This is a genomic window from Jeotgalibacillus soli (assembly GCF_000829435.1).
Lineage (GTDB): Bacteria > Bacillota > Bacilli > Bacillales > Jeotgalibacillaceae > Jeotgalibacillus > Jeotgalibacillus soli.
Map to the genome: position 1 here is coordinate 1 of NZ_JXRP01000016.1, position 57,671 is coordinate 57,671.

Annotated in this window: 54 protein-coding genes, 10 tRNA genes and 3 pseudogenes; 45 read left to right on the forward strand and 22 right to left on the reverse strand. The window is 39.0% G+C overall.

What is annotated here, in order from left to right:
• Position 1: 1 nt before the first annotated feature.
• The 9 genes from KP78_RS08560 (at position 2) to KP78_RS08600 (ending at position 820) form a co-directional block, all read left to right on the forward strand.
• Positions 2-77 (forward strand) — tRNA-Val (locus KP78_RS08560).
• 4 nt (positions 78-81) lie between these two features.
• Positions 82-157: transfer RNA gene (locus KP78_RS08565), tRNA-Thr, on the forward strand.
• Between the two features lie 16 nt (positions 158-173).
• Positions 174-257, forward strand: a tRNA-Tyr gene (locus tag KP78_RS08570).
• 8 nt (positions 258-265) lie between these two features.
• Positions 266-339: transfer RNA gene (locus KP78_RS08575), tRNA-Trp, on the forward strand.
• 16 nt (positions 340-355) lie between these two features.
• Positions 356-431 (forward strand) — tRNA-His (locus KP78_RS08580).
• A gap of 20 nt (positions 432-451) precedes the next feature.
• A tRNA-Gln gene (locus KP78_RS08585) sits at positions 452-523 on the forward strand.
• Between the two features lie 4 nt (positions 524-527).
• A tRNA-Gly gene (locus tag KP78_RS08590) sits at positions 528-602 on the forward strand.
• Positions 603-618: 16 nt separating this feature from the next.
• Positions 619-692: transfer RNA gene (locus KP78_RS08595), tRNA-Cys, on the forward strand.
• A gap of 46 nt (positions 693-738) precedes the next feature.
• A tRNA-Leu gene (locus KP78_RS08600) sits at positions 739-820 on the forward strand.
• 242 nt (positions 821-1,062) lie between these two features.
• Here the strand turns inward: KP78_RS08600 and istA are convergent.
• Positions 1,063-1,914, reverse strand: a pseudogene (gene istA, locus KP78_RS08605) (IS21 family transposase); the annotation flags it as partial.
• 903 nt (positions 1,915-2,817) lie between these two features.
• On the opposite strand from istA, the gene KP78_RS08610 reads away from it, so the two are divergent.
• From KP78_RS08610 to KP78_RS08620, 4 genes are all read left to right on the forward strand, one after another.
• Positions 2,818-4,179 (forward strand): amidase, encoded by a 1,362-nt coding sequence (locus KP78_RS08610; protein WP_052474721.1) that lies wholly within the window; start codon positions 2,818-2,820, stop codon positions 4,177-4,179.
• A 36-nt stretch (positions 4,180-4,215) separates the two neighbouring features.
• Positions 4,216-5,334 carry a CapA family protein gene (locus KP78_RS18620; protein WP_052474722.1) on the forward strand — a complete coding sequence of 373 codons (1,119 nt, stop codon included), beginning with the start codon at positions 4,216-4,218 and terminating at the stop codon, positions 5,332-5,334.
• A gap of 229 nt (positions 5,335-5,563) precedes the next feature.
• A complete protein-coding gene (locus KP78_RS20025; RefSeq protein WP_157841475.1) occupies positions 5,564-5,704 on the forward strand; it encodes a hypothetical protein in 141 nt (46 codons plus the stop codon).
• A gap of 243 nt (positions 5,705-5,947) precedes the next feature.
• A complete protein-coding gene (locus KP78_RS08620; protein ID WP_041088111.1) occupies positions 5,948-7,393 on the forward strand; it encodes a sodium:solute symporter family protein in 1,446 nt (481 codons plus the stop codon).
• Positions 7,394-7,806: 413 nt separating this feature from the next.
• On the opposite strand, the gene KP78_RS08625 is transcribed toward KP78_RS08620, so the two are convergent.
• From KP78_RS08625 to KP78_RS20030, 3 genes and pseudogenes are all read right to left on the reverse strand, one after another.
• Positions 7,807-8,493: a hypothetical protein gene (locus KP78_RS08625; protein WP_041088113.1), complete on the reverse strand. Its 687-nt coding sequence runs from the start codon at positions 8,491-8,493 to the stop codon at positions 7,807-7,809.
• A 13-nt stretch (positions 8,494-8,506) separates the two neighbouring features.
• Positions 8,507-9,877 (reverse strand): annotated as a pseudogene (locus KP78_RS08630) (arsenic transporter).
• Between the two features lie 186 nt (positions 9,878-10,063).
• The gene (locus KP78_RS20030; RefSeq protein WP_052474723.1) at positions 10,064-11,068 is read right to left on the reverse strand and encodes a hypothetical protein; all 1,005 of its coding nucleotides are present in this window, start codon (positions 11,066-11,068) and stop codon (positions 10,064-10,066) included.
• 400 nt (positions 11,069-11,468) lie between these two features.
• Here KP78_RS20030 and KP78_RS08640 point away from each other — a divergent pair, with 400 nt between their 5' ends.
• From KP78_RS08640 to KP78_RS08645, 3 genes are all read left to right on the forward strand, one after another.
• Positions 11,469-11,711, forward strand: coding sequence for a hypothetical protein (locus tag KP78_RS08640; protein WP_041088115.1), 243 nt, complete (start codon positions 11,469-11,471; stop codon positions 11,709-11,711).
• A complete protein-coding gene (locus tag KP78_RS20035; protein ID WP_157841476.1) occupies positions 11,708-11,857 on the forward strand; it encodes a hypothetical protein in 150 nt (49 codons plus the stop codon). The genes KP78_RS08640 and KP78_RS20035 overlap by 4 nt, the downstream gene beginning before the upstream one ends.
• A gap of 321 nt (positions 11,858-12,178) precedes the next feature.
• Positions 12,179-12,252 (forward strand) — tRNA-Gly (locus tag KP78_RS08645).
• A 97-nt stretch (positions 12,253-12,349) separates the two neighbouring features.
• Here KP78_RS08645 and KP78_RS08650 read toward each other — a convergent pair.
• Complete coding sequence (locus tag KP78_RS08650; RefSeq protein ID WP_041088116.1) at positions 12,350-13,024, reverse strand: B3/B4 domain-containing protein; 675 nt, start codon at positions 13,022-13,024, stop codon at positions 12,350-12,352.
• A 98-nt stretch (positions 13,025-13,122) separates the two neighbouring features.
• Between KP78_RS08650 and queG the strand changes: the two genes are divergently transcribed.
• The 9 genes from queG (at position 13,123) to KP78_RS08695 (ending at position 21,394) form a co-directional block, all read left to right on the forward strand.
• A complete protein-coding gene (queG, locus tag KP78_RS08655; protein ID WP_041088118.1) occupies positions 13,123-14,250 on the forward strand; it encodes a tRNA epoxyqueuosine(34) reductase QueG in 1,128 nt (375 codons plus the stop codon).
• A gap of 55 nt (positions 14,251-14,305) precedes the next feature.
• Positions 14,306-14,779, forward strand: coding sequence for an amidase domain-containing protein (locus KP78_RS08660; RefSeq protein WP_041088119.1), 474 nt, complete (start codon positions 14,306-14,308; stop codon positions 14,777-14,779).
• A gap of 77 nt (positions 14,780-14,856) precedes the next feature.
• Complete coding sequence (gene trmL / locus KP78_RS08665; RefSeq protein WP_041088121.1) at positions 14,857-15,330, forward strand: tRNA (uridine(34)/cytosine(34)/5-carboxymethylaminomethyluridine(34)-2'-O)-methyltransferase TrmL; 474 nt, start codon at positions 14,857-14,859, stop codon at positions 15,328-15,330.
• A 124-nt stretch (positions 15,331-15,454) separates the two neighbouring features.
• A complete protein-coding gene (gene nfsA, locus KP78_RS08670; RefSeq protein ID WP_041088122.1) occupies positions 15,455-16,204 on the forward strand; it encodes an oxygen-insensitive NADPH nitroreductase in 750 nt (249 codons plus the stop codon).
• A 386-nt stretch (positions 16,205-16,590) separates the two neighbouring features.
• Positions 16,591-17,265 (forward strand): response regulator transcription factor, encoded by a 675-nt coding sequence (locus tag KP78_RS08675; protein ID WP_041088124.1) that lies wholly within the window; start codon positions 16,591-16,593, stop codon positions 17,263-17,265.
• Positions 17,266-17,268: 3 nt separating this feature from the next.
• Complete coding sequence (locus KP78_RS08680; RefSeq protein ID WP_041088126.1) at positions 17,269-18,666, forward strand: sensor histidine kinase; 1,398 nt, start codon at positions 17,269-17,271, stop codon at positions 18,664-18,666.
• Positions 18,667-18,718: 52 nt separating this feature from the next.
• Positions 18,719-19,276 carry an SCO family protein gene (locus tag KP78_RS08685; RefSeq protein ID WP_041088128.1) on the forward strand — a complete coding sequence of 186 codons (558 nt, stop codon included), beginning with the start codon at positions 18,719-18,721 and terminating at the stop codon, positions 19,274-19,276.
• Between the two features lie 217 nt (positions 19,277-19,493).
• Positions 19,494-20,885: a PepSY-associated TM helix domain-containing protein gene (locus KP78_RS08690; RefSeq protein ID WP_041088130.1), complete on the forward strand. Its 1,392-nt coding sequence runs from the start codon at positions 19,494-19,496 to the stop codon at positions 20,883-20,885.
• Positions 20,886-20,902: 17 nt separating this feature from the next.
• Positions 20,903-21,394 (forward strand): FixH family protein, encoded by a 492-nt coding sequence (locus KP78_RS08695; RefSeq protein WP_041088131.1) that lies wholly within the window; start codon positions 20,903-20,905, stop codon positions 21,392-21,394.
• 137 nt (positions 21,395-21,531) lie between these two features.
• Here the strand turns inward: KP78_RS08695 and KP78_RS08700 are convergent, their stop codons facing one another.
• A complete protein-coding gene (locus KP78_RS08700; protein WP_041088133.1) occupies positions 21,532-22,209 on the reverse strand; it encodes a GntR family transcriptional regulator in 678 nt (225 codons plus the stop codon).
• A 259-nt stretch (positions 22,210-22,468) separates the two neighbouring features.
• Here KP78_RS08700 and KP78_RS08705 point away from each other — a divergent pair, with 259 nt between their 5' ends.
• From KP78_RS08705 to KP78_RS20285, 5 genes are all read left to right on the forward strand, one after another.
• A complete protein-coding gene (locus KP78_RS08705; RefSeq protein ID WP_041088134.1) occupies positions 22,469-24,109 on the forward strand; it encodes an SLC13 family permease in 1,641 nt (546 codons plus the stop codon).
• A gap of 38 nt (positions 24,110-24,147) precedes the next feature.
• Positions 24,148-25,209, forward strand: a complete 1,062-nt coding sequence (locus KP78_RS08710) for a tartrate dehydrogenase (protein WP_041088135.1) — start codon at positions 24,148-24,150, stop codon at positions 25,207-25,209.
• 134 nt (positions 25,210-25,343) lie between these two features.
• Positions 25,344-27,239 carry a PrkA family serine protein kinase gene (locus KP78_RS08715; protein ID WP_041088137.1) on the forward strand — a complete coding sequence of 632 codons (1,896 nt, stop codon included), beginning with the start codon at positions 25,344-25,346 and terminating at the stop codon, positions 27,237-27,239.
• 65 nt (positions 27,240-27,304) lie between these two features.
• Positions 27,305-27,484: a hypothetical protein gene (locus KP78_RS08720; RefSeq protein ID WP_041088139.1), complete on the forward strand. Its 180-nt coding sequence runs from the start codon at positions 27,305-27,307 to the stop codon at positions 27,482-27,484.
• A gap of 81 nt (positions 27,485-27,565) precedes the next feature.
• Positions 27,566-27,736: a hypothetical protein gene (locus KP78_RS20285; protein ID WP_162835588.1), complete on the forward strand. Its 171-nt coding sequence runs from the start codon at positions 27,566-27,568 to the stop codon at positions 27,734-27,736.
• 44 nt (positions 27,737-27,780) lie between these two features.
• Here the strand turns inward: KP78_RS20285 and KP78_RS08725 are convergent, their stop codons facing one another.
• Entirely contained in the window at positions 27,781-28,101 is a 321-nt protein-coding gene (locus KP78_RS08725; RefSeq protein WP_041088141.1) for a YbjQ family protein, read from the reverse strand.
• Positions 28,102-28,209: 108 nt separating this feature from the next.
• On the opposite strand from KP78_RS08725, the gene KP78_RS08730 reads away from it, so the two are divergent.
• From KP78_RS08730 to KP78_RS20645, 3 genes are all read left to right on the forward strand, one after another.
• Entirely contained in the window at positions 28,210-28,521 is a 312-nt protein-coding gene (locus KP78_RS08730; RefSeq protein ID WP_041088142.1) for a hypothetical protein, read from the forward strand.
• 319 nt (positions 28,522-28,840) lie between these two features.
• Positions 28,841-30,001, forward strand: a complete 1,161-nt coding sequence (gene yhbH, locus KP78_RS08735) for a sporulation protein YhbH (protein ID WP_041088144.1) — start codon at positions 28,841-28,843, stop codon at positions 29,999-30,001.
• A 166-nt stretch (positions 30,002-30,167) separates the two neighbouring features.
• Positions 30,168-30,353, forward strand: coding sequence for a hypothetical protein (locus KP78_RS20645; RefSeq protein WP_235420882.1), 186 nt, complete (start codon positions 30,168-30,170; stop codon positions 30,351-30,353).
• 49 nt (positions 30,354-30,402) lie between these two features.
• On the opposite strand, the gene KP78_RS08740 is transcribed toward KP78_RS20645, so the two are convergent.
• Positions 30,403-31,707: an NCS2 family permease gene (locus tag KP78_RS08740; RefSeq protein ID WP_041088146.1), complete on the reverse strand. Its 1,305-nt coding sequence runs from the start codon at positions 31,705-31,707 to the stop codon at positions 30,403-30,405.
• Between the two features lie 187 nt (positions 31,708-31,894).
• On the opposite strand from KP78_RS08740, the gene KP78_RS08745 reads away from it, so the two are divergent.
• Positions 31,895-33,559, forward strand: coding sequence for a M20/M25/M40 family metallo-hydrolase (locus KP78_RS08745; RefSeq protein WP_041088148.1), 1,665 nt, complete (start codon positions 31,895-31,897; stop codon positions 33,557-33,559).
• A 185-nt stretch (positions 33,560-33,744) separates the two neighbouring features.
• Here the strand turns inward: KP78_RS08745 and KP78_RS08750 are convergent, their stop codons facing one another.
• The 3 genes from KP78_RS08750 to KP78_RS08760 form a co-directional block, all read right to left on the reverse strand.
• The gene (locus KP78_RS08750) at positions 33,745-34,371 is read right to left on the reverse strand and encodes a nitroreductase family protein (protein WP_041088149.1); all 627 of its coding nucleotides are present in this window, start codon (positions 34,369-34,371) and stop codon (positions 33,745-33,747) included.
• 329 nt (positions 34,372-34,700) lie between these two features.
• Positions 34,701-34,862, reverse strand: coding sequence for a small, acid-soluble spore protein K (gene sspK, locus KP78_RS08755; RefSeq protein ID WP_041088151.1), 162 nt, complete (start codon positions 34,860-34,862; stop codon positions 34,701-34,703).
• A 170-nt stretch (positions 34,863-35,032) separates the two neighbouring features.
• Positions 35,033-35,572 carry a flavodoxin family protein gene (locus KP78_RS08760; protein ID WP_041088153.1) on the reverse strand — a complete coding sequence of 180 codons (540 nt, stop codon included), beginning with the start codon at positions 35,570-35,572 and terminating at the stop codon, positions 35,033-35,035.
• Between the two features lie 140 nt (positions 35,573-35,712).
• On the opposite strand from KP78_RS08760, the gene KP78_RS08765 reads away from it, so the two are divergent.
• Together KP78_RS08765 and wrbA are read left to right on the forward strand one after the other, a co-directional pair.
• A complete protein-coding gene (locus KP78_RS08765) occupies positions 35,713-36,540 on the forward strand; it encodes an aldo/keto reductase (protein ID WP_041088224.1) in 828 nt (275 codons plus the stop codon).
• A gap of 203 nt (positions 36,541-36,743) precedes the next feature.
• Positions 36,744-37,361 carry an NAD(P)H:quinone oxidoreductase gene (gene wrbA / locus KP78_RS08770; RefSeq protein WP_041088155.1) on the forward strand — a complete coding sequence of 206 codons (618 nt, stop codon included), beginning with the start codon at positions 36,744-36,746 and terminating at the stop codon, positions 37,359-37,361.
• A 59-nt stretch (positions 37,362-37,420) separates the two neighbouring features.
• Here wrbA and KP78_RS08775 read toward each other — a convergent pair whose 3' ends face one another.
• Positions 37,421-38,314: an RluA family pseudouridine synthase gene (locus tag KP78_RS08775; protein ID WP_052474724.1), complete on the reverse strand. Its 894-nt coding sequence runs from the start codon at positions 38,312-38,314 to the stop codon at positions 37,421-37,423.
• A 373-nt stretch (positions 38,315-38,687) separates the two neighbouring features.
• On the opposite strand from KP78_RS08775, the gene KP78_RS20970 reads away from it, so the two are divergent.
• Positions 38,688-38,816, forward strand: coding sequence for a hypothetical protein (locus KP78_RS20970; protein WP_268747517.1), 129 nt, complete (start codon positions 38,688-38,690; stop codon positions 38,814-38,816).
• Between the two features lie 73 nt (positions 38,817-38,889).
• Here the strand turns inward: KP78_RS20970 and KP78_RS08785 are convergent, their stop codons facing one another.
• From KP78_RS08785 to KP78_RS08795, 3 genes are all read right to left on the reverse strand, one after another.
• Positions 38,890-40,179 carry a helix-turn-helix domain-containing protein gene (locus KP78_RS08785; protein WP_041088159.1) on the reverse strand — a complete coding sequence of 430 codons (1,290 nt, stop codon included), beginning with the start codon at positions 40,177-40,179 and terminating at the stop codon, positions 38,890-38,892.
• Between the two features lie 126 nt (positions 40,180-40,305).
• On the reverse strand, positions 40,306-40,785 hold the full coding sequence (locus KP78_RS08790) for a thioredoxin family protein (protein WP_041088162.1): 480 nt from the start codon (positions 40,783-40,785) through the stop codon (positions 40,306-40,308).
• Positions 40,782-41,213, reverse strand: coding sequence for a disulfide oxidoreductase (locus KP78_RS08795; RefSeq protein ID WP_041088164.1), 432 nt, complete (start codon positions 41,211-41,213; stop codon positions 40,782-40,784). The genes KP78_RS08790 and KP78_RS08795 overlap by 4 nt, the downstream gene beginning before the upstream one ends.
• Positions 41,214-41,836: 623 nt before the next feature.
• Here KP78_RS08795 and KP78_RS08800 point away from each other — a divergent pair.
• The 4 genes from KP78_RS08800 to KP78_RS08815 all read left to right on the forward strand — a co-directional run bounded on the left by KP78_RS08800 (position 41,837) and on the right by KP78_RS08815 (position 47,181).
• On the forward strand, positions 41,837-43,378 hold the full coding sequence (locus KP78_RS08800; RefSeq protein WP_041088166.1) for a bifunctional GNAT family N-acetyltransferase/carbon-nitrogen hydrolase family protein: 1,542 nt from the start codon (positions 41,837-41,839) through the stop codon (positions 43,376-43,378).
• 155 nt (positions 43,379-43,533) lie between these two features.
• Positions 43,534-45,264 (forward strand): phospho-sugar mutase, encoded by a 1,731-nt coding sequence (locus tag KP78_RS08805; RefSeq protein ID WP_041088167.1) that lies wholly within the window; start codon positions 43,534-43,536, stop codon positions 45,262-45,264.
• Between the two features lie 144 nt (positions 45,265-45,408).
• On the forward strand, positions 45,409-46,527 hold the full coding sequence (locus KP78_RS08810; protein WP_041088169.1) for a GAF domain-containing sensor histidine kinase: 1,119 nt from the start codon (positions 45,409-45,411) through the stop codon (positions 46,525-46,527).
• Between the two features lie 12 nt (positions 46,528-46,539).
• Complete coding sequence (locus KP78_RS08815; RefSeq protein ID WP_041088171.1) at positions 46,540-47,181, forward strand: response regulator; 642 nt, start codon at positions 46,540-46,542, stop codon at positions 47,179-47,181.
• A gap of 328 nt (positions 47,182-47,509) precedes the next feature.
• On the opposite strand, the gene KP78_RS08820 is transcribed toward KP78_RS08815, so the two are convergent.
• Positions 47,510-48,187 carry a CPBP family intramembrane glutamic endopeptidase gene (locus KP78_RS08820; RefSeq protein WP_041088173.1) on the reverse strand — a complete coding sequence of 226 codons (678 nt, stop codon included), beginning with the start codon at positions 48,185-48,187 and terminating at the stop codon, positions 47,510-47,512.
• 94 nt (positions 48,188-48,281) lie between these two features.
• The gene (locus KP78_RS08825; protein ID WP_041088176.1) at positions 48,282-48,518 is read right to left on the reverse strand and encodes a YhdB family protein; all 237 of its coding nucleotides are present in this window, start codon (positions 48,516-48,518) and stop codon (positions 48,282-48,284) included.
• A gap of 179 nt (positions 48,519-48,697) precedes the next feature.
• Here KP78_RS08825 and KP78_RS08830 point away from each other — a divergent pair.
• Positions 48,698-49,828: pseudogene (locus KP78_RS08830) on the forward strand (NADH-dependent flavin oxidoreductase).
• A gap of 259 nt (positions 49,829-50,087) precedes the next feature.
• Here the strand turns inward: KP78_RS08830 and KP78_RS08835 are convergent.
• The gene (locus KP78_RS08835; RefSeq protein WP_041088177.1) at positions 50,088-50,678 is read right to left on the reverse strand and encodes a PepSY domain-containing protein; all 591 of its coding nucleotides are present in this window, start codon (positions 50,676-50,678) and stop codon (positions 50,088-50,090) included.
• Between the two features lie 196 nt (positions 50,679-50,874).
• Here KP78_RS08835 and KP78_RS08840 point away from each other — a divergent pair, with 196 nt between their 5' ends.
• Positions 50,875-52,263 carry a SpoVR family protein gene (locus KP78_RS08840; protein WP_041088228.1) on the forward strand — a complete coding sequence of 463 codons (1,389 nt, stop codon included), beginning with the start codon at positions 50,875-50,877 and terminating at the stop codon, positions 52,261-52,263.
• Between the two features lie 214 nt (positions 52,264-52,477).
• Positions 52,478-53,116 carry an FMN-dependent NADH-azoreductase gene (locus tag KP78_RS08845; protein ID WP_041088179.1) on the forward strand — a complete coding sequence of 213 codons (639 nt, stop codon included), beginning with the start codon at positions 52,478-52,480 and terminating at the stop codon, positions 53,114-53,116.
• Positions 53,117-53,268: 152 nt separating this feature from the next.
• Here KP78_RS08845 and KP78_RS08850 read toward each other — a convergent pair whose 3' ends face one another.
• Positions 53,269-54,285 (reverse strand): zinc-binding alcohol dehydrogenase family protein, encoded by a 1,017-nt coding sequence (locus KP78_RS08850; RefSeq protein WP_041088181.1) that lies wholly within the window; start codon positions 54,283-54,285, stop codon positions 53,269-53,271.
• Between the two features lie 242 nt (positions 54,286-54,527).
• On the opposite strand from KP78_RS08850, the gene KP78_RS08855 reads away from it, so the two are divergent.
• Positions 54,528-55,355 carry an undecaprenyl-diphosphate phosphatase gene (locus KP78_RS08855; RefSeq protein ID WP_041088183.1) on the forward strand — a complete coding sequence of 276 codons (828 nt, stop codon included), beginning with the start codon at positions 54,528-54,530 and terminating at the stop codon, positions 55,353-55,355.
• 91 nt (positions 55,356-55,446) lie between these two features.
• Here the strand turns inward: KP78_RS08855 and KP78_RS08860 are convergent, their stop codons facing one another.
• From KP78_RS08860 to KP78_RS08870, 3 genes are all read right to left on the reverse strand, one after another.
• Positions 55,447-56,061, reverse strand: coding sequence for a DedA family protein (locus tag KP78_RS08860; protein WP_041088185.1), 615 nt, complete (start codon positions 56,059-56,061; stop codon positions 55,447-55,449).
• 83 nt (positions 56,062-56,144) lie between these two features.
• Complete coding sequence (locus KP78_RS08865; RefSeq protein ID WP_041088187.1) at positions 56,145-56,975, reverse strand: EcsC family protein; 831 nt, start codon at positions 56,973-56,975, stop codon at positions 56,145-56,147.
• A gap of 187 nt (positions 56,976-57,162) precedes the next feature.
• Complete coding sequence (locus KP78_RS08870; protein ID WP_041088189.1) at positions 57,163-57,459, reverse strand: hypothetical protein; 297 nt, start codon at positions 57,457-57,459, stop codon at positions 57,163-57,165.
• Positions 57,460-57,671 lie beyond the last annotated feature (212 nt).

Genomic DNA, 57,671 nt, shown 5'->3' on the forward strand with positions numbered 1-57,671 from the left:
TGGAGAATTAGCTCAGCTGGGAGAGCATCTGCCTTACAAGCAGAGGGTCGGCGGTTCGAGCCCGTCATTCTCCACCATCTTGCCGGTGTAGCTCAATTGGTAGAGCAACTGACTTGTAATCAGTAGGTTGGGGGTTCAAGTCCTCTTGCCGGCACCAGTCTTCAATTTAATATGGAGGGGTAGCGAAGTGGCTAAACGCGGCGGACTGTAAATCCGCTCCTTCGGGTTCGGCAGTTCGAATCTGCCCCCCTCCACCAATTTTCATAGGGGCATAGTTTAAAGGTAGAACTGAGGTCTCCAAAACCTCCAGTGTGGGTTCGATTCCTACTGCCCCTGCCAATTAATTTGAATTATGGCGGTCGTGGCGAAGTGGTTAACGCACCTGATTGTGGTTCAGGCATTCGTGGGTTCGATTCCCATCGGTCGCCCCATTTATTTAAATTAGAATTAATGGGCTATAGCCAAGCGGTAAGGCAACGGACTTTGACTCCGTCACGCGTTGGTTCGAATCCAGCTAGCCCAGTTTTGCGGAAGTAGTTCAGTGGTAGAACATCACCTTGCCAAGGTGGGGGTCGCGAGTTCGAATCTCGTCTTCCGCTCCATTTTATTTTTATTTATGGCGGTATAGCCAAGTGGCAAGGCAGAGGTCTGCAAAACCTTTACCACCGGTTCGAATCCGGTTACCGCCTCCATATAATTTATGATATAATAATAAATGTCTTAGATGACATTTGACGTGCCGATGTGGCGGAATTGGCAGACGCGCACGACTCAAAATCGTGTTCCTTCGGGAGTGCCGGTTCGACCCCGGCCATCGGTATCAACTCATCGCTTGCCAATGCGATCGAAAAAAAGTTCCTTACACTATGTAAGGAACTTTTTTTAGTTCTCTTCAATGTGATTTTCTTGAAATGGTCATTAAGGTTATTTCAATCAAAGTATGTTTGGCTGTCTGGGGGAAATATAGTCCCTTTGTTTCTACGCCTCTGAGTAATGTTGATTTTGACGGGAGCATTCATAGTTGTATATGTCAACGCAAATATGTATATTTTTGCTTGTAAGATGAAGCTCTTCCAAGGTCAATTGACCTTGAGAGGCACGTATTTCATCTAATAGTTTCATGGTTGCTTCTACCTTTCCTTTTGTTCGTGGGCGTCCGGCTATGTATGGTCTCACTTTAAATCCAAAATCCTTCGCGATCTGTGTGAACTTTGCATTCACTTTTCCAGAAGAGTATTCTGTTCGAGCCTCATCCATCACGGTCTTCATGTTATCTATAACAATTTCAGTAGGGATACCACCAAGCGATTCAAATGCTTCTGTAAAAAAAGAAAGTAATACACTTTGCGATTTAGAGATGGTTAAACAAAAGGAACGGAATCTTGAACAGGGAAGGAGTAAGACGGCTACATTCACTTCTACAACTTCCCCATCTTTTGTTTCATACTGAATACCTCCTTCCAATCTAACTGTGCTTGTTTACCAGGTGATGTTTCAAAACGAACAGTACCCGTAGGTTAGAAATCCGTTTCTCTTCCTCAAAATACGTTTTAAACTCTGGTGTGCGTGCTATGTATGTACGAAAAGCAGAGGTGGAACACTCCAACCCGTGATTGTCTTTTTTAAATACTGGCAAAGTACACGACGGTGATAAAACACTTGCTTGGAATCCTCAGAAAGCAGGGCCGCAATGACCTTACAATACTGATCAATTTTAGATGGCTTCTTTCTCTTTCTTTTAGGTACAAATCCATTTAAATATTTGTCAACCGTTCGACGATCCACGCCTAATTCCTCAGCTAATTTACTTTTGTTTATTTTCATTTTTAAATACTCCATTAGTTGTTTAAATTTTGGCAAGTCTGTAAGACTCTTAATCTCAAAACTAGTTTCAACATTTAGCGCTAGATACATACCATTCACCTCTAGAATAGCATGAAAGGATTTATCAACTTTGTACATATCTTTATTCAAACGATATTGTACATATTTAAATTAGCATTTCTACTTTGCGCTATGTAAGGAACGTTTTTATTTGTCCTCTTATACATATTCACTTAAAAATATCATGTGCTATGGATTCTAAATCATATTGCTGCTGGAGTATGTGAATAAAAATTTTCTATTGTAACTATTACTAAAAAAACTATTCATCCATTGCGCTGTTTTGTTGAAATCGTTAGGGCTGGATCAATGTCAGCTTCTGTAAGTGTGACCGACCCTCTTGTTCTTAAATTAGTAATTATATGTAAACAAAATGAATATGAGGAAATACGTTTAGATCTAGTTTTAATTCTAAAAAATAATTTTAGTAAGCAGGAGATGTTACGTGGAGTATTGGTGGGAAATTGTACTAGTTTGCATCATCTCTGTTTTTTGTTTTTCTGTGTTGTGATTGCTGTTGATAGGGGACATTTTTCAATGCAGAGCTAGAGGGGAATGTCTTTGATGATAAGAAAAAAGTCAAAGTATGATTTAAATACAAAATGCATGTTCAGGAAGAAATGGAAAACAGCCTTTTCACATGAGCTGCGTTTTCGAATTAAAGCTTGGATTGAGTAGGTGTAACAGTAGAAACCTATCATACCCTAACTTAAGAACAAATCATCGTTTTTTTGGCCTTATTTCATATAAAGGTTTTTAAAATTTTTTGGCACATTTCTTGCAATATATTTTATTAGGGGGGACCTGTTATCAATGAAATGATAACTGATTTTGATTTGTCTAATTTCAACTATACGTTTGTGCAATGGTAGACGGTCTATTTGAATTAGCAATATAAGTTCAAAGCAATAAGTATTTAAGGAGGAAATTAAAATGGTCATTAAAAATGATAAAGATATTTTATTCAAATCTATTGAAGAAATAGGGGGTTTATATCGGAGTAAAGAGTTATCGCCCGTTGAAGTGATGGAAGCAACACTGGATCATTTAAATGACTCTGAGCCTAAACTAAACGCCTTTATTACCGTAATGGCTGAAGATGCATTGAAAAAAGCAAAGGAAGCTGAAACTTCTTTTGTAAAAGGAGAAACAGTCGGCAAATTACATGGAATTCCTGTCTCAATCAAAGATATTTTTATGACTAAAGGTATTAAAACGACAATGGGTTCCCGTATCTTGAATGATTATATTCCAGAGGAGGATTCTGACCTTTATACAACGCTAAACCAAACTGGTGCCATCATATTTGGAAAAGCAAATTTGCTAGAGTTTGCCTATGGTTCTGTGCACCCTGATTATGGTCAATGTAATAACCCCTGGGATATAAATAGAACGGCTGGAGGGTCTAGTAATGGATCAGCATCATCCATTGCTGCTGGGATTGGTTTTGCATCTTTTGGAACAGATACAGGAGGATCGATTCGGTTGCCGGCATCTTTTTGTGGAATTGTGGGATTGAAGCCTACTTACGATACGATATCACGTAAAGGGCTGTTCCCTTTGTCGGATTCATTGGATCACATTGGACCATTAACAAGAACCGTTCGAGATAATGCGATTGTCATGGAGCCTTTTTTAAATAAGGATTTAAACTATGAATCAATTTTTAGTGGATCTATTAAAGGATTAAAAATTGGTGTCATTCGTTCCTTAACTGATTCCATCACTGATCCAGAAGTAAGTCAAGTAGTGGGGTCTTCATTAAAAATACTTTCTGACTTAGGGGCGGAAGTTGTAAGCATTGATATTCCTGGTGTTGATAAAGCATTAGAAATAGCTTTTCCGATTCTTTTATCAGAAGCTTCCCATTATCATAAGGAATGGTATCCCAAATACGCTGATGATTATGCAAAAGGAACTTTATTAAATGTAAAAGAAGGATTTAATATCACAGCGGTTAAATTTTTAGAAGCAGTACAAAAGAAAAAGGAGTTTGCAAATAAAGTTAACGCGACTTTCAGCGATGTGGACCTGCTAGTGTGTCCTACTTCTCCTTGTCCAGCAACTGAAACGGATCCATCTTTTGAGGATACCAGTTATGATTTTACACAAAGAACAATCCCGTTTAACGTTTCAGGAAATCCTGCCTTGAATGTTTCCGCTGGTTTAACATCAGCTGATCGATTACCTGTAGGGCTTCAATTTATTGGGCGTTATTATGACGAAGCGACGATTTATCGAGTTGCAGATGCCTTTCAAGTAGCCATTGGAGGATTTACAAAACCGACGTTTTAAAGATTGTTCATTGGAATCAATTTTGGAGGTGGACATATGATATCAACGATTCGGCTTGCTGCTGTTGGTGATATTACATTATGGCAAAAACCTGGAGAAGAATTATTTCGGTCCGTATGGGATTCTGCGGATGTGCGTATCGGAAATTTAGAAGCACCATTGACAGATAGTTTTGGTGCTCCTGCAGAAAAGCAGGCTCGATTATATCAACCGATAGAAGCTGGAGAATGGATAAAAGAATTAAATCCAACGGTTGTAGCACTCGCAAATAATCACACCATGGATTGGGGGCCTGAGGGACTCTTTCAAACATGTGATGAATTAAAAAATATAGGTGTAAAGTTTGCAGGCGGCGGCCGCAATATTGATGAAGCCATTCAGCCAGTATACGTGAATGTCAAAAATCATAAAATTGCTTTTCTATCCTGTTCTGCGACTCTTCCTCCTGGGTTTCAAGCGTTAAAGAATCGTCCGGGTATAGCTGGAATAAGAGTAAGGACTTCCTATGAGATTGAGCCAAGTATTGACTATGAGCAACCGGGTACACCACCGTGGGTGAAGACGGTACCATACGAAGCTGATTTAATAATATTAGAAGAAGCGATTCAAGAAGCTTATCAAGTAGCAGATTTTGTAATCGTAGCGATTCATTGGGGAGTACCACCTCAATGGTGTACTCCGTTTCAAGGATTGATTGCTGAGTATCAGACAGTAGTAGCCCAACGATTGGCGGATGTTGGTGTGGATTTAATTATTGGACATCACGCTCACGCACCTTATGGAATGGAGATTTTCAAAGGAAAAGATGATAAAGAAGTACCTGTTCTTTACAGCTTAGGTAATTACATCTCTCATTACGATTATATAGAAGGGATACTGGATCTTTCTTCCATGACCATGGCTCACTTCCCGCCAAGTCAACCGGAGAACCGTCAAACTAGTTTGGCAAATGTTGAATTAACTTCGGCTAATGGAAGGCTAAAAGTAGAGAAGGTGAAAATTCAACCAGCAGTATTAAATCCAATTGGTGAAACAGTTGAAACAAGTAATGAGCTAGCTTTAGAGATAGCAAATCGATTGAATGACTTTTCAAACCAACGCGGAGCAGGAACATTCATCGAAGATAATCATGTTGTTTGGAAAAATACAGAGTAAGAAATTTAAACATGATATAAATATTTGTAATATTTTGTATTAAGAAGGATGTACTGCCACCATAAATTATAACAAGGCTTATTCAAGTAGATATATAGATTATGCTCAATTATTTTTTATAAAAATGATTCATCATCACTTTTTGTGATTTAACGTAAAATGGGAAAACACTTTAGACTTCCTCGCAATAATGTAAGTTAGCCAACAAACAGTAATAGGAGGTTTTTACGTGTTTTCCGTGCTACTAGAATTGCCAGAATTTGAAGTTATTAAACAAGAGATCGTCTCTACACATTATGTTGTTCATGTGAAGAAAAAAGCAGACGAGGAAAACAGCTACCCTCTCCTTCATCAGGATTTTGTTGGATGATAGTTGGTGGAAAGGAAGCCGAAAAAGGATAAACTGTGAGTAGCTTCAAACTAGCTAACTTATTGCCGGAATTTTTTCTGAATCACAAACAATGGTGAAGAGACATAAAAATAGGGGGCATAAAATGAGTACATTCTTAGGGTTATCGCTATCAAATTGGATGATATGGGTGTCTATGGCAGGATTTATTGGTGGTTATTTCATCATTACAGAAGTGATCACTAAACGAGAGGAGAAAAAATAATGCTCATAGTCATAGTTATCCTATATATGCTTTCCGTAATTTCAATCGGTTTCTATATGAAAACTAGAATACAAAACGAAATAGATTTTCTCGCTGCCGGAGGGAAATTGGGGGTTTGGGTTGGCGGAGCTACTCTGGCGGCCACTCAAATGAGTGCAGGTACTGCCATAGGTTCGGTTGGTTTCCATTACCAAGTTGGGTATAATTTCGCATGGATATGGTTAGCTATATGGGGCTCTTGGATGATCATGGCTCTTTTCATTGCTCCAAAAATGAAAGCTTTTTTCAATTCTACTAAAGCTTTAACCATTCCTGATCTTCTAGGAACACGATTCGAGAGTAATGCGATTCGAGTGATTGCAGTATTAATTATGATGGTATGTTTTGGGATGACCATTGTGGCCGAATTGGTTGGTGGCTCTTATTTATTAAATATTGTTTTTAACATTCCCATTACAGTAGGTGTTTTAATCATAGCAGCTGTATTTATTACTTATACAGTTATAGGTGGACTATTTGCGATTGCCTATACGGATCTTTTGCAAATGCTGGTGTTCACAATTGGGTTTGCGATCGCTGTACCATTTGTCGTATCTCATGCAGGCGGTTTTAGTGCGTTAAATGAAAATCTAGCTTCCATTGATCCAAGTCTTATAGCAAATGGAATGCCTTCATCTGTATTAACAGCAGTAGCCATTTCATTTTTCATTATGATGCTTGGTTATCCTATAATAGCGATTCGCTTCTATTCAATAAAAGATAATAAGACGATACGACGTGCGGTCGGAGTGTCATTTATTTTTCAAGCGATTATTGCCGTCTCTATTGCCATACTAGGAGTAAGCGCAAGGGTTATTTATCCTGATTTGACATCTCCGGATCTTGCCAGTTCGACGATTGCAGTGGATCTATTGCCTCCAGTCCTGGGGGGATTACTAATTGCTGCTATTCTAGCGGCAATTCAATCTACAGTCAGTGCCGTATTGTTAATGCTTGGGAGTGGAATTTCTCATGACATTATGAAAGTGGTTATGAAAAAGAACCTCTCAGATAAACATCAATTAAAAATCACGCGAATTGTCGTATTAGTAATGGGAATTTTGCCAATCCCTTTTGCTCTAAATCCTCTTCCGCTCATTCAACAAATTTGGATAAATGCAGCTGCTTTAATCGGATCTTCCTTTGCAGTAGCCACCTTGCTAGGCCTTTATTGGAAACGTGCGACTACTGCTGGGGCCATTACCTCTATGGTTGGCGGGATAGGTTCTGCAATTATATGGCTCTACTTAGGGAATCCATTCGGAATTGAAGCCGTTTATATTAGTTTACCAGTTAGTCTTTTTGGGATGATCATCGTAAGTCTTTTGACAAAACCTGTTTCTAAAGAAGCGCTGCAACCATTTTTTAAAGATGAAACCATAGAAGATAAAACAATTGCGGGATAAGAATAATAGAACAAAAGGAGGCTGAGCAATAGTGTCAGCCTCCTTTTGTTTTTAGAAAAGATAATCTTGCGAGGCTACTATAGACAGAAAGAACATCGGCGTAGGAACGATTGTTGGTACTCGGAGAATACGTAAGTGTATTTAACAGTACAGCAAATTAGAAGGAGGATGGAAATTTTGCGGGACATAGGCTTAATTTATAAAAAAAGAAGCCGCCCATCTCAGACTGACTTGCACTCTGGGACGAACGACTTCTTAAGCCTAATATGATTTTATCAAAAATTAAGTTGAATAACAATTGCATTTATATCCAATTTTTCATTGGATTAGAATAAAATACGAATTTATCATCTGACACATTTAAAGAAGCAGTGATCCATTTTCTTCATTATTTTAAAAAGGAGATTTACTTTTTACTTTATGTCCTTCGCAACAATTTGGACCGATTTTAAATGGTTAAGATTCCAATAAAGAGTTTCACCACTTCCGGTAATTAACTCAACAATAGGAAGAATCAAATCCTGTAGCTTGCCAATTTTTTTTGCGTCTTCTCCGAGGTCGAAAATGACAAGGCTGCCTATGTGTTTTTTTAGCTGGTCTTCGAATGTGTCAGCAAACATTTCGTTTTCCATGGTCTTAGAAATTATTGGTTTATCTAAGGAATACGGTGTTTGACTCATGTGGTAGGGTATTAACCATTTAAGATGGCTAAGAGGGATTAACATGTTTTTATAGACTGGGGAATATAAAACAAGGTAATCATTGAGGATGTTTGTTATATATCCATATAATGATTGATGGCCGGTGATATAGATATCTACAAATAATCCTTTTGCATTGTTTAATATTTGTCCAAATGAAATCGTTTTAATATCTTTATTAATAGGTGCTTGATTAGATTTTTGATAATTCGTTTCCGTGGAGACAGATTGACTTTGCTTTATAAACTGTATATGTGTGAAGGGGATATAGTAATATTGTTTTCCATCATAGATGACGAGTATATCTGTACCGGATTCAATGAGTTTCCCTGTTATGGATTTTTTTGATGACAATTCAATTTCAATAATCGTTCCTGTTAGCTGACTGAGGTTAGTCATTTATTCCCCCCCTTTAATATAAAATCAGAGAAACCCATAAATTAAGCGATATTAACGTAATGAGTAATGTGATCGGGATGACTAATAATGCAACTTTAAAATATTGAGACCAGGAAATTTGAATCCCGTTTTTCTTTATTACAAACATCCAGAGCAATGTTGCAAGTGTTCCCATCGGAGATAGAAGGGAGCCGATATCGCTTCCAATAATGATGGATATATAGGATACTTGCAGCGTCTGTAAATCCAATCCCATATCGGTAATCATGATCGTTCCAAGCATGACTGCCGGTAAATTATTCATTATATTTGATAAAAAACTAATAAGAAGCCCAGCGATAAAACTAGCGTGCATTAAATTATCCTTCATTGGATCTTCTAGCCATTGAATGATGACCGCTGTAATTCCAGTATTGTTTAAAGCGTAAACTGTGACATACATTCCAAAGGCAAAAACAAGAATATGCCACGGGGCTTTCTTTAAAATATCGATGACGCCAATTCCCATTTTAAACCATCTAATCGTGATCAAAATGACGGCTCCAGCAATCGCAATCCATTCGATGTTTACGCCCAGTGGAGAAAGAATAAAGTAACTTCCTCTGATTAATATAACGATGAAAATACAAATTTTGAATAAGGTCCAGTCAATATGTCTATTAAAGCTAGATTCCATCGATAAAGGGTGTTCTTTAGGTCCTTGAGGTGGTCTGGAGTTAAGAAGTTCGATTGAATGATCTTTAAAAGAGAGTATTTTTTGAGGGAGATCTTTTCTAAAAAGCATGTACAGCAGCAAGCTCAGAGTAGATATGCCGACCATGGAGGGAACAAAGGCTAGGTTAGTATATGAGATTAAATCTAAACCTACCATTTCTAAACCAATTAAATTAGCGATATTACTTACCCCAATTGGTAAACTGGAGGAGGTGGCAATAAAAACTCCCGTAAACAAGTAGGGAAGCTTTTGACGGGGTTTTTAGTTCAGCATGGTGACAACATGGATAATAATTGGGGTAGTGATGAGAATGCTGCCATCATTGTTAAAGAAAATGGTCATTAAAAAACAAAGTATCATTGTATAGACAAATAATTTGATTCCAGATCCATTGGCTTTGTTGACGATATTATAAGCTGCCCACCTAAAAACACCGATTGTCTCCAAGACGATACACATAATAATGGTTGAAATGATTGTAACGGAAGGACCGCTTACAATCGTAAGTACTGTGAAAATATCACTAACAGGAACAACACCACCTATAAAAAGTAGTATTGCTCCGCTAATTGCTGGAATTGCTTCGTTAATTCCTTGAGGTCTCCACATGATAAACAAAGTCGTTAAAGCAAATATCAAAAATGTATAGGTGACTAGAATATCAGACATTTGATTTTACCCCATTATCTCGGAAATCTAATAAATTTTTTTCATGATGTTTAACTGTCAATTCCATTTCTTTCATGGAGGGTGTTAACAATTTATAAAAATATAAACTTGAGAACATAATGAATGAAAAAATAATCATTTCCTACCTCCCTTCACAAGGAATTTTTTAACAACAAAAAGTGTTCCTTAGTCTTGATCATAGTATGAAATAATGTTCTTTTTGGATTTATTATCGTTTTTCTTGTCTTTATTTTTATTCTTGTCTTTGTCTTTGTCCTTGTCCTTGTCTTTGTCCTTGTCTTTGTCTTTGTCCTTGTCTTTGTCTTTGTCTTTGTCTTTGTCTTTGTCTTTGTCTTTGTCTTTGTCTTTGTCTTTGTCTTTGTCTTTGTCTTTGTCTTTGTCTTTGTCTTTGTCTTTGTCTTTGTCTTTGTCTTTGTCTTTGTCTTTGTCTTTGTTTGATTCTTGGTCATCCTTAACAAGATTAATGCTGAAATTTTTCAAGTGCTGAATAGGTACTCTTATTAACTCATTGTTAACAGCAACTAATAAATGATCCTCATTGCTTTCAACCAATAACCCTTCAAAGCTTTCTGGACCTTTTCGATTTAATTTTATCCATGAGTAATTAATGTTCTTAAACAAATCATAAAGTTTATCAGCAGAAACATGATCTAGCACGATCATTAGCTCAGATAACTGAGTATTGACTCCTTGTTCTTGAACTTGTTCCCCATCTTCCCCAGCTTCGTTACTACTTTCACTTTCGGTCACTTCCATGTTGAATGTACTTAAGCTTTTAATATGCTGAGTGTTATAGAAAATTAATCCTTCATCTCCAGTCTGAAGAATTAAGAAATCATTTTTAACATCTATCAGTTTTCCTTTTATGGATTCTGGTCCGCCTCGATCGATCTGAATAGTTTCATCCTTTAGAGTGGAAATTAATTCATTAAAAGTATTGGCATGTGTTGAATCGTTTTCAGAATTTAATAAGGCACTAAAACGAATCTGTGAGTTTTCACAAATGCTTTTTATGTGATGGAGACAGTAGTAAATGATTTCGTTGTCTTCTTTTTGCAGAACGAGATAGTCTTCGGAAACGGCTATTATTTTTCCAACACTAGATTCTGGTCCACCCTTATAAATTTGAACAACTTTCCCCGTCAAAGGTTCTAAATATTTCTTTTTCATGTGTTCTTCCCCTTTCTAATTCCCTTTAAGTATCATGAAGTGAAAATGTGCAGATAACCCCTTTATACTTTTAGTGAATTTATACTGTTATTTATATGTCAGTTGCTGATTAAAGTGTTTGGATGATTGATTCATTTTTAAAAAGCCACTCTCCGTTTTATCGGACAAAATCAAGTCGATAATTGATAGCAATAAAAGTTGGGGAGAATAGACAATAGGGATTCCGTTTTAATAAATGAAAAAAATTTCTCTTATTATACTTGCAATTCATGGTAAATCAATATAAAATAAGAACAAACGTTCGATAATGTCTGAGTGGTAAATAAAGAGTGAGATTTATTAGATAAAATATATATATGCTGTTGCTGCCGGTTACTAGAATAAATTGGGAGGCGTTAGTATGTACGTAGAATGGTCGGATAACTTACAGGTGTTTTGGTCAGGGGATAATGGTCTTGATTATATAGCAAGCAAAGGTTCGTCGAGCATTTACGTATATACGGGTGATTTTTTATGGGATCCGCCTGTACAGGTTATTGATGGCAACAGACGGATCAAATCGGTTGAAGACTTTGATTACGTCATGAGTAACGGGAAGAAGTTCAAGACTAAATACGCTGGAGCTAGGGAGGCAGCAGTGTGAATGTTCTAGAAGAAGCAATCCAGCAACTGAAATCGGAAGGTTATTCTACTGATGATATAAAGCTTGCGTTGGAAAAAGCGCTGGATGGAGCGAGTAACCAATCAGTAGAAAAAGAGGTCCAATTAAGGCAGAGGCTTGCGCGGTAGGGGTTATTTTTTATCCGCTAGCCTCTAAACTTAAAGTACTTGATACTAGTAAAAAGATCATTCCGGTGCAAAGAAAATGATTTTTTTCAACAACCTTTGAATGAAGAGAAAGTTGATTAAAAGCTTATTGAAATTGTGATTAGATTATGCTAAAAAGAAGAGATTGATTAACTGTTGGACGAGTGATCGTGGAAAAAATTATTGGAAACAAGAGATTAATAAGCTCATAAGTATAATTGAAAAATGCCTATTTATTAATTTTTTTGTCGTAAAGTGTTGACGATTTGTTAAAGAAATGATAAATTTATTTATGTTGCTGATGCGGGTGTAGTTTAATGGTAAAACCTCAGCCTTCCAAGCTGATGTCGTGAGTTCGATTCTCATCACCCGCTCCACAATACATAGCCAACGCAGTGTTTCGTTGTATAAACGAAGCATTGCGTTTTTTCTTTGTATGAAAAAAACGAGTATTCTGAAACACTCGCTGGTTTGTTAAGATTTGGTTGAAAGAATGGAAAAGTCGCCAATTCCACCGTGAACTTGGATAAACATGTCCATTAAGGACCTCGTTAGTTTTTGCTGTTCTATTAATGGTAAAGATGGTCGTAAATAGATGATTTGGATTGCTTCGTGTGTATTCACTGTCACTGCCGTACGCACAGAGTCAACAAAAGGACTGCCAAATGGACCGATATCATCAGCAGATACAAGAAGGCTTTCCAAGGAGTTAGAGCGCCCGTTCAGCCCATCATACGTTTCCTGTGACTCTCCAAGGCGAATCTCGATATTCCCTTGAATTTTTGAAGCATCATAAAGACCAATTGGAGATTGATATTCAAGGGAAAAGAAATTATTAAGGTCGATGGCAGAATGTATGCTATCTAAATAATTTTGTTTTTTTATACGGCGATAAAGTGCTTCTGCGCTGTGACGGTAACGGTTCGGATCCTTGCCAAGCGATTTGAATATTGATCGCCATTCATGGATTCCTTCAAACTCGGTTACGCTTTTATCCTGAAGCTCAAAAAAGATCGATTCTTGAAACAGTTGCAATCGGCCTTTAATCATTTGCGGTGAATCACCTACTTCAATATTACTATAGTGGATCACGCCGAAGGAGAGCGGGATTTCTGTTTGTTGTAGAAATGGATGGATTGTAATCTCCATGTGAAATCAGCTCCTTTATTAATCTGATCATAGTTTATCATAGAAAATACATTCCCATAATGCTTGAAACTTAAAATGATAGAAGGGAGGAGAACCTGATGGATTATACGACTTTAAAGCAGGAAATCATTGATCACAGTAAGTCACTTGGTATTGATAAGATTGGTTTTACAACTGCTAATTTATTTACTGAATTAAAAAATCACCTCATCCGTCAGGAACAGCTTGGGTACCAGTCAGGCTTTGAGGAGAAGGACATCAATAAGCGAATAGATCCTTCTCTCATTTTTGACCACCCCCGTTCGATTATATCGATTGCTTTAGCCTATCCATCGAAAATGAAGGATGCGCCAAGGAGCGTGAAGGGGGCAAGAAGAGGGATCTTTGCACGTGCTTCGTGGGGGACTGATTACCATACCGTCCTTCGTGACCGATTGACCAGGCTAGAAGCCTTTATTAAAGAGCGAGTACCTGAAGCTCGTTTTAAATCCATGGTCGACACAGGGGAACTCTCCGATCGAGCGGTAGCTGAACGGGCCGGGATTGGCTGGAGCGCTAAAAACTGTGCTGTTATCACGCCGGAATTCGGCTCGTATGTGTATTTGGGCGAGATGATTTCAAATCTGCCATTTGAACCGGATGAACCAATGGAAGACCAATGCGGATCGTGTAATAAATGTGTGGACGCATGTCCTACCGGAGCGCTTGTCCAGGGAGGACAGTTGAATTCACAAAAATGCATCGCCTTTTTAACACAAACGAAAGGCTTTTTGCCTGATCAGTATCGCGAAAAACTGGGGAACCGTATATATGGCTGTGATACTTGCCAAACCGTTTGCCCCAAGAATAAAGGAAAGGATTTTCACTTTCATCTGGAAATGGAGCCGGACGGTGAAATAGCCAAGCCTTTATTAGAACCACTCTTAACAATGAGCAATAAGGAGTTTAATGAAACGTTTGGTCATGTATCAGGTTCGTGGAGAGGGAAGAAGCCAATCCAGCGCAATGCCATCATTGCATTGGCACATTTTAAAGAAGAGAGTGCTGTACCAACACTAATTGATATTATGAAAAATGATGTAAGGCCGGTCATAAGAGGCACGGCTGCATGGGCAATTGGAAAAATCGGTGGAGCTGAAGCCTCTGATGCTTTGATCGTCCAGCATCGGCATGAGAAAGACGAGGAAGTACTGGAAGAGATTAAAAAGGGTTTAGCATTTTTTTAGTAATTTTTCATGTATGTCTCCTGTTCGTCGTAGGATGAATGTGGAGGTGTCTCAAATGGCATATAACCCGGAAAAAGCTGTCTCATATGCTGAGCGTTGGTGGAATAGTTACAACCCTGCCTATCCGAAATTTGAAGTGGATTGTACAAATTACATCTCCCAGTGCCTGTTTGCCGGTGGATGGAGGATGACAGGCTATCCGAATCGTTCAAGGGGCTGGTGGTTGCAAGGGGGAACATGGAGCTATAGCTGGTCGGTAGCAAACGCATTACGGTGGTATTTAGATAGCGGTAATCGAGCCACAAGAAAGCAATATGCTTCTGATCTTCAGCTTGGCGACGTTATTTGCTATGATTTTGAAGGAGACGGGCGAGTGAATCATACGGTAATTGTCACAAAAATCCGTTCAGACGGTACGCCGCTCGTTAACGCTCATACAAATAACAGCCGGGCTAGAGATTGGCGCTACAAAGACTCTGCAGCGTATACATTGTCCACTCAGTATTTTTTTTATTCGATAAAGCCTTAATGAAACGTTGAATAGTATAGGCGTGAAGCGTTTCACAATGGTATAGTAGAAGAGATAATTGTCTTGAGGTGAATAAGTTGGGAAATCATATTGTATTGTATCAGCCTGAAATACCCGCAAATACGGGAAATATTGCACGTACCTGTGCAGCAACTGGAACAACGCTTCATTTAATCCGTCCGCTTGGGTTCTCTACTGATGATAAGATGCTGAAGAGAGCAGGACTTGATTATTGGAACTTTGTTGAAATTATCTATTATGACTCACTAGATGAATTCTTTGAAAAAAATGAGGGTGGAGAGTTTTTTTACTTAACGAAGCATGGGCAAATTCCTCATTCTGATTTTGACTATCGTTCGGAAGAAAAAAATTACTACTTTATTTTTGGAAGAGAAACGACAGGGCTTCCGAAAGATGTGATTGAAAATAATAAGGATAAAGCACTTCGTGTCCCGATGAACGATAACGTCAGATCCTTAAATTTATCAAATACAGCAGCTATTCTTGTTTATGAAGCACTTCGTCAGCAGGGGTATCCAGGGCTGAAGTAATAAAGGGCACGATAATCTTCATTGATTATCGTGTTTTTTCGTGTGTACCATTTTCTTTTTTATCAAATATTCGATACACTTTAACTTATTAACCATTATAAGTAGTTTGAAGGAGAGATACTCATTGAATACGACGATTGAAACTATACTGAATCACCGCTCGATCCGTAAATTTAAGGACCAGCCGTTAACAGAAGAACAAATACACACGATTGTTAAAGCAGCTCAAGCAGCTTCAACCTCAAGCTTTATACAGGCCTATTCGATTATAGGGGTAACAGATCAAGAGAAAAAAGAACAGCTCGCTAAGTTTGCAGGCGGACAAAGTTATGTAGCAAACACCGGTCATTTTTTTGTTTTTTGTGCAGATTTATATCGCCATTCACTGCTTGGGGAATTTCAGGATGTAGATGTTCTCCCATCCATTGAAAGTACAGAGAAATTTATGGTGACCATTATTGACGCTGCGCTTGCAGCACAAAATGCTGCACTAGCAGCCGAATCAATGGGATTAGGGATTTGTTACATAGGAGGGATCCGTAATTCATTAGAAGAAGTTAGTGAAATTCTTGAGACACCTGATTATGTTGTACCGTTGTTTGGATTAACAGTCGGAGTACCAGATCAAACGTCATCTGCAAAACCGCGGCTTCCTGTATCGGCCATTTACCATGAAAATACTTACAAGCATGATGTAGAATGGAACAAAAATCAGCTTGAACAATATGACGCTGACATTTCAAGCTATTACGAAAACCGGACGAATGGTGCACGTAAGGATAAATGGACGGAGCAAATGGCATCAATGCTCGAGAAAAAGAGCCGTTTATATATGAAAGATTTTGTTGAAAAGAAAAAATTAAATCGATTGTAATATAAAAAAGCTGCCAGTGCTTGGCAGCTTTTTTGGTAATCATTAATCTTTTGATGTGCCTGGCTTATCGTCGTAGCCAGCTGCAAAAATTGCTGCTAGGAATGCAACACAAACACCCAGAATTAAAACTGTACCCATATGGATTGCCCCCCTTGTCATAGTGATAATTAATTCACTTATTTAAAGTATAACGGAAACGCTTTAAGAAGTGAATCTTTCTCGTTACGATAATGTGGAGAAATGATGAAGCGAAGGCGAATAGGGGAAAAGTTGAAAAAAAGAATACAGTAACATTCATAAATTGATTACAGGAGAAACCACACTTATTTCACAATTTTTTGTTATGATAAAATGATCGAAATAGCTGGATGAAACGAGGAAATGACATGACAGGCCGTAGTATTTTAGTCGTCGATGACGAAGCACCAATGAGAATGTTAATAAGGTCTTTTCTTGAAAAAGAGGGGTATCGTGTTTCAGAAGCTCCAAATGGGATTGATGCACTTAACCTGGTTTCTGCCAAATCATTCGATCTTATTTTATTAGATGTTATGATGCCGTTTATGGATGGGTATGCCTTTACAAAAGAATTAAAGCAGAAAGACGATATTCCGATTATTTTTTTATCTGCGAAGGGGGAAGAATGGGATAAAATAAAAGGACTAAAGATGGGTGCTGATGATTATATCGTGAAACCCTTTCATTCAGGTGAGCTTTTAGCTCGAATTGAAACGGTCCTTAGAAGAGCCTTTCCTCTTAATCATAAGAAAAATATAATAAAAGCCGGCCCAATTAGGTTAGATTTAAACGCGCATCGAACGTTTCTTGATCAAGAGGAAATATCGCTTACATTAAAGGAATTAAACATTCTTTCCTTATTGATTCAGTGTGAAAATACAGTGTTGTCAAGAAATCGTTTGATGGAATCCGTTTGGGGGGCAGAATACAGTGGAACAGAAAGAACAGTTGATACGCATATAAAAACACTTAGAATAAAGTTGAAAAAACATGGGGAACTCATTAAAACGGTATGGGGAATCGGATATAAATTTGAGGTGTAGGAGTTGAAGATATTTAAACAGAATTTTAGTCAAAAAATCGTCATGCTGCTGGTAGGAAGTGTGGCGGTAACGATTCTTTTTTCATTTTTTTTCTTGCATTTTCTCTATAAGGATCTCTATATAAACAGTATTCGGGAATCCGTCCAGTATCAAGGTCAACGGACTGCAGCGCACTACCATTACGGAGAACTAAATGAGGAAATCATACAAAAAATTCATTGGTATAATGTCGTTTCAGAGTATGAAGTGATTGTCGTGGATAATTTAGAGGAGCTTACGAGCACTTTTCCCTACCAAATAGGAAATAAGGAGTTCATTTCTGAAGACGATCAACGGATGTTAAACGCTGGTAATTCGGTCATGAAAGAAGGATTTGTGGAAGAATTTCAACGGCAGGTGATTGGTGCCATATTTCCAATAAATGATGGTAATACGACTATTGGTTATATTTATATTTATGTTCCGTTAGCGGGTCTGTCACAGGTATTTGGCAACAGTCTTCCAGTCTTGTCAGGTACCGGACTCATTTTCTTTATTATACTTAGTTTGATTATCAACAGGATAAGAAGGTCCTTGTTTCAACCGCTTAATGAAATTCAGATGCTATCAAAAGAAGTATCAAAAGGCAATTACAGCCATCGCTTAGAGCTTGCTAAGCACGACGAGATTGGACAGATGGCAAAGGCGTTTAATGAAATGAGTGAAGCGTTGGAAAATCAAGAGGAACGCAAAAAAGAATTTCTCTCAAATGTGGTTCACGAGCTTCGCACGCCTCTGACTTACATTGGCGGATACACGGAAGCACTAAGCAAAAAGCTTTTTACTTCACCTGAAGAAGAAAAGCAATATTTGCTTACAATTGAACAAGAGGTGGATCGTTTAAATAAACTCATATTTGATCTAGTTGAGCTTAATAATTTACGGGATGAATTATATCATTTTGAGAAAGAACCAATTGTGATTGGACAATTATTATATGACACATGTGATTTATTTCTCATTCATTTATCAGAAAAATCTATATCGATTCAGCTCGATGTAGATGAAGAGCTGATTGTTTTCAATGATCCGAAACGCTTACAGCAAATTTTTTACAACGTTATTGATAATGCGATAAAATATTCAATCGGAAAAGGGTCCATTCGAATTACGCTTAGAATGAGGAATGGGGATTTCGTGTTCGAGGTGACAAATACGGGTTTGTCAATTTCTACGGAAGATTTAGATCAGATTGGAGAAAGATTTTTTCGAACCGATAAAGCACGGAACCGGGGTACCGGCGGAACAGGGTTGGGGTTATCCATTGTAAAAGAAATTATTCGATTGCAAGAGGGAACATTTTCAATTACTAGTAATACTGCCGGAGAAGTCAAGGTCAGTATTGTATTGCCAATAAACTAGCATCGTTTTAAGTGGAAATTGGACAGGAGGAGTCGTAATAAATCGTTTAATCATGAAAAAACACGTATTGGTATTGATATTCGCTTTCCTGATGCTGACGGCTTGCTCATCTCAGCAAACACAAGGTACTCCAATCTCTTCTTTTTCATTTATGAATCAACACAGTCAGGAATTTGGCATGGAGCAGTTGGAAGGAAAAGTATGGATTGCTGATTTTATTTTTACGAATTGTGAAACGGTATGTCCCCCAATGACCGCAAAGATGGCTGAACTTCAGCAAGAGATTAAGGAAAAAGAATATGACGTAGAATTCGTATCCTTTAGTGTAGATCCCGGCAATGATACACCAGAAAAGTTGAATGAGTATCTTACACACTTTACAAATAACGATGATCATTGGAATGTGCTTACAGGATATACACAAGATGAGATTGAAAAATTTGCACTGGAGGAATTTCAAACGCTGGTCCACAAACCGGATTCAACTGATCAAGTTCTTCATGGCGTGAATTTTTATGTAATCAATTCAGATGGCGTCATTGTTAATGAATTCGGCTTTACGGAGCCTGATTTAACTGAAAGTATTTTAAAAGAGATTGAAAAACAATGAAAATAATATGCCTCGCGTAAAAGCTGCCTAATACGCAGCTTTTTTTGTTGAGAAAAAGTTTATTCCTTCATAAGAATTTCACATTTCTTTGATAATATTTATTTAATGGAACGGCTATTGATCTTGTAAACAGTATGAATGGAAAGAAAGTAGGTTATGACTGATTGGAAACGTGTTTGATTCAAAACGTTCATAGGGCTAATAAAGGAGAATGAATATGGAAGAACAAGTACAAGTATTAACTTCCAGTAATAAAAAAAGCCATGCTTCTTGGTATCAAGCGGTATATCGCTGGCATTTTTATGCCGGATTGTTTGCAGCACCTTTTTTGCTGATTCTTGCATTCAGCGGAGCAGTCTATTTATTTAAACCACAGATCGAGGACTTTCTTTACAGAGATGTATATATAGTTGATCAAGGAGGAGAGCAAACAATTGCCCCATCGGCTATTATTGCTTCCGTTCATGAAATCTATCCTGATGCAGCCATTTCTACATATAAAGTATATGAAGAGCCGACAAGAACCGTTGAAGTAGGATTGATAGAAGGTGAGACAGCAAAATCAGTTTATGTAAATCCGTATACAGGAAACGTTCAAGGTGAATTAATTGTAAGTGAGAAATTTACTGAGCTATTTAAGAAGCTTCATAGTGAACTGATTATAGGAGGCACAGTTGCAAATCGGCTGGTCGAGCTGGCTGCGTGCTGGACAATCTTACTGTTGCTTACAGGTCTGTATTTGTGGTGGCCGCGAAATCGAAAATCAATTTTTGGAACAGTTCTGCCTCGCTTTGGTGTAAAGGGACGTACGTACTGGAGAGATCTGCATGCAGTTCCAGCTTTTTGGTTCTCCATCATGATTGTTGTTTTAATAGCAACAGGTCTGCCATGGTCAGGTATCATGGGTGAACAAATAAATCGGCTAGCTGTAGTGACAAATAGCGGATATCCATCCTTTGCTCAAGCCTGGGGTGAGAAACCATCTTCAACCGTTCGTGCACAAGACGTTGCAGAGGATGTGCCGTGGGCTTCAGAAAACATGACAGTTCCATCTTCCCCTACTGGAGGCTATTTGACGCTTCCTGTTGAAGACATTAGTATGATTGCATCGATGCAGCAAGTGGCGAAGCCCTTTACTATTTCTATGCCGCAAGGGGAAAAGGGGGTCTATACAATTGCGACATCTCATTCAGCTCCTTGGAATAATGCGACCTTGCATATCGACCAGTACAGCGGCGGTGTATTGTCAGATGTTCGATTCAATGAATACGGTGTATTGGCGAAGGCGATTACCGCTGGGATTGCTTTTCATGAAGGGCGCTTATTTGGATGGCCTAATCAAGCCTTAGGATTAATGACCTGTCTAGCGATAATAGGGATTGTAGTGAGTTCATTTATTATGTGGAGAAATAGAAAGCCGGTTGGACTAGGAAGCCCAAAAAAGCCTGTTAGTAAACAGGCAGCAAGAACGGTGCTGGTTTTGATGCTGGTCGGCGGAATTTTAATGCCGCTTGTTGGAGTCTCGATCATTGTCGTGTATTTATTTGATCAGCTGCTAATTAAGAGAATACCTGCCTTGAATCACTGGTTTAATGGAAAAACATCATAGATAGGGAGCGTTATAACATGAAAAAATGGATGATTGGAATGGCAGCAGGATTGTTATTGATCGCAGGATGCGGTAATGGAGAGGAAGAAGAACAAAATACTGCAGTTCCTGAGATTGTTGATGCAAAGATCATCATTCCGGAAATGGTAGAATCTAATGAAGAAACACCGCTTCAGGTAAGGCTGACACAGGGTGGTGAACCTGTTAATGATGCGAATGAAGTCGTGTTTGAACTGTGGAATGACGTTAATGGCGGAGAAAGTGATATGATTCCAGCTGTCCGTAAGGGAGACGGAGTTTATCAAATCAACATGATGTTCGAAGAAGATGGCGTCTACTCGCTTCAAACTCATGTAACGGCAAGAGATATGCACGTAATGCCAAAGAAACAATTTACGGTGGGGGAAGTAACAGAGGAGCAGCTCGAAAAAGCGAATGAAAACATACAAAATCAAGAAAGTAATCACATGGAAGGTGAACATGACGATCAAGGAGATCATGAGCATTAATTTTTATACGAATCTCTTTTTAAGATTGTAAGCCTTTTTTAAGGGTGCATGGCAGTGATACAAAAAAACGTCATCTTTGGTTGAGTTCCAAAGATGACGTTTTTTGGTGTGTTACTTTTTATTAGAGTAAATAGTCGCTATTCAAATGTTTCCTTTGCCAATATTTTAATTAAGTAAGAGAGATCAGTCGCTATATGATCATGCATTGCTTTCGCCGCAGCGGACTTGTCTCTATTTCGTATATGTTCTGCAATCATCGTGTGCTGATAAATAATCTCTTTACATCTTTCACGATTTTCAACATTCATACTTCGATAGAAAAAAGTAAGTACACGTAGATTTTCGAGCTGCTTTTCCAATCGTTTATTTTTACTGGCATGAATGATTGCATCATGATAAGCAGAGTTCAGATGAAGAATCTCCAGAGGAGAATCTCTATGATTGGCTATATAAAGTTCGTGTGAGCGTGAAATGATCATTTCAATTTTCATTATCTCTTCTTCCATTGCATGTTGAGTGGCGAGAGAGACAGCTAATGATTCAAGGACCTGTCTGCATTCATAAATTTCTACAGCATCTTTAATAGATGGCTTATAAACAAAAATTCTGGAACGATCATCCAGGATCAGCAGCCCTTCCTGTTCCAATGTTCGAATGGCCTCGCGAACTGGACTTCTGCTTACTTCAAATTCACGCGCAATTTTTGCTTCGTAAAGTCTTTCGCCGGGCTTGTAGTCCCCAACGATGATCATTTCTTTAAGTGTTTGATGAACTTGATCATGATAAGAAAGGCTTTTTTTAATAGTAGGCTTCATAGGGATTCACTCCTGATTCTGTCGACAGAACTATGGGATTAGTTTACCAAATAAAGATGGAATACAACAACTTATGCAACATAAAAACTATTAAATAACCATTTTGCACTATTTATTATAGTAAAAAACCATTGACTCTAATTTACTATTCCTTGTAAAATTAGTCTTAACCTGTCGACAGTCGGCAGAATTAAGTTTTATTAGGACTTGTATATCTTTTTGTAAGCGCTTTATTATTGAGAGGAATGGAGGACAAAAGATGAATGTTACAGCACTCTGGGATTCACTATGGAACTCCCATAGAAAGACAAAGCAGCTTTTATTCTTTTCTTTGCCAACGAAAAAGGGCAAAGAAAGTCTGAATGTTCGGCAAGATGCTATCGATACTGAACCTGAAAAACAACCAAGCTATAAAACGGCACAAAAAGTAGGATTAATTGTTGGACCTTTGTTATTTATTCTGTTTGCCTTTTTTATTTCGCTTGAGGGATTAAGCACGGAGGGCAGAATGGTCCTAGCCACAACACTTTGGGTAGCCACATGGTGGATCACAGAAGCCATTCCAATTCCAGCAGCTTCTTTGTTGCCTATTATTTTGTTGCCAATGACAGGTGCATTGGAAGGTGGAGCGGTAACGGCAAGCTACGGTGATCCGATTGTGTTTTTATTTCTTGGTGGGTTTATGATTGCCTTAGCAATGGAGAAGTGGAACTTACATAAACGAATTGCATTAAATATTATTGCCATTGTCGGAACAAGCACGTCGAATATTGTTCTTGGGTTTATGCTTGCAACAGCCTTTTTATCCATGTGGGTATCAAACACCGCAGCGGTTATGATGATGCTTCCAATTGGTACAGCGATTACCTATCAAGTTGGACAAGCGTTAAAGAACAGTAAAGAAAACTATGCAAATGAGCAGGAAAAATTTGATAAAGCACTTATTTTTGCTATTGGATATGCAGGGACAATTGGTGGGCTTGGAACGTTAATTGGAACACCACCTAACATTATTCTTGCAGGAATTGTAGAGCAGCTTTATGGCATTCAAATTTCGTTTGCTGGCTGGATGCTCTTCGCTTTTCCAGTCGTAGTCATCTTATTATTTGGCAGCTGGCTTTACTTGATCAAAATAGCTCATCCGATCAAATTAAAAAGACTTCCGGGTGGAAAAGAATTAATTCAAGCTGAAAAGAAAAAGCTTGGAAAAATGAGCTATGAAGAATTAATGGTTTCGCTTGTGTTTTTCTTTGCTGCATTTATGTGGATTACTCGTACATTCCTGTGGGAGGGTGGGAATTTCATCGATATACCAGGAATTAGTGACACGATGATTGCGATGATTGCTGCAGTCTTGCTGTTTATCATTCCAGCTTCAGGGATGGGAGGCCGTATACTTGATTGGACAGTAGCAAAGGATGTTCCGTGGGGAATTTTGTTATTATTCGGTGGAGGACTTGCGATTGCGGCAGGCTTCCGTGAAACAGGACTAGCAAGTTGGATTGGCGGACAGCTGACTGTTCTTGAAGGTGTTAATTTTATTATTATTATTATTGCAGCTACGGGACTTGTCCTATTCTTGACAGAGATTACATCCAATACGGCAACTGCTACTATGATTTTACCTGTATTAGCAGCTTTAGCACTTGCAATTAATGTTCATCCATATGCGCTAATGGTACCAGCAGCAATGGCAGCTAACTGTGCGTTTATGCTGCCGGTTGGCACACCGCCTAATGCCATTATTTTTGCCACTGGAAAGATTAAAATTTCTGAAATGGTTAAAAACGGCTGGTGGGTGAATCTTCTAGCATGGGTACTCATTGTAGGAGCGGTTTATTTCCTTATTCCATTGCTATGGGGTATTGATTTAACTGTATTTCCTGACGAGTTTAGATAAAGAGATCGCAGCATGTATAGGAAATGGGGGATGGAATGATGAAAACATATGATATTGCTGCTCTACCCGGGGATGGGGTTGGGAAAGAGGTTGTTTCTTCAGCGATAGAAGTCATTGGCGCACTATCAGATGTGCATGGAGGACTTGCCTTTCGTTTTACAGAATTTCCGTGGAACTGTGATTACTACATGGAACACGAAACGATGATGCCACCTGATGCAATGAAGACGCTGGCACAGTTTGAAGGGGTATTCCTGGGGGCTGTTGGAAATCCTGCTATTGTTCCTGATCATGTATCCCTTTGGGGGATGCTAATAAAAATAAGACGTGAATTTGAACTATCCATTAACATGCGGCCTGCCAAAAAAGTACGAGGCATAGAATCACCGCTCGTAAATCCGAAAAGCTTTGATCTGGTAGTTGTAAGAGAGAATAGTGAAGGGGAATATAGTGAGGTTGGAGGCCGTATTCATCGCGGTGCTGATGAAATGGCCATTCAAAACGCTATTTTCACTAGAAAAGCAACAGAAAGAGCGATTCGGTTTGCATTCGAGCTCGCTGGAAAGAGAAATAAGCATGTAACTAGCGCGACTAAATCCAACGGGATCTATCACTCTATGCCATTTTGGGATGAGGTATTCACAGAAGTTGCGAAGGAGTATCCGGATATTGAAAGCAGATCAAATCATATTGATGCATTGGCAGCTTTCTTTGTGACGAAGCCGTATGATTTTGATGTTATCGTAGCAAGTAATTTGTTTGGAGACGTGCTGACTGATATTGGTTCAGCGATTATGGGCAGTATTGGAATTGCCCCGTCTGCAAACATTAATTTAAGTGGTAAGTATCCATCTATGTTTGAGCCTGTTCATGGTTCCGCTCCGGATATTGCAGGGAAGGGAGTTGCTAATCCAATAGGACAGATTTGGACGGCAAAGCTCATGCTTGATCACTTTGGTGAAGAAGAGCTTGGACGCGAGCTTCTCACGATCATTGAAGACGCAACAGAAGCGGGAATTAAAACACCCGATATCGGAGGAAGATCAACGACTGCGGAAGTGACGGAAGAGATCTGTAGCAGAATTCGTAAAAAAGGTTAGGGAGTATTAGATTATTTTAAAGGATGTGTGTCACGATTTTATTGTGATTCACATCCTTTTTTTCGATTACTTTACATGCGTTGAGCCTTTTTTGCATACATTTCAACATGCAAGACAACAAGGAGGCGTCATGATTGGATATTTTAAAAAGAATGGAACGATATAGAGATGAAGAAGACAGCTTAAGATGGGAAGGAACCTTTTCAGAATATGTGGAGCTCGTCAAAGAACGCCCCTGGGTCGCTCAATCAGCCCATTCACGTATTTATAACATGATTAAAGAAGCGGGTGTAGAAGAGAAAAATGGACGACGCAATTATTTGTTCTTTAAGGATCAGTTGTTTGGTCTAGAGGAGCCGCTAGAAAGGCTTGTAGAGGAATATTTCCATCCTGCGGCCAGAAGATTGGATGTCAAAAAGAGAATTTTACTTTTGATGGGACCAGTAAGTGGAGGAAAGTCTACTCTCGTCACGATATTAAAGCGTGGGATGGAGGTTTATTCAAGAACAGATCGCGGGGCAGTTTACGCCATTAAGGGGTGCCCGATGCATGAAGACCCCCTTCACTTAATTCCACAAGCGCTGCGTCAAGATTTCCAAAAGGAATATGGTATTCGAATTGAAGGGAATTTATCACCATTAAATTTAATGAGGCTTGAGAAGGAATTTGGCGGCCGAATTGAGGACGTGCCTGTTGAGAGAATATTTTTTTCAGAGGATAAAAGGGTTGGAATTGGTACATTTAGTCCATCAGATCCCAAATCACAGGATATTGCTGATCTAACAGGAAGCCTGGATTTCTCAACTATTGCTGAGTATGGTTCTGAATCGGATCCTCGTGCATATCGTTTTGATGGCGAGTTAAATAAAGCGAATCGCGGAATGATGGAATTTCAGGAGATGCTTAAGTGCGACGAAAAGTTTTTATGGCATTTACTATCGCTTACACAGGAAGGGAATTTTAAAGCAGGGAGATTTGCCCTTATTTCTGCGGATGAAATGATTGTGGCTCATACCAATGAAACAGAATATCGTTCATTTATTGCTAACCGGAAAAACGAAGCGCTTCATTCACGGATCATTGTCATGCCATTACCTTATAATCTGCAGGTCAGCGAGGAAGAAAAGATTTATGAAAAGCTGATAGCTGAAAGTGACGTATCTGATGTCCACATTGCCCCGAATACACTTAGAATCGCAGCAATGTTTACGATTTTGACTCGATTAAAGGAACCAAAGAGAAAGGACATTGATCTGATCAAAAAGATGCGTCTATATGACGGTGAGATCGTGGAAGGCTTTAATGATGCTGATGTACATGAGCTCAGAAAGGAATATGATGATGAAGGAATGACAGGGATTGACCCCCGTTATGTCATAAACCGTATTTCATCCACTATTATTCGTAAAGAAGTACTTTCAATTAACGCACTCGATGTACTTCGCTCATTAAAGGATGGCTTGGATCAGCACGCTTCCATTACAAAAGAGACAAAGGAAACCTACCTTGGTTTTATTTCACTGGCACGTCGTGAATTTGATGATATGGCGAAAAAAGAGGTACAAAAAGCATTTGTTTATTCGTATGAAGAGTCTGCTAAAACGTTAATGGATAATTATTTGGATAATGTAGAGGCCTATTGCCATAAGAATAAACTACGCGATCCGCTTACAGGAGAGGAAATGACACCGGACGAAAAACTCATGCGCTCAATTGAAGAACAGATAGGCATTTCAGAAAATGCCAAAAAAGCATTCCGTGAAGAGATTCTTATTCGGATTTCAACCTATGCAAGGAAAGGGAAGAGATTTGATTACCAATCACATGACCGTCTTCGTGAAGCCATTCAGAAAAAGTTGTTTGCTGACCTAAAGGATGTTGTGAAAATCACGACATCTTCGAAGACACCGGATGAACAGCAGTTAAAAAAGATGAACGAAGTGATCGCAAGGCTTATTGATGAGCATGGCTATAATCCAACGAGTGCAAATGAATTACTGAAATATGTGGGCAGCCTCCTAAATCGCTGACACCACGACCTGATGTTTATCCCTATATTATCAAGGGGTACATACAGGTAAGGGGTGATGGAATTATGACAAATAACAAACATGATATTTCCAAGCATGATCAGCCTGCCAATGGCTCAATGGCACCTGACTTAGAAGAGATGGAGCAGCTCGGACGGCAGATGGAAAAGCTTCGAACCAATGAAGAATTAAAGGATCAGGATCGTCAGCCGGGAACCGAGCAGTATGTGGAAGAAGAGAAATAGTCTCTTCTTCTTTTTTGACTGATCATTCAAACAGTGATAAAATATAAAAAATGAAAGCGATTACAAAAAGGGGAGAGAACAATGCCGGGAAGAGAACATTTTCAGCAGCTTGAGCCCTTTAACGGAGGAATGGCAAACAACATGGAAGAGATGATTTTGCTTGGCAAGCAAATGGAAAAGCTTCGTACAGGCGATGAGCTAAAAGAGAATCATCGTCATTCTGACCCCATTCAATTTGAAAAAAATTATTGAGAACTAGGTCTTAGCCTGGTTCTTTTCTATTTTATGATCAATATTTAATCAACTATACTGACAGCTGTCCCTGTTGCAATAACCATCATCATGCCTTCGCGAATTGTTTCAAAGTCCAAATCAACACCAATGACTGCATTGGCACCAGGTTTACGAGCTCTTTCCGTCATTTCCTCCAAGGCAATTTTACGCCCCTCTGCCAGCTTCTCCTCATAGGCTGCACTTCGGCCTCCAATGATGTCTGTTACCGAAGCAAATAGATCCCGAACGACATTTACTCCCATAATGGCTTCTCCTGTGACAATTCCATGATAATCTGTAATGTTTTTTCCTTGTAAAGAGTGAGGAGTAGTTGTCACTAACATAAATGAAACCTCCTTGTTTTTAAAACGTATGTAGTACTAGAACGAGAAACATTTAGCTATAGTATAGTTGATAAATAAGGAGAAATATAGAAGTAGAGGTGAGGATTTTTGAAGACATCAACAATTTTAAAATGGATTACTGGAGGATTAGAAGCTTTTTTTTCCATCCCTATACTCGGGGGATTTTTAATCGTTTCCAATCTATGGGCGCCCTTATGGATCATGCTTGGGCTCCATATTTTAACACTCGTATTTGCTGCAAGGGAAATGGAGAGCAAAACCGGGAGTATTGTGGGGATCGTAACAAGCATTGTAGGATGGATTCCTTTTGTTGGTTTTATCATGCATATCATTACAGCCATTATCCTTCTAGTGGATGCGGCTGCCACTTCAGCACGTGAAAAGATAGCTTCGCAGTGAATTATAAAGAGATTGTCTCATAAGTCGATGATTAAACGACTTGCGGGACAATCTCTTTTTACAGAAAAGCGCATAGATTATTGATTAAAGTTTATAATATGTAGGTTTTGCACATGAGTTTTTGATGAAGGTCTATAGATATCTATAAGCATGAAAGTTTTACACATAAATGGTCAGTCAAAGAAGCATCATTATGGTTTCTCATATAATTATCTGCACTAGTCAAGGGAGATGCCATATCCGCTTTTCACTTAAGCTTGTCAATAATCTGATCTTTGAGCATACAATGAATTACTAAGGGAAGAAGGGAGACTCGGCCATGACGAATGATGAACAATTAACCACGATCCTATCACATGAAGATTGGTCCCTTCACCGTCAAGGACAGGATGATCAAAAAAGACACCAAGAGAAAGTACAGGAAGCGATAAGGGATCAATTACCTGAACTGATTACGGAAGAAAATATTGTGATGTCCAATGGTAAGCAAGTCGTCAAGATTCCGATCAGGTCACTGGAAGAATATAAAATCCGTTTCAATTATGATAAGAAAAAACATGTCGGCCAAGGTGAAGGTGATAGTCAAGTTGGTGACTTAATTGCAAAAGGACAGCCAGCGAAGCAACCAGGTCAAGAAGGCGAGCCGGGAGATCAAGCTGGCGTTGATTATGTCGAGGCGGAAGTATCATTACTCGAAGTCGAAGAAGCGTTATTTAAGGAGCTGGCATTGCCAAATTTGAAGAAGAAAGAAGAAACGGAAGAGGTCACGAGTGATATTCAATTTAACGATATAAGAAATAAAGGATTAACTGGAAATATTGATAAAAAGAAAACAATGATGAGTGCATATAAGCGCAATGCCATGAAGGGGGCACCAGCTTTTAATCCAATACTGCCTGAGGATTTGCGTTATCGTACGTGGAATGAAACGATGGAGAGAGAATCAAAGGCTGTCGTACTTGCATTAATGGATACAAGTGGATCCATGGGTTCCTTTGAGAAGTATGTGGCCAGGAGCTTTTTCTTTTGGCTAACTCGCTTTTTACGTTCAAAATACGAGCATGTGGATCTTCGCTTTATTGCCCACCACACAGAAGCGAAGGTTGTAGAAGAAGAGACGTTTTTTACAAAAGGAGAAAGCGGAGGAACCATCTGCTCGTCCGCATACCGAAAAGCATTAGAGGTAATTGGAGACGAATTTCCAGTAAGTAGATATAACATTTATGCATTCCATTTCTCAGATGGAGATAATTTAACGTCAGACAACGCAAAATGTGTACCTCTTATCGAGCAGCTTACAAAGGTTTGTAACTTGTTTGGATATGGTGAGGTAAATCAATATCAACGTCATTCTTCCTTAATGTCTATCTATAAAAAAATGTCTGAAGAGGAGCTCCGCTATTTTATCTTACGCAGAAAATCAGATGTGTTTTTTGCCTTAAAACATTTTCTAAGTGAAACAATAGCAGTTCAATCTTAATAGCAGAAAATTGTTTAACCTTATTGATCAATTATCTGATGAATAAGGTTTTTTGTTATGGAAAAAGCCAGAGACTCAATGTCTCCGGCTTTCAGACTGTTGGCAAACGCTCGCTTTCTTCAAAGTCCAGCTGCGGCGCCTAGCTCCTCGATGTCATAAGCCGCAAATGAATCGAAGACAAAGACCATCTTCTCTTCATTTGTGGCTTATGCTTGTCTGGGCTGATCAACGCGCTTCCACTTTTGGTGTTACTCACCTTTCTGCAGTGCTCATTACCAACCCGGTAACTCCGCTCACAGCAAGGCTTCGTGCCTCGAAAGACAAGTGTTTGCAATTCAGTCTGAAGGGATAGTGATCTTACTTTGTCTAAATACTGAAAGCATGAGATCAAGTCTCCGGTTTTAATGTGGAAGGAAAACAAGCTGGTAAAAGAATAACGCAGCGAATACATAGACAAGCGGGTGAACAGACTTCCATTGTCCTTTAAAAATTTTCAACATAGGATAAAAAATAAAGCCTAGAGCAATCCCAGTCGCAATACTGGAGGTCAGCGGCATGCTCAATATGATTAGGAATGCTGGAAATGCTTCATCTAATTCATCCCACTTGATTTTAGCGATACTGCCCATCATTAAGCTTCCAACGATGATAAGTGCCGGTGCAGTGATCGCAGATACCCCTGACACTGCACCAACTAACGGACCAAAAAAGGCAGAAAGGATAAACAGAACTGCAACGGTAAGCGATGTTAGACCTGTACGACCTCCCGCAGCAACGCCTGCAGAAGATTCAATATAAGCAGATGTTGGGCTCGTTCCAACCATTGCTCCGGCTGTAGAAGCTACTGAATCGGCAAGCAGAGCCTGGCGAGCGCGCGGCATGGTGTTTCCTTTCATTAAACCAGCTTGCTGTGCAACTCCAACCATTGTTCCTGTTGTATCAAAGATAGTAACGAGTAAAAATGAAAATACGACAGCAAACAAACCGTATTGAATGACGTCTCCCATTGCGGCAATTGGATTGACGACCATTAGTCCTTCTGGCAAGCTTGGCAGTGCCAGCACTCCGTTAAAGTTTAACTGGTTAGTTAGAAATGAAATAAATCCAGTTAATAACATTCCAATAAATAATGCTCCATTTACTTTTAAGACCATCAAGATCAGCGTTATGGCAAGACCGCTAAATGCTAGGATGACGGATGCGGAATGAAGGTCTCCAAGCTTAACGAGATTGTTTTCATCAGCTACAATCATGCCCGTCATACGCATTCCAATAAATGCGATGAACAGACCAATTCCAGCTGTAATACCATATTTTAAATTATCCGGGATCGCTTCAATTAATTTTTTGCGAAGCGGTGTAAGAGATAAGAGGGTGAAAAGAATGCCAGAGATAAATACAGCAGCAAATGCCACTTCATATGAAATACCTGTATTTGTCCCGACAACTGAAAATGCAAAGTAAGCATTCAGCCCCATGCCGGGTGCGATGGCGATTGGGTAGTTAGCAAATAAAGCCATCCATAGCGTACCAATAACGGTTGCAATAATGGTAGCAAAAAATACTTGTTCGAATGGCACACCAGTGGTAGAAAGTATAATTGGATTTACTACAACGATGTAAACCATGGTCATAAAGGTGGTAAAACCTGCAAGCACCTCTGTTTTAACGGTTGTTTTGTGTTCTTCTAGGTTGAATCGAAACATGGGAAAGCCTCCTCGATAAAATACGAACAATTAAAAAACCCAACCAATATATTATTCGTTTTTTCGTATTTTTTCAATCCTTTTTTATTGTATAATTTAAGAAGAAGTCAAATGGATGAACAGATATTGATTATTGACACCGGGATTGCAGATCATCCAATAAATATTTATGTGAGGTGGAATGACTGTGTATAATGAGCTGAAAGAAAAACCAATGCTTATTCAAGCAGAACAATTAACGCGTTATTTGACCTCCATTAAAAGCTACAATGGAACCGATGGAGAGTCAGAAAAAGCAGATGCCATCGCAAAAGTGATTCGATCATTTCCTTATTTTCTTGAGCATCCTGATGAAGTATGGATACAAGAGATCCCGAATGATCCATTTGGCCGCAAAAACGTTTGGGCTCGGCTAAAAGGACTAAGCAGCAGAACTGTATTATTTCATAGCCATATCGATACGGTAGAAACAGATGATTTTGGCCCATTGCAAAAGATTGCGCATAATTCGGACGCGCTTGAACATTTTTTTACTTCATACGATGCTGACAGCCGCGTTCAAGTGGATGCTCTTTCAGAAGATTGGCTGTTTGGGCGTGGAGCACTTGATATGCAAAGCGGGATCGCGGTACATCTTGTCAATTTATTAGCGATGTCAGAACAAAAAGAGCCCTTAGAAGGTAATATGCTCTTTCTTTTTAATTCTGATGAGGAAAGTGAGCATGCAGGAATACTTGCTGCCTTGCATGAGCTAGAAAAAATGAAGCAGCAGGGTATGGACTATATTGCAGCAATAAATAATGATTTTATTGGTCCTCTGTTTGATGGAGATCCTCATAAATACATTTATACGGGTGCAGCTGGTAAAGTGCTGCCCTGCTTTTATATTTATGGAAGAGAAGCCCATGTTGGCGATATCCTCACCTCAATTGATCCAACCCAGATAGGAGCAGAATTGAATAGGAGAATCAATCAGAATCTTGAATTAGCTGAGCCTCTGGAAGGAGAGTATGTCCTGCCTCCTGCTTGTTTGTATTTTAAAGATGATAAACATCATTACAATGTGCAAACAGCGGTTAGTGCAAGGCTGTATTTTAACTATTTTGTTTTTGAACGAACGGCAAAGGACGTCTTGGATGAACTCATGGTGATTGCAAAAGAAGCCTGTGAGGAGCTTAGGGAATTAAGTCGGGGACGCTATGAGCAGTTTCATAAAAAACATCAGCTCCCGGTAAGCAATTGGGATTGGAAGCTAGAGGTTGTCTGTTTTGATGAATTTGTCACATCTCTTCGTAAAAAAGGTCTGCCAGTGGAAGATACATTAAATAGTATTCAAGAGCAATATATTGGAAAGGACCGGCGAGATGCTGCGTTTGCAATGGTAGAAGCACTCCAACAGCTTGATCCTGAGAAAAAGCCGCGTGTCATCATCTTTTTTGCTCCGCCATTTTTGCCGCATAATTTCTTAAATGAAAAAAATGAATATGGGAACGAAATTAAAAGGAAGTTGACAAAGCGGCTGAATGAAGTGTCCTCATTAACGGGTGAAAGCTTTATGATCAAAAGATTTTTTCCATATTTAGCAGATGGAAGTTTTCTTTCTTTACATGAATCGGAAGAAGAAGTCGAAGTGTTGGAGCAAAATATGCCAAGAATGGAAATCCTTTACCCGCTGCCGATTCATCTGATCAAAAAGCTGAACATTCCATCAATTAATATCGGTGTATATGGAAAAGATGGCCATAAATGGACTGAACGGGTTTATAAACCGTATACATTTGGCATATTACCGAACCTCATTCGAGAGTTTGCTCTTGATTTAGTCGCAGAAAAAGAGAGACTGCTTTTGTAGTTCAATAGTATATACTTTTAAGGAGAAAATCCCCGTTAAGGCCAAAGAGAAAGTGTGCATTCAGGCAGCATCTCATTAAATTACACGAAAATAGGCGAGTCTAAAATACAGAAAAAGTTTTTTCTATATCGATCAACAAAAAAAGCCCGATGAAATGATCTCATCAGGCTTCAAAATAAAAATGTTTATACAAAAGTAACAACTTTATCGATGTCTAAGCGTCCGGATGGGCGAGCTTCTGTGGAAGCTTTTCCAATTGTAATCAGCATGATTGGTACATAGCGATCGGATACTTCGAACTCTTCTGCAAATTTAGTCGCATTGAAACCGCCAATCGGACAAGTATCCCAGCCTTTTGATTTTGCAGCCAGCATCAATTGCATGGCTGCTAATGATGCATTTGTAAATGCGGCATCTCGAGCGAACTGCTCATTTTCATAAGCACCTTGAATTTGACCATTCAGCGCTACTTTGATTTCCTCTGACAAGCTGCCTGCTTCAACAGCTGGATCGAATACAGGATCAACATTTTCGTTTGCATGCAGGTCACCTAAAATGGCGACTACAGCTGAAGCATCAACGATCTGCTGTTGGTTATACGCGATTGGAAGCAAACGTTCTTGTGATTCTTTATTATGAAATACATTGAAATGCCAGTGTTGCAAATTCCAGGCTGACGGTGCTTGACCTGCAAGCGCAAGTAATTCTACTAGCTCTTCACGTGAAATTTCTGCAGCTGCATCGTATTGCTTTGTTGCACGGCGATCTTGAAAAATAGACATGAAGTTCTTATCTAAAGTTGAAATAGACATCATTAATTCCCCCAATGTAGCTACAAATTGTGTAGACTTTTATTTTGTATCGGTTATCTGTTAGATAATTGTAATCAGTAAATACCTTAGTATAGTTTTATAAGAACGTCAAGAGATTGAATTTAGAACACAAAGAATGAAGGGGGACTAGGGTTATTTTTGCGATAAGGGAGAAGGAGGTATCATCGAGGATACATTTACGACAGTAGCACTATAGCAGCAAATAAAGATAATTCCTTTTTGAAATCAGCATAATCAGTTATTCAAGGCATGATAAAAATGAATTAAGCCAGCCAATTCGGCTAGCTTAATTGCTTTGCGTTCATCCATCAATCTTCTGTAGTTCGATGATTTGAAGCTTCCATGCGTTCCTGAGGTCGTGTATTCGTTGTGCCATTTGCCCGTTTAGAAGCAAATTCAGCCTTTGCTCGTCCTTCACCGGCTTCTCCGTTAATGCTGTTTTTGGGGAAATTTTTAGCTTTATTTCTCATCTTTTTCCTCCATACAAATAGTCAAATACGCGTTTCCGCGTATCCGTAGTATGGGTAAAAGAAACAAAAGTATGATGGCACAGTTTTTATAAGTGATGGAAATAACCGGATAGAATAAAAGAGAAAAAAGCGCGGTAGCGATATCCAAGCTTTTTATAAAAGTGACAATATTATTTACGATTAAAGAAATCTTTAAGTTTGGACAACTGTTCCGTATCTTTGAGGATATCCCCCGGTCTTTTCGCTTGGCCAATAAAATAGTTTTTAAAGTCCATGTCGACAAATTCAAAAATGAGACGAAACTGCAGGATAAGTGGAAGGCCTTTAAGCATAACTTGTTCTCCGCCGCAAATGATTACATAGGCCGGTTTGTTTTTTAACCTTTCTTTAAATTTTAAGTCAGGTTCACGCAGTCTTTGAGACCAGCGATCAATAAATGTTTTCATATGTCCGCTCATTCCATACCAATAGACGGGCGTTGCAAAGATCACTGCATCGGCTCTTAGCATTTGCTCGATTAATGCACGATGGTCATCATCGACCGGATCAAAGCCTCTAGGCTCATGCCGCTGATCCACAATTTGATGAATACGATGATTACGTAAATGCATCCATTCAACATCACCAGGATAAAACGAAGCAGCCGCTTTAGCCAATGTTTCGGTATTGCCATCGTTTCGTGAACTTCCACAAATAATTAATAGAGACAATTGGATCTCCTTCTTTCTCCAAAAAAACGATTGATGGTGAATACAAGGGTAAGAAAGGGAAGAAAACAATCAATATGTTCGTATTTTATGGCAGGACCTTGTAAAATATGTATAAAAAATAAAAGGAGGAAATAACCTTGATTTCCAATTTACAAGGACGTATACCTTTACATAATGGAGTTGAAATGCCCCAAATTGGACTGGGCGTGTACAAGATGAGTAACTCACAGGAAACCATTAACGCCATAACAGCGGCATTAGCTAATGGCTATCGGGCAATTGATACAGCTTCTTTTTATCAAAATGAAGTAGAAACGGGCATTGCTGTTAAAGAATCTGGCATTTCAAGGGAAGAGCTATTTATAACGACAAAGGTATGGAATACGGATCAGGGTTATGATACAACGTTAAAATCATTTGACGGCAGCCTGCAAAAGCTGGGTATGGACTATGTGGATCTTTATTTGATTCACTGGCCTGTAAAGGAAAAATATAAAGAAACGTGGAAGGCAATGGAAAGATTGTACGCAGAAGGACTTGTAAAAGCGATCGGTGTCAGCAATTTTCATATTCCACATTTGAAGGACTTATTAAACGATGCCAATGAAAAGCCTGTTATTAACCAAATCGAGCTTCATCCCCGATTAACGCAAGAACACATTCGATCTTTCTGCGATGAAAATGGGATTACAGTAGAATCCTGGTCACCTCTTGCTAGAGGAAGCTTATTATCTGAGCCGACAATTAATCATATTGCGAAAAAACATAATAAATCAGCAGCACAGGTTATACTGCGCTGGCATCTGCAGCATGACCTTGTCATTATTCCAAAATCGGTAAGTGAAAAACGCATTATTGAAAACGCAGATCTATTTGATTTTTCCTTATCGCTAGAAGACATGAGATTGATCGATCAATTGAATATGAACGAACGTGTCGGCACGAATCCAGACACATTTGAATCATAAGCATAAGGCAAAAAAGCTATCATCTTTAAAAAGATGATAGCTTTTTTTGGATTTTAGCCATCTAAAATCTTCCATTAAAGATATTTCAATTCTGAATTTTCCGTTTAATATTGCTGAGAGAGGATATTATATAAAAGAATGTCTCATCTACAGTGCGTAGCAGGAGACGTGAAACGATAAAAACCAAAAGGAGAGATGTAGAAATGTCAAAGCTTAAATTAGCCATTATTTATTACAGCTCCACCGGTACGAATTACACATTGGCGCAATGGGCGGAACAGGCTGCCAAAGAGCAAGATGCAGAAGTTAAGCTGCTAAAAATAGAAGAAACAGCACCAATAGAGGCCATCTCCTCTAATCCTGCTTGGGAAAAGCATTATGAAGAAACAAAGGAAGTTCCGACTGTGACACTTAATGATCTGGAGTGGGCAGATGCTTATATTTTCAGTGTCCCTACTCGTTTTGGTAATGTCCCAGCACAGGTGAAGCAGTTCATGGATACAGCAGGCGGACTTTGGTTCAACGGAAAACTTGTTAATAAAGTCGTCAGTGCGATGAGTTCTGCACAAAATCCGCATGGAGGCCAGGAAGCAACTGTGCAAGCGATCTATACGACGATGATGCACTGGGGTGCGATCATTGCAGCACCTGGATATGCAGATCCTGTTACATTCACCTCTGGAGGAAATCCATATGGTACGAGTGTGACTGTTGATCAAGAAGGGAATATGCAAGAAGATGTAGAGGGTGCGGTGAAATTCCAGGCGAAACGCACGGTTCAAATAGCTGGCTGGGTTAAAGCAGGTTTAGCAAGCGAATAGGGAGTTAATTTCTTAATAAAGCACGGATGGCTTTTGAATAGTCTTCCGTGCTTTTTCTTTTATAAAAATCGTGGCGGCTGCTGGAGCTCTGGTGCTTGTGCTGTGACTGTTACACCAGTAAGCGGGTGCTGAAAGGTCAATTTAACGGCATGAAGCGCTTGATAAGAAAAGCCAGATAATTTTTTCCCCCCATACAAAGCGTCTCCTATTAAAGGATAACCTAAATGTGCAAGATGGACGCGGATTTGATGAGTCCTGCCGGTATCTAAATGTAATTCAAGCCAAGTAGCCTGAAGGGATTCTTTGTACGAGATTTTTTTATAATGGGTGATAGCTTTTTGTCCAGTTGGTGAAACGCGCTTTCGTGTCGCATGGTGTCGGTCATTGCCAATGGGTTTATCGATTGTACCAGAGGCCATTTTTACATTACCTTCAACGAATGCCCAATACGTGCGTTTTATAAGCCGCTGCTCCAGCATACGATCGAGCAGCGGCTTGATCGCAGAATGCTTGGCAAATAAAATCGCACCGGATGTATCGCGATCAAGTCTGTGAATGGGCTGAGCATAACCGCTATGCCCTTTTTTGAGTAAGTAATCAACGACACCATTTACAAGAGTGCTATCGTTTAATGAATCATTTGGATGAGTGTCCATTCCAGCTGGCTTGTTAACAATCAGAAGATGTTGGTCTTCATAAAGTGGATTGATTTGAAGATCAGAGGCCAGATAGGTTGGAAGTTCATCTGACAATGTGATGGAGAGAATATCTTCTTCTTTTAATTCCGTTTTCCAAGGAATGGGCTCTTCATTTAATGTGATTGCTTTTTCCATTCGCCATTGGTGAATGGTCTTTTTGGAAAATCTCCAATGGTCTTTTAGCGCTTGTTCAATGGTTGTGCCATCGAGTTGAGTTGTTATGGTAATCGTGTAAGTTGAAGAATGTTTTTGCATTGTTTTCTCCTTTTTTAGTGTCACTCATAGTTTACTTCAAATGAATATAAAACAGTGTAAAAAGTATCAATATGTCAAGGGAAAGCAGTGGAATGAGAGACATTTGATAAAAAGCGTCGATTTTAATTAGAATTAGATAAATTTTCACGAATAATCATATATTCAGATGAATTTCAGGATGAATATGACTGAATTTTCTCAATACACTTACAAAGAATTTATCTGTATGATTGTAATCAAGGAACAGCTAGTGGATAAGGGCTAGGAGCCGTATAGTCTGTAATCTAGTCTCGTTGATTCTTAAGACCTAGTTTTCATGTTGTTATTACTGAGCATTGAAGCAAATATGAAGGGAGTTGAGAAGGTGAAAAAAATGAAGAAAATTTTACTTACTTCTTGCATTCTAACAGCGTTAATGGTGCCATTCGCTGGATCCGTTGGCGCAGAATCAAACCCTGATTATATCACGAGAATGCCAAAAGCGATCGAAGCAGCTTATTAATTTGTTTGTTTAACCTACCCTATTAAATAAATGTTTAGCCATGGAATCCCCTGACCCGGTTCCATGGCTCTTTTTATGTTTCAGTTAACTTTAAAAGGTACTGGCTTGATAACTTGTACTTCCGGTTACGATAAAAATATTCCCCAAGCTCTTTATATTTTTTCTTTAAAAATTCCTTTTCTTCCATTGATTGATAGTGTGGGATGACGATCTCTTGCAAATAGTTAATATAGTTCATTTCATCATCAAGATCATCAGGAAAAGCTTTATGGTTTAGCTTATACCAGGCTAATTGCATTTCAATCTTGCTTTTTTTAGTTAACCAAGTATATTGCTGCAGTTTGTTTAATTGAGTTTTTGCATCTTCATAGTTTCCTTCTTCAATCAAAATATCAATTAAGTAAAGAGTCGTATCAGCAATCTTTGGATCATTCTCTTCACGAAACGATAGGCTATTTAAATAGGCTTCTTTTGCCAATGGCTTGTTATTCAAAAATCCATAGTTAAAAGCTAAATTATGTAAAGCCAATGCGCGAATGGTATTTAATCCTAAACTGTCTCCTAATTTATATATATTCTTAAATACTTTTTCAGCAGCATGATAATTACCGCTTCTGGTATAGCTTATTCCGATAATCATTTTACAATCGATGCTCTTTAAGTAGAGGAGCTCTGAATCAAAAATTGTTAATGCTTGATTCGCATAAAAAATAGCCATTACCGAATTCTTTAGATGGCTATATGTTAAGGCTAAATGAAGCATCAAATGAGGATTCTTTTTTTGTAAATACTCCATGCTATCTTCGGCTTTTAATAACATTTCTAGACTTTTAGAGTAATCTTGCTTAATACCGTAGTAAATTCCAGCATAATTATAAAATTGCAGCTGTTTTTCTTGATTAAACTGGTCTACTATATTGGATAATTCCTCAAATATTAAGGCAGCCTCATCCATTTTGTACGTTACTAAACGATGATAAAAAGTTAATAAGCGAAATTGGTGAAAAAATTCAGGTTCTTGTTGGAAATAGTCTTCAAATTTATTGAGCTCTTGATAAAGTTCTTCTGCTTTTGGGTAATTAACATTATCAAAGGCTTGTCTGCATTCGTATAACGTGATTTTTAAATGATCAAAATCAAGCTTTAGATCAGAGTTGGTCGTGACACCCAAGCGTTCGTATAAGTGGTCAATTATTTCAGGGTTTGGAATAACCTTTCCGGTTTCAATTTTACTTAAATACGTGACGGAACAAATCCCTTCACATACCTGCTCCTGAGTTAGATGCTTTTTTTTTCGCATAAAGCGAATGTAAGCTCCAATCGCTCTTGCTTCTCTTAGAGATAGGCTTGTTTGGTTAAACACGAGCATTCCCCACTTCCGAAAATCCTTTATAGTATGATTTTACCATGAATAAAACAGAAAAAAACCCCTCCTTATTACTAAAGAGAGGATGTTTAAAAGCTCAGATAGATTTTAGTATATACTGTGTTACTGATTTGTTCTAAGGGAGAATTCGTTGAAGAAGGCTGAATACGTATCTTCAGGTGCCGCTCCTACAACACGCTGAACCTCTTCTCCATTTTCGTAATAAATAACTGTTGGTGTTGATTCGATTGAGAATTGATTCCACCCATTTTCAAATTCTAGCAGGTTGAACTTAACCATTTCGACATCCATATCCTCAGCTAAAGGTGAAAGGATTGGTGTTGTTTGACGGCAATATTGACATGTAGGGCTGAAAAAATAAACTGTAGTCGGTTCGCCGCTTTCAATTTTTTCTGTCAGAGCGTCAGGAGTAATTTGATTTTGATAATTAGGATCATCTAATAGCTCAATCGTTGAAGCCTCCAGTGAATCTTTTCCATATGGATTTCCTTCAGTTTGAGAAGATTGCTGCATTTGCGTAATGATGGCAATGGCTGCAAAAATGACAATAATAATGGATCCGAATATAATGACTTTTTTCATTTCGTTGATGCTCCCTTCGATTGCTTTAAAATCCAAATACTGATCGTGAAGATGATGGTGAATGCAACAAGTGCTAAAAATGGAATGGTAATAAAGCCAAGCCAATTAATATATTGTCCTGTACAAGGGACACGACCGCAAGCTGGAGCGCTGCTTGACATAAAATCTAATTTTTGAATACTGTAATGATAGATTGAAATGAGTCCGCCAAAACCTGACAGCAGGGCTGAATAAAGAGCAGCCTTGGCATCCTTTTTAATAATTGCAGCAGCAAGAAGAATAACAAGTGGATACATAAAGATCCGCTGGTACCAACAAAGCTCGCATGGCTCATACCCTCTTATTTCCGAGAAGTATAGTGATCCCATCGTGGCGATTAGCGATGTTGCCCATATCACGAACAAGCCATTCTCGATTTTTTTGGTCATAAATTTGTCCTCATTTCTTGATTATTCTAAAGCATTATAAAGTCTTACTATAAAAATTGTAAAATTAAAGCCATTAGAAAACAAGCAACTATTTTAATTGATTGTTTCGCAAGCGTTTGCATTATGTCGGTTTTTGGGCAGTTGGTCCATATTACGGGAAATATTTGTAGAATATAATGGAAAGTTAATATGGATGAATAATCGTTAGAAAAGAATAGCCTTATTAAGATCAAAAATCAAATCAGTTTTTTTTGATCATTTTTTAAAAATAGAGGATGTTCTACCCCAATTTATTTTTTTGCTTTGTTAAACGAGTCTGTTGATTTCCACTGCAGACGCTCGTTTTCCGCGGGGCGGGTGGTGAGCCTCTCCGATGCAAATGCACCTGCTTGAGTATCACCTGTCCCGCTTTAACCCGCAGGAGTCTCACGTATCCGTTCCAATCAACGCAGTGCAAAAATCAACAATGGACTTTAACATAGCTTATTTATTGAATTGATTAATTTTATTCTGTACGTTTCATCATAGGATTATAAGGGGAATCAGGATATAATAATGGGTACATAGCATATGCATCCATAGTGCTATTTTTTGCAGGATTTGTTGTGAAGGGGTGAGGTATAATGTCTGAAAAACTTGATCTGTCTCAATTTGAAAAGAAAATGATCATTCGTACCATGATTCACAAAGATATTCAAAAAATTATTGCGATGCAGCGCATGTGCTTCCCAGGAATGGACCCGTGGAAAATGGATCAGCTGGAAAGCCATTTGACCATTTTTCCGGAGGGTCAGCTCGTAGCAGAGCTTGATGGGGAAATCATTGGTTCATGCTCAAGCTTGATTATAAATTTTGACGAATACGACGATCGTCATACATGGGACGATGTAACGGATGAGGGGTACATTACCAATCATAATCCTGATGGTTATAATCTGTATGGGATAGAAGTGATGGTTCATCCAAATTACCGGAGAATGAAGGTTGGTCATCGGCTCTATGAAGCAAGAAGAGAGATTGCTCGAGAATACAATTTAAAGAGCATCATTATTGGAGGGCGTATTCCAAATTTCCATAAGTATTCAAATGAAATGTCGCCCCGTGAATATGTAGATGCTGTTCAAATGCATAAAATTTATGATCCTGTGCTGTCATTTCAGCTGTTAAACGGATTTACACTGATGCGAATCAATCCAAACTATTTACCGGATGATAAGCAATCCAATAAGTACGCGACCCTTATGGAATGGAATAATGTTGACTATCGGCCTAAGTCGAAACGCCACTTTAAAACAAGTCATCCCGTTCGAATATGCGTCGTCCAATATATGATGAGACAAATTGATTCCTTTACTGATTTTGCCAATCAGGTTGAATATTTTACGGATGTAGCATCAGATGCTCATTCAGATTTTGTTGTATTTCCGGAGATTTTTACCACACAGCTCATGTCTTTTTTAAATGAAAAATCACCAAGCATGGCCGTGCGAAAGCTAACGGATTATACAGAGGATTATATTGAATTATTTACTGATCTAGCGGTACGCTACAATGTAAATATTATTGGCGGCTCTCACTTTGTGAAAGAGGATGATGATGAAATTTACAATATTGCGTATTTGTTCCGTCGTGATGGAACAATCGAAAAGCAATATAAAATTCATATTACACCGAATGAACGAAAATGGTGGGGGATTAGTCCCGGCGATACAGTCCGTGTATTTGATACAGACTGCGGGAAAATTGCGATTCAAATTTGCTATGATATTGAATTTCCAGAGCTTGCCCGTATTGCGACAGATATGGGCGCCAGAATCATTTTTACTCCGTTTTGTACGGAAGATCGTCAAGGCTATCTCCGTGTCCGTTATTGTTCTCAGGCCCGTGCGGTAGAAAATCAGATTTATACTGTTATCTCGGGTACAGTAGGCAACCTTCCTGATACTGAAAATATGGACATCCAATATGCTCAGTCTGGAATCTTTGCCCCTTCTGATTTTGAATTTGCCCGCGACGGTATCGTGGGTGAAACGGATCCAAATCTTGAAACGGTGCTGATTGGCGATGTGGACTTGGAAATCCTGCGCCGACAGCGTCAAGGCGGCACAGTTCGACAGCTCAAAGACCGTCGTCATGATGTTTATCATATTGAATATAAAAAATAAAACTGTTTCATTTGCTCTGTAAAGCGCACTCGCTTTGCAGAGCAAATTTATCTGTTTTTTCCAAAATTCGACAGTAAATGTGGTCGATCTATTCTTGTAATCTGCTACAATAGAATAAAAGGGAAACCTATACATAAATTCAGGGAGGATATATGATGAGCTACCAAAAAACCTATGAAAATTGGAAGCATTTTGATCGACTTGATGAAGAACTTCAAGCAGAGCTTCTTGAAATAAAGGATAATGAAATAGCAAAAGAGGACGCATTTTATAAGAATTTAGAATTTGGCACAGGCGGGATGCGTGGAGAAATTGGTGCAGGGACTAATCGCATGAATCTTTATACTGTAAGAAAAGCTGCAGAAGGGCTAGCACGCTATATTGAAAAACGCGGGGAAGAGGCTAAGAATCGTGGAGTTGTTCTGGCGTATGATTGTCGCAGAAAATCTCCTGAGTTTGCGATGGAAATTGCTAAAACTTTAGCTTCTCACGGTATTCAAGCGTATGTGTTTGAATCGCTTCGTCCGACACCTGAGCTGTCATTTGCTGTTCGTAAATTAAATACATATATGGGTGGAATGGTTACAGCAAGTCATAACCCGCCAGAATACAACGGTTTTAAAGTATATGGGGAAGATGGTGCACAGCTGAATTTAGCCGATGCGGATGCTGTAATTGAAGAAATTAATGCGATTGACAATGAGCTGGAAATCGAGGTAGATTCTTTTGGGAATCTCAAATCGTCCGGATTGATCAAAGTGATCGCGGAAGAAGTGGACGAGTCTTATGTTGAACATTTGATTACCGTATCTGAAAAGCCTCAAATGGCAGCAGAAACGGATTTAAAGGTTGTCTTTTCACCGTTGCACGGTGCTTCCAATGAAATGGTGCAAAGAGGGTTGAAAGCACTTGGCTATCAAAACATTCATGTTGTAGCGGAGCAGGAGCTGCCGGATTCAGAATTTACAACGGTTGCCTCGCCAAATCCCGAAGAGCCCGGCGCATTTGAATATGCCATTCGTGACGGAAAAAAAATCAATGCAGACCTTTTGATTACAGCCGATCCGGACGGTGATCGTCTAGGACTTGCGGTAAAGGACCCTAGTGGTGAGTATACACTTCTGACAGGGAATCAGACGGGGGCACTCCTTCTTGATTATTTGCTTGCTAGAAAGCAAGAAAAAGGAAGTCTCCCTGAAAACGGACGTGTTTTCAAAACCATTGTAACGTCTGAGATTGGACGCAAAATCGCTGAGCATTACGGAATATCAACGGAAGATGTACTGACAGGCTTTAAATTCATTGGCGAGAAAATAAAAGAATATGAAACGACAGGTGAATATACCTTCTTATTTGGCTATGAAGAGAGCTATGGTTATTTAGTGAAGGATTTTGCAAGAGATAAAGATGCTGTCCAAGCGGCCCTTCTTGCGGTGGAAGCTGCCGCTTATCATAAAGCACAAGGGAAAACACTCTATGAAGTTTTACTCGCTCTTTTCGAGCAGCATGGCTACTACAAAGAAGGGTTAGAATCTTTGACACTAAAAGGAAAAGATGGTGCTGACAAGATTCAGTCAATCCTCCTTTCATTACGTGAAACACCGTTAAAAGAGCTAGCGGGATTATCTGTTCATTCTCAGGAAGATTACGGCAGCTTACGTCGTCTTTTTACCTTTGAAGAACGGGAAGAAGAAATCGTTCTGCCTGCTTCAAACGTATTAAAATATTTCTTGGAGGATGGTTCGTGGGTGTGCATTCGTCCAAGCGGCACAGAGCCAAAGGTGAAATTTTATTTTAGTGTAATTGGTTCAAGCGTTGAAGACAGTGAAGAAAAGCTTAACGCGATTAAAGAATCCTTAATGGAAAAGGTGCATGCGTTAGTTTAAACGTTATTCTAAAGAAAAGGCAGCGTCCGTCAAGGTGGATGCTGCCTTTTTTCGGTCATAAGTCGTAGTCGATCTACTTCATAAGAGGAATGCAGAGTTATTCAAAACAAAGTATACTAATAGTAAGTAAAGAGAGGTGCAGTCATGTCAGGCTTCAATGATCCATCTCATGTCATTATTTTAAAAGAAATTGCTGAATTATTGAATGAAGAAACAGAGCTTGAACCGATGCTCACGCAGGCACTAAAGAAGTTTCTTGAAGGAACGGACTTTCAAGCAGGGTGGATCTTCTTTATTGGAGAGGATGGAAGGCATTCTTTAATCGCACACGAACATCTGCCAGCGGCCCTTCTTAAAAAGGATTGCCATTTTATGAAAGCGGGTGGCTGCTGGTGTGTAAATTGCTATAAAAAAGGGACACTTCGTAAAGCTTCTAATATTATTGAGTGCAAGCGTATAGAGGGTGTGATTGGTAAAACGCATGAAGAAACAGAAGGACTTACGCATCATGCAACGGTTCCGCTTCAATCAGGTCCAGAGCGCTTCGGTTTATTAAATGTAGCGACGCCCGGAAGAACGGAATTTAGTGAGCATGAATTGGCATTGCTTGAATCGGTCGCTTTTCAAATTGGTTCTGCCATCAAACGAATCCAGCTAACAAAAAAAGAACAGGAAATCGCATTGATGCAAGAACGCAATCGACTGGCCAGAGACTTGCATGATTCTGTTAATCAGCTGTTATTCTCCATGACGTTAACTGCAAGAGGCGGAGCTGAAATGACTGACTCTGCTGAAGTGAAAGAGACATTTTATGGGCTGCAATCACTGGCTCAAGAGGCACTGACAGAAATGCGTGCACTTATATGGCAGCTAAAGCCTAGAGGAATGGAAGGCGGAATCACACAAGCAATCAAAGGGTATGGAGATATATTGGGTTTAAATGTAAAAACGGAAGTGAAAGGTGTACTACGCTTACCATCAAAGGTAGAGGAAACTATTTTTAGAATCGCACAGGAAGCCTTAAATAACTGTAAAAAACATTCAGATACCGATAAGGTCATTTTTATTATTCGATCTTATAAAGATCGAGTCACTTTTACGATTCGTGATTTTGGCCGCGGGTTTTATGCAGAGCATGTTCGTTCTCTCCCTTCAGTTGGAATGATCAGCATGAGGGAGCGAGCGCGATTACTCGGGGGAGATTTCCGAGTGGAGAGTCAACCTGGAGAAGGTACTGCGATTAACGTAACCTTGCCCTATTAGGAGGAAGTAAAAGTGAGCATTCGATTATTGATTGCAGATGATCATCATGTTGTAAGAAGAGGGCTTGTTTTTTTTCTGAAGACGCAAAAGGATATTGAAATTGTAGGAGAAGCAAAAAATGGGCAGGAGGCTGTTGATATGGTGAAAAATCTTCAGCCTGATGTTGTGTTGATGGATTTGGTGATGCCTGAAATGGATGGCATCCAAGCGACCAGAGAGATTAAACAATGTCTGCCAAAGACAGAAATTATGATGCTTACAAGCTTTTCCGACCAGGATCATGTGATTCCAGCGATCGAAGCGGGTGCTGCAGGCTATCAGTTGAAAGACATTGAACCTGATGAACTTGTGGCTTCGATTCGCAAGCTAATGAACGGGGAAAATACACTTCATCCGAAAGCAACCAATCATTTATTAACGAGAATTAATAAATCCGAAACATCGCCTCATGAGGTACATCAGCTGACGCGCCGCGAAAAAGATGTATTGATGGAGCTCACGAAGGGTAAAAGCAATAAAGAAATTGCCAATGCTCTCTATATCACAGAAAAAACAGTGAAAACACATATATCCAACATCTTTACTAAGCTTGAAGTATCAGACCGAACACAAGCAGCCCTCTACGCAGTAAAACACGGACTCGCATCATCGTAAAAGCGGAGAGCGCCTGTTTATCGGTGACAAGCATAAGACAAGCGCTGACAGAAGGCGTTTTTTTGCCTTCAGAAGCGACTGGCTTATGACCTCGAGCCGATGGTGCTCGGAGCTGGATAAAATAAAAGCGGAGAGCGGCTTGCCCAGACCCGACAAGCATAAGGCGCACAGCCTAAGTTGGCGCTCTTTGCCAGCATAGGCAGTGAGACTTATGACCTCGAGGGTCTAGCCGCCGAAGCTGGATAGAGTAAAAGCGGAGAGCGCCTGTTTATCGGTGACAAGCATAAGACAAGCGCAGTTGGATCGATAACGATCCGGCTGCGTCTCCTTATCCCCCATAAAAAAGATGAAACCCAACAAGCATAACACCTACATCCGCTAAAATATGCACAATCCAAGAGGCATAAATATGCCGGTGATTGCGGTTCAGCTCATTTAAAATGACTCCTACAGTGAAGAGTGAGACTAAGCAAAGAACAAGAATTGTCCAATCAAACCAGGATAAAAATACAGCCAAATGATAAAAGGCAAACAAACTGGCTGAAAGAATGCTTGCCGGCCAATGTCCTACGTAGGAAATAAGCTTAATATGCAAAAAACCCCGAAAGAACCATTCTTCTAAAAAAGAATTCACAAATGTAATGTAAAGAGCGACAAACGGAAATATCCTCGCAGATATTCCTAGCCGTTCTACAGTATCCTCCATAACAATAGACCAGTTGATCTTAAATCCAATTAAGTAATAAGAAGTCAAAATAATTGCTATGCAGCTTACACCAATAATAACGGCCGCGAGTTTTTTCATTGGATGAATGGGATGCCAACGAAGAAGCTGCCAAACGTCATGGGAAGTAAATAGACGTATAAAAATCAACGGAATCACAAAAAATAAGCTAATTTTGATCAATGTTTTATGTAAATAGGAAACAGCAAGCCATTGCTCTGTAACAATTAAAAACAAAATGGAGAGGAGAGCGAAAAGATAAACAACCAAAGTTAGCTTCAAAATGAATCCCCCATGTTAATAAGAGTTTATTTTAGTGTAATTTTACACTAAAATAAACTCTTGTCAATAGATGGGAAGTAATGATTGAAACGCTCTAAAGAATTTTTTCTGTAAAGGTATGGCTTGTAGTCATGCCATATTCTGCATAGCGAAAGAGCTCCAAATAGTCGTAGGCTGTTTTTTCCTGCTCTTGAGGAAAGTGAATTCCTTTTAATAAGCGTTTAATCTTTTTAGACAACAATTCATCCTTAGTGCGAACCATCAGTATTAGCAGGTCATCCCATCCATGTCTATACAAGTACAGCAGTGTCCGTTCATAATCATTTTTCATTTTTTTCCTCCTTCCACTAGAGGCTATAACTAGTATGTGCGAAAAACATTCTTCGTGTTCAAGGGAAATGTTGCAAGAGAGTTTGGTGAGCAGTTTCCTTTTGTAACAAACAAAACCAACGTATAATAAATAGGCAATATACTCATTTTATTGGGTAAGCATTAAAGGAGGAGTTCAACATGACTACTGCAGAAAACAGAACATTTTTACAACCATTCACCTTTTAAAATGGAGTAGAACTAAAAAACAGAGTTATAATGGCACCAATGACAAACTTTGCATCAAAAGATAACGGAGAGGTTTCTCAAGATGAACTTAATTACTACCGAGAGCGTGCAGGCGGCGTTGGTGCAGTAATTACAGCTTGTGCAAATGTTACAGCTGACGGTAAAGGATTTGCAGGAGAAATCGGTGTACATCGAGATGATTTAGTCCCTGGCTTAACTAAGCTTGCCCAAACCATTAAGGGAGAGGGAGCAAAAGCGATCTTGCAGATTTTTCATGGTGGAAGAATGGCACCTCCTGAATTGCTGCCTGATGGACAAACCGTCAGTGCGAGTGCTGTTGCACCTGAACGAGAAGGTTCAATGACGCCAAGAGAACTTAGTGATACAGAGATAGAAGAAGTGATCAAAGCATTTGGTGATGCGACAAGACGTGCGATTGAAGCAGGCTTTGATGGTGTGGAAATTCATGGTGCAAACACATATCTTATCCAGCAGTTCTTCTCCCCGCATTCTAACCGTCGTGAAGACAAATGGGGTGGATCGCTTGAAAAACGGATGACATTTCCACTAGCAGTTGTTGCTGAAGTATTAAAAGCAGCAGAAAAAGCTGATCCATCTTTTATAGTTGGATACCGTATTTCTCCAGAAGAAAGAGAGAACCCTGGAATCACGATGGATGACACGCTAGCTCTTGTGGACCGTCTTGCTAATGAGGAACTTGATTATCTGCATGCATCTGTTCAGGATTTCTATGCTGGTTCTATGCGTAACGAAGATGATAAAGCTTCACGCGTCCAATTAATTCAAAATCGTGTTGGTGAACAAATTCCTGTTATTGGAGTAGGTTCTCTTCATACGCCTGAAGATGTAGAAAAAGCAATGGAAGGCGGTATACCATTAATTGCTCTTGGAAGAGAACTCATTATGGAACCACAATGGGTTGAAAAAGTTAGAGATGGCAGAGCAATTCGTATTGAGATATCAGCGGATGACCGTGAAGAGCTAGTTATACCAGAAGCCCTTTGGAACGCTATTATCAACACACCGGGCTGGTTCCCAGTAAAAGAAAACGCGAAAAAATAATGCAACTTGCTCTTAAGGAACTAATGTATCTTGCTTGAGTTTAATTTGTTGAAAAAGCAGTAGGAGAAAGTGATCCTTAATTGTATGGTTTAACGTTTGAATAGTGCAACTAACATTTAGAACGTATCGACCCATGGTAGATACGATCAATCAATTTCCACAAGTTTTGAGAAAAGGCTAAAATACTTATTTTTTCCATTATAAACAGAAAACAGGGTGTCGAAATTTACTCGACACCCTGTTTTTTAGATGTAATAGATTAGTCACGGTCGTGATCGACTTCAAGTATATCTCCTGTGTGAGCATCGATTTCAATATCCGCTTCACCATCTGTTGTTTTAATTTCAATTTCATACTTGATACGGCCATCATCCTCATCGAGTTCTACTCTAACAACAGTACCAGGAGCTGCTTTAAGAGCAATCGAGATCGCTTCGTCTTGGGTGATAACATCATCAGTTAAAGCATTTTCTCCTGTTTGCTTGTCATCATCGTCATCATCACGTTCTTCTTTTACTTTAAGGAATTCACCCGTGTACGCATCTAAGTCAATATCATATTCGATCCCATCATTTTCAATATCAATGTCATAAACTTGAACACGATTTTCTCTTTCAAGCTCAATGCTTTCAACATATCCACCGTATTTTGCAACTGCGATTTCTTTTGCCTCTTCAATCGATAACATTTCCTTTTGTGTTTCACCCACGGTCTGTGATGTAATGGATGCTACCTCACTTTTTGACTGAAGACTTACTGATTCAAAGCCATTTGTCATTGCTCCTGCTCCAATTGCTCCGCCAAGTATGACTGCGCTCACCAGGGTGCCTGTGATCATTTTTCTTTTCATTGTTGTTGCCTCCTTGTAAATATTCTATTTCTTATTGATTTTATTTTATCCTTCAAAGATGAGAAAAAAAGAAAAGGAACATTAGAATTCAATGAGAATCAAAAGTGAATCCATTAATAACGAATCATGATTCCCCTTTATTTTCATATACTTGATAGAGAAGAAAGGATGTGAGAGCGTGAGTGATAAGGATTTAATGAAAGCAATTGAGGAGATTACGGAAATTGCAAAGGGGTTTGGGCTTGATTTTTTTCCAATGAGATATGAAATTTGTCCGGCTTCAATTATATATACATTCGGTGCTTATGGAATGCCGACACGATTTTCTCATTGGAGCTTTGGAAAACAGTACCATCGCATGAAGCTTCAGTATGACCTAGGTTTAAGCAAAATCTATGAACTTGTCATTAATTCAAATCCTTGCTACGCCTTCCTGCTGGATTCAAATTCATTGATTCAAAATAAGCTGATTGTTGCACATGTGCTTGCTCACTGTGATTTTTTCAAAAACAACATACGGTTCGCGCAAACAAAGAGAGATATGGTTAACAGCATGACGGCCACTGCTGAGAGAATACGAGCCTATGAGATGGAATTCGGAAAACGTGAAGTTGAGGAATTTCTTGATGCTGTACTTTCTATTGAAGAGCATGTTGATCCTTCTTTAATGAAGTCCAGCTTTGATTGGACAGCAGATGAATGGGAAACAGAAGAAATTGAAAAGAAAACTTCTCCATATGACGACTTATGGTCACTAGATGATCCAAAGAAGCCAGCACAACGCCAGCGTGCAAGAAAAAAACCAATTCCTCCTGCACCTGAAAAGGATTTGATGTTATTTATTCAACAATATAGTCGTGAACTTGGAGAGTGGCAGCGTGATATCATGACCATGGTGAGGGAAGAGATGCTCTATTTTTGGCCGCAGCTAGAGACGAAAATTATGAACGAAGGCTGGGCTTCGTACTGGCATCAAAAAATTGTCAGAGAGCTTGATTTAACGAGTGGAGAAGCGATTGAGTTTGCTAAGCTCAATGCGAATGTTGTACAACCATCCAAAACAACCATTAATCCGTATTATTTGGGTATCAAGCTGTTTGAGCATATTGAGGAACGATGGAACAACCCTGATGAGGAGATGGTAAAAAGAGGGATCAAACCAAATAGCGGCTTAGAAAAAATCTTTGAAGTAAGAGAAATGGAGTCCGATCAGTCATTTATTCGAAACTATTTAACAAAGGACTTTGTAGAGCAAGAAGACATGTTTCTGTTTCAGCGTACCGGCCGAGATTACCGGATTGTGGATAAAGACTGGGAAAAGGTTAGAGATGAGCTTGTTGCTTCCAGAGTAAACGGGGGATTTCCATACATTGTTGTAGAAGACGGTGACTATTTAAAAAACGGTGAGCTTTATCTTGTTCATAAATATGAAGGAACGGAGCTGGATCTTGAATACTTAGAACGAGTCATTCCACATGTTTATTATCTATGGGGACGTACGGTTCATCTTCAGACCGTTGTTGAAGAAAAGGGAGTTTGTTTTATTTATAATGGACGATCCATGCAAAGGAAGCATTTACAGTGAAAAATTGTGAACGGAGACAGCCGCTGTCATCCGTTCTTTTTGTCATTTCTATTACAATGGAGCAATTCAGTAAGGACGTGAGCACATTAGTTGATCGGTAATAGAATTTGCGGTAAGATATATCTCGTATTCAAGATTATTGAATTGTTATATTCGAATTATTAATAATTTGAATATATTTTCACAAATTGCAATAAAAGGGAGAGTTTCATTCATGAAAGTTTTAGTAGTAAAAGCAAACAATCGTCCGGCTGATCAAGCTGTGTCTACTCGCATGCACGATCTATTTGTAGAGGAGCTTCAAAAAAATACCGAAATTACAATCGATTCAGTTGATTTATTTGCTGAAGAGCTTCCATATATCGGACAAGACTTCTTAACAGCACAATTCAAAACTGCTCAAAGTGAGCCGCTTACAGAAGCGGAAGATAAAGTACTAACAATTGCTAATGGTCACCTTGACCGTTTCAAAGCGGCAGACGTAGTGGTATTTGCATTCCCGCTGTGGAACTTCTCTGTACCAGCAGTACTTCACACATATGTTGACTACTTATTCCGTGCAGGAGATACATTCAGATACACTGCAGAAGGTGTTCAAGGTCTTATGGGAGACAAAAAAGCAATCATCTTGAATGCACGTGGCGGCGTCTACTCAGCTCCTGCTATGCAATCACTTGAAATGAGCGCAAACTACATCCAAAATGCACTTGGTTTCTTCGGAATTCAAGATCAAACGGCTGTAATTATTGAAGGTCACAATCAATATCCTGACCGCGCTGAAGAAATTAAACAAGCTGGTTTTGACAAAGTTGTTGAAGCCGCAAAAGATCTTTCTGCAGTAGCAGCTAGATAATTAAATTGAAATGAAAAAGCATCTCCCCGCTACAAGCGGGGAGATGCTTTTTCTTATTAGCTATGTTAAAGTCCATTGTTGATTTTTCGCGCGGCGTTGTTTGGAGCGGCTGCGTGCTACAATCAGCAGACACGTTTAACAGAGCCTTCTTATTAAAAGTCTTTTAAAACAATTTTTCCAATGGTACTGCCTTCCTCAATCGCTGTATGGGCTTTCTTAAGCTGTTCAGCATTTATTGGAGATAATAGCTGTTTCAAGGTGGTGCGGATCTTTCCTTTGTCGACAAGAGATGCAACTGAATTTAATAGCTCGTGCTGCTTGATCATCGTTGGAGTTTGATGCTTTGCTCGAGTAAACATAAATTCCCACGTGAAAGTAACGCTTTTATCTTTTAATGGATTAAGTGAAAGGGGCTGATCTGTCTCAACTATACTACAGATTGTACCTTCAGCTTCAATGGCTTCACTCATCGCTTCCCAGTGGGTATCCGTTGAATTTAAACAAAGAATATAAGGGATGTGGTCAAATCCAATATTCTTTAATTGAGTTGGAATTGATTCATGGTGATTGATCACATGATCTGCACCAAGTTCCTTTACCCAATCTGTTGTTTCTTTTCGAGAGGCTGTTGAGATGACAGTCAAACCTGCCCACTTAGCAAGCTGGATTGCAATTGAACCAACACCGCCGGCACCGCCGATGATAAGGATAGCTGGAGATTGATCACCTGTTGGAATTTGTGGAATTCTCATACGTTCAAATAATGCTTCCCATGCAGTAATCGTTGTTAAAGGAAGTGCAGCTGCTTCTTCGAAAGATAAGGATGAAGGCTTTTTACCAACAATTCGTTCATCAACCAGATGATACTCGCTGTATGTACCTGCACGTGTGATATCGCCGGCATAATATACCTCATCTCCAGGCTGAAATAAGGTGCAATCCTCCCCGACAGCTTCAACAATTCCTGAAGCATCCCAGCCTATAATCATCGGCTCTGATCCCTCCGCTTTTTTTGAATTGCGGATCTTTGTATCTACTGGATTCACAGAGATAGCTTGTATTGAAATTAGAAGGTCATGCCCTTTAGGAACAGGATTTTCAATTGTAAAATCGATTAAACTCTCTTCATTATTAATTGGCAAAGACTGAAAATATCCGACCGCTTTCATTAACCATTCCTCCTTGTATTTGTTTTGTTTTACTATACACTAAAAGCATTTGAACAGAAAAGCAGAATAGCTTGAGAAATAATCCTTTAGCCTGTATTTATTCTGAGTAAATTCTCGTATAATTCTTCTATTCGTGTAAAAAATGCGAAGATATAGCTCACCTTATGGGACGGAATTTTTCTCTTTTTGAAGAATAGAATTTTGTAGGGAGAGCTATGTTAAATCATAATGAGGTGAGTTATTTGGATTTATGGTCAATATTAGTTGGTATCATTTTGGGCATTGTAGAGGGATTGACGGAATTTGCTCCGGTATCTTCAACAGGGCATATGATTATTGTGGATGATTTATGGTTAAATACTAAAGAGATTTTTTCACCGGGCGTTGCCAATACGTTCAAAATTGTCGTTCAGCTTGGATCCATTCTAGCGGTGATCGTTGTATTTTGGGATCGATTATGGTCATTGATTGGAGTAGGAAAAGCAGGAGCTGAGAAAGGACCTTCCTTAAGATTGCCAATGGTCATTGTAGGGTTAATTCCAGCGGCTGTGTTAGGCTTTATGTTTGAGGATTTTATTGATAAGCATTTATTTTCCATTGAAACGGTATTAATTGGTCTTATCGCTGGCTCTGTATTGATGATCGCGGCAGACATCATACATAAGAAAAGAAAGAATGTTACTCAAACTGTAGATCAGTTAACGTATCGTCAAGCATTGATTGTAGGACTATTCCAATGTATAGCACTTTGGCCGGGTTTTTCTCGTTCAGGCTCCACGATTTCTGGAGGCGTTATTCTCGGCATTAGCCACCGAGCTTCCGCTGATTTTACATTTATCATGGCGGTACCGATTATGCTTGGCGCGAGTGCAGTATCGTTAGTGAAAAACTGGTCTTACATGACACCAGAAGTCATTCCATTTTTTGTTGCAGGCTTTATAAGTGCATTTTTATTTGCACTGATTTCGATTCGCTTTTTCTTAACTTTAATTAGCAGAATACAGCTTGTACCGTTTGCGATCTACCGTCTTGTATTAGCGTTTGTGCTAATTGTGTTGGTATACATGTAAGTCAGGCTGCAATCTTAAGCACGGCCACTTTATTTCATGTTGAATAAAAAAGACAAGGAGGGGCTGCCAGTTGGCAGTCTCTCCTTGTCTTTTATGCTGAATGCTTTTTTCTTTTACGAATATACCAAATAACAACGAGAATACCTGTCATTGCAATCAAGGCATAGGCAACGTTTGAATAAACATCCATAAAGGAAAGGATATCTTCCCATGACTCACCCAATCGAGCTCCTAAAATGACTAATATTGTATTCCATATGATCGTTCCAAGTGTAGTAAATACCAGGAATAAAATAAACGGCATGTTGGACATCCCGGCCGGAATGGAGATAAGGCTGCGAATCAGCGGCACCATACGACAGAAAAATACCGTCCAAATTCCGTAACGGTCAAACCAGGCATCTGCTTTATATAAATCTTCTCTTTTTAAACGGAGGATATTTCCATAGCGGTCAATAATTTTTTCAAGCCGCTTAACGTCTACTAATAAGCCAAGACCATATAATGCAACAGCTCCAGCAACTGATCCGGCAGTTGAAGCGATGATGACGCCTAAAACAGTTAAATCAGTTTGAGTCGTCATAAAACCACCAAAAGTTAAGATAACTTCTGAGGGAATGGGAGGGAAAAGGTTTTCAAGAGCAATCATTAAGAAAATCCCGAAATATCCAAATTCCTCCATAAAAGATAAAATCCATTCTTGCATACTTGTCCTTCACGTCCTTTCCAATTGATTATACGTTACAAATAAGGGAGGAACCACTTATGTAATAAAACGTAATGTTAAATTTACAAATCGTTCTGCTGTTGTTCGATCGTTTGACATTCGTGTAATCGCTCAAGCACTCGTCTTTTCTGATAAAGCATTGCACCGGTTTCAGCGATATCGTGAATCATCGTTCTGTTGGCAAAAGCCCCAAAGATCATACCTGCTATTGGAACAAGCTGAAATAGTTTCTTCCATCCGATTGAATCACGGTAGGTAAAGACAACTTCACGCCACCCTTGAAGCAGAGACATCATTTCCTTCGGACGTTCCTTTTGATCGACAAGCGACATTAAATCGTTTAATACAGCTTGTTTTCCTATGATATCAGATGATGCAAATTGAAGGCATTTAATAATAAAAATTCGTTCTGTTTTTTCGGTTGGATCGTATCCATATGAGACCGCAATATCCTGCAAGGTTTTAAATGATAATCCTAATAACAGAGGGATGTCTGCAGCGAGTGTAAATAATCCGCCAATTCCAGTAGATGCACCCTGTGCAGTGGCAATATTCCCGCTGGACTGGCGGAGTCCTTTAGCTACTGTGTTCATGGTTTCAATTGAAACATGTTTAAAATCTGCAAGGGCTTCAATCGCATGATTAGGCGTTTTATCATTAATTTTTTTAATGATGCCAGATTGATTTGTTAAATATTTTCCTCCATTTTGGACAAAGTGCCCGACCTCGTCTAACAAGAGGCCGATTTTTTCCTGAAGCTTTTGTGGTGTAAATCGGTCAAGCAGCTTGAAAGGCAGGCGGCTGACTTTTTCCCAAAACCAAAGACCTCCTTGATCCTTTTCCCATTTTTCTATTGAGTCTAAATAGGCGTATAGCTCTACGCGAGATTCCATTTTATCATCCCCTATTTTATCTTTATTAAAACTATTTAAATGAGGTAGAATATTTATTCAACTTTATCACTTTTTGAAAAAATCACCTAATATGGAGCTAATAAAAAGCAGTGCCTTGTGCTGATTCCCCATGCAGGAGAAGATATTCAATTTAAGGATTCTAAATAGAAATAAAAAATCAAAGCTGTCAGCGCAGCTTTGATTTTTTATTTACTTTACGTCCATCCATCTTTTGAAGCAGCCAGACAAAAATGCCGCTCAATAATAAAACGATCCCGGTAAGAACGAGCATGGCATGAAGATAAAGAGTCAGGCTTGCAGCGTCGATACTAATGGAGGAAGCTAACGAACTTGTAATGGGATACAGCAGAATAGTTAGGGTCATAATTGCACCATATTTTAATCTTCTTTTAACTTGCTGCTGTGTTTTTCGAAGGGAGATAATGAGGACTATGAACCCAAGTCCAAATATAATGGTTTCCATAAAAAGGCTCCTTTAATAACAGTTATGTCTATTGTAGCATGAGTTAATTGGGAGAACGATAGAAAAAACCAGCATTCATTAAGCTTGATGTCCTAATAGATTTCAATTCACTTAAAACAAAACGCCATTAAACAAAATAATCATGATACCGAAGGGGAGAGGAGGAATTCGTTTTATCTAACTTTAGCCGCATATAAAAGCGTGTATAATAA

Bases quoted from the DNA above. Each gene is read 5' to 3' on its own strand.
- KP78_RS08685 (WP_041088128.1), top strand. From the start codon at position 18,719: ATGAAAAAACACGTATTGGTATTGATATTCGCTTTCCTGATGCTGACG.
- KP78_RS08825 (WP_041088176.1), bottom strand. From the start codon at position 48,518: ATGAAAAATGATTATGAACGGACACTGCTGTACTTGTATAGACATGGA.
- KP78_RS08805 (WP_041088167.1), top strand. From the start codon at position 43,534: ATGAGCTACCAAAAAACCTATGAAAATTGGAAGCATTTTGATCGACTT.
- KP78_RS08705 (WP_041088134.1), top strand. From the start codon at position 22,469: ATGAATGTTACAGCACTCTGGGATTCACTATGGAACTCCCATAGAAAG.
- KP78_RS08835 (WP_041088177.1), bottom strand. From the start codon at position 50,678: ATGAAAAGAAAAATGATCACAGGCACCCTGGTGAGCGCAGTCATACTT.
- KP78_RS08870 (WP_041088189.1), bottom strand. From the start codon at position 57,459: ATGGAAACCATTATATTTGGACTTGGGTTCATAGTCCTCATTATCTCC.
- KP78_RS08620 (WP_041088111.1), top strand. From the start codon at position 5,948: ATGCTCATAGTCATAGTTATCCTATATATGCTTTCCGTAATTTCAATC.
- KP78_RS08700 (WP_041088133.1), bottom strand. From the start codon at position 22,209: ATGAAGCCTACTATTAAAAAAAGCCTTTCTTATCATGATCAAGTTCAT.
- wrbA (WP_041088155.1), top strand. From the start codon at position 36,744: ATGTCAAAGCTTAAATTAGCCATTATTTATTACAGCTCCACCGGTACG.
- yhbH (WP_041088144.1), top strand. From the start codon at position 28,841: ATGACGAATGATGAACAATTAACCACGATCCTATCACATGAAGATTGG.
- KP78_RS08640 (WP_041088115.1), top strand. From the start codon at position 11,469: ATGTACGTAGAATGGTCGGATAACTTACAGGTGTTTTGGTCAGGGGAT.
- KP78_RS08850 (WP_041088181.1), bottom strand. From the start codon at position 54,285: ATGAAAGCGGTCGGATATTTTCAGTCTTTGCCAATTAATAATGAAGAG.
- sspK (WP_041088151.1), bottom strand. From the start codon at position 34,862: ATGAGAAATAAAGCTAAAAATTTCCCCAAAAACAGCATTAACGGAGAA.
- KP78_RS08660 (WP_041088119.1), top strand. From the start codon at position 14,306: ATGGCATATAACCCGGAAAAAGCTGTCTCATATGCTGAGCGTTGGTGG.
- KP78_RS08865 (WP_041088187.1), bottom strand. From the start codon at position 56,975: ATGGAATCTCGCGTAGAGCTATACGCCTATTTAGACTCAATAGAAAAA.
- KP78_RS20030 (WP_052474723.1), bottom strand. From the start codon at position 11,068: ATGAAAAAGAAATATTTAGAACCTTTGACGGGGAAAGTTGTTCAAATT.
- KP78_RS18620 (WP_052474722.1), top strand. From the start codon at position 4,216: ATGATATCAACGATTCGGCTTGCTGCTGTTGGTGATATTACATTATGG.
- KP78_RS08775 (WP_052474724.1), bottom strand. From the start codon at position 38,314: ATGCAAAAACATTCTTCAACTTACACGATTACCATAACAACTCAACTC.
- KP78_RS08710 (WP_041088135.1), top strand. From the start codon at position 24,148: ATGAAAACATATGATATTGCTGCTCTACCCGGGGATGGGGTTGGGAAA.
- KP78_RS08750 (WP_041088149.1), bottom strand. From the start codon at position 34,371: ATGTCTATTTCAACTTTAGATAAGAACTTCATGTCTATTTTTCAAGAT.
- KP78_RS08790 (WP_041088162.1), bottom strand. From the start codon at position 40,785: ATGAAAAAAGTCATTATATTCGGATCCATTATTATTGTCATTTTTGCA.
- KP78_RS08810 (WP_041088169.1), top strand. From the start codon at position 45,409: ATGTCAGGCTTCAATGATCCATCTCATGTCATTATTTTAAAAGAAATT.
- KP78_RS08625 (WP_041088113.1), bottom strand. From the start codon at position 8,493: ATGACTAACCTCAGTCAGCTAACAGGAACGATTATTGAAATTGAATTG.
- KP78_RS08860 (WP_041088185.1), bottom strand. From the start codon at position 56,061: ATGCAAGAATGGATTTTATCTTTTATGGAGGAATTTGGATATTTCGGG.
- KP78_RS08725 (WP_041088141.1), bottom strand. From the start codon at position 28,101: ATGTTAGTGACAACTACTCCTCACTCTTTACAAGGAAAAAACATTACA.
- KP78_RS08690 (WP_041088130.1), top strand. From the start codon at position 19,494: ATGGAAGAACAAGTACAAGTATTAACTTCCAGTAATAAAAAAAGCCAT.
- KP78_RS08695 (WP_041088131.1), top strand. From the start codon at position 20,903: ATGAAAAAATGGATGATTGGAATGGCAGCAGGATTGTTATTGATCGCA.
- KP78_RS20285 (WP_162835588.1), top strand. From the start codon at position 27,566: ATGCCGGGAAGAGAACATTTTCAGCAGCTTGAGCCCTTTAACGGAGGA.
- KP78_RS08610 (WP_052474721.1), top strand. From the start codon at position 2,818: ATGGTCATTAAAAATGATAAAGATATTTTATTCAAATCTATTGAAGAA.
- KP78_RS08720 (WP_041088139.1), top strand. From the start codon at position 27,305: ATGACAAATAACAAACATGATATTTCCAAGCATGATCAGCCTGCCAAT.
- KP78_RS08840 (WP_041088228.1), top strand. From the start codon at position 50,875: ATGAAAGCAATTGAGGAGATTACGGAAATTGCAAAGGGGTTTGGGCTT.
- KP78_RS08795 (WP_041088164.1), bottom strand. From the start codon at position 41,213: ATGACCAAAAAAATCGAGAATGGCTTGTTCGTGATATGGGCAACATCG.
- KP78_RS08800 (WP_041088166.1), top strand. From the start codon at position 41,837: ATGTCTGAAAAACTTGATCTGTCTCAATTTGAAAAGAAAATGATCATT.
- KP78_RS20970 (WP_268747517.1), top strand. From the start codon at position 38,688: ATGAAGAAAATTTTACTTACTTCTTGCATTCTAACAGCGTTAATGGTG.
- KP78_RS20645 (WP_235420882.1), top strand. From the start codon at position 30,168: ATGAATCGAAGACAAAGACCATCTTCTCTTCATTTGTGGCTTATGCTT.
- KP78_RS08650 (WP_041088116.1), bottom strand. From the start codon at position 13,024: ATGGAGATTACAATCCATCCATTTCTACAACAAACAGAAATCCCGCTC.
- KP78_RS08740 (WP_041088146.1), bottom strand. From the start codon at position 31,707: ATGTTTCGATTCAACCTAGAAGAACACAAAACAACCGTTAAAACAGAG.
- queG (WP_041088118.1), top strand. From the start codon at position 13,123: ATGGATTATACGACTTTAAAGCAGGAAATCATTGATCACAGTAAGTCA.
- KP78_RS08845 (WP_041088179.1), top strand. From the start codon at position 52,478: ATGAAAGTTTTAGTAGTAAAAGCAAACAATCGTCCGGCTGATCAAGCT.
- KP78_RS08675 (WP_041088124.1), top strand. From the start codon at position 16,591: ATGACAGGCCGTAGTATTTTAGTCGTCGATGACGAAGCACCAATGAGA.